Genomic DNA, 56,548 nt, shown 5'->3' on the forward strand with positions numbered 1-56,548 from the left:
ACACACCTGTTCCCATGCCGAACACAGTAGTTAAGCTCTCCAGCGCCGATGGTAGTTGGGGCTTTGCCCCTGCAAGAGTAGGACGCCGCCAGGCAACTAAAACTAAGATGCATAATTTGTATCTTAGTTTTTTTAATAGGGAAATTTATCTCATTCCGCCAAAACATTTTCGGATGGTTGGTATGGATTATACGGTCCCATTATAAAGCAAAATTTACATACATTTATGCGAACAAAATAAATCTCATTATTATTAGAAGCAAAGCGTGAAAAGAAGTCCTATCAGTGTATGATGGAATCATTTGAAGAAGACTCTCTTCAATGTCCTCTCTAAATGTTTAGATTGCCATAAAACCGATGGAGTACCAGAATATATCATCGGTGAATTTAGCGTGGATTTGAATGAAGGGGAAAAAGTAGAACTACATTGTCGCAACTGCAATGGCACCATGATAGGAGTGAGAAAAATCCCAAGTAATTAATCCTTACTTGGGACGTGATATTGTCCCACCAGTAGTATTTAGAGATTTACGGGATTTGACGCGTTATCGCCGCAATCTTCTAGGCAACACAACATCTGAAAAAATAGAATCCATAAGATATAACAAAATGCTAATCACAAACTTAGCACATACGCTTCCAATGTATTTGATGTTTCTGGAGGTGTATTGCTAGACTCCATACTTAATGGTAAGGGAAATAAAGGCTTTAAAGGCAGTAATGTGCCAGGTGAAAACAAAAGATAGTAGGTTAATCCCCTTTTATTATCGATTAGTAAACCGATGAGGACCAATAATGCAAATATGGCATTAGCACACTTCTTATTAGAAATCATTCCCCAGATATTGTAAACAAAAACCCCATAAAAAGAACTTGGAGGGGGCTATCTTCCAAGAAAAGAAAAAAAGAATATTTTATAAAAGACTACAGAACATGGGCTGCGAGGTAAATATTCAAGAAACAAAATCAGCCTAAATCAATTTATCACATCGTAACAAAAATTTTAAATGGTTAACTCCATTATAGGAAGGCGCAAAAATCAGCATTAAAATCCCATTTTGGTTAAAAAGAGCCATCTTTAAAAAATGAACATAATTTTTAAATTCTTAAATTGTAAACTTTACGTAATGGTAGGATTACCAGAACAGGTCAATCAAAGACAGCAGCTTTATCAGGATCTCTTAAAAAATCAAATAGCATATTAATTTGTGATTCTGTATTTCTGCTAGTAGATAGGATTGGCAAATCATTTGCTGGAAAAAAGTTAATGTCATTTGTTTCTACTCCGGTATTTGCATTTCCACCGATAATCTCACACCGAATAAATATTTTATAATAATGATGGGCCTGTGGTGGATGCGGGTGATCGTTCATATCTAAAACGGCAAGTAATTTTCTTGCTTTCACATCGTAGCCTGATTCCTCTTTTATTTCTTTTATAGCATTTTTGGAGGCAGACAAACCTATGTCGCAAAATCCCCCGGGCAATGACCATCTATCATCAATCTTTTCTTTAACCATTAAAATTTTGTTATCTTTAAATACGACACCACGAACATCTACTTTTGGTGTTTGATATCCTGTTTCACTGGCAAATAGATTCTTTACCTTTTCTATTTCCACATCGGTATATTCTGCTATAATTTCTATACTTATTTGGCGTAATGCTTCATATCGCTCTATATCGAATTTGTCCTTTGAAAAGGCTAATCCAGATTGGGATAAAGATTGGATCTGTTTTGCCCAATTTAGCCATTTATGACTCATATATAACTCCCTTTTCCTATTATTCAAATTCATACGCATTAACCTGAACCTCGTATCGAATTCCACTTTTTATCATACATACCTATTCTATAATTAAGCTCAAAAACCCTTTTCTAACAAAATATTTCCTTTAAAACAATCATATATATGGAATTAATGTTCATGAAAATTTGACTGTTTATTTTGATTACTTTACTGTAAAATGAAGCGATACATTTAATTGTGAAGGAGGCAGTGTGAATGGCAATAAATTTTGATCAACTATTTGGGGATCATTTTCTGCTTATTATGCTACGGGTATTTATTGCATTACTATTATCAGGGTTGATCGGCTTTGAGCGGGAAATGAAAAATCACTCTGCCGGTTTCCGTACGCATATACTAGTAGGGATTGGCTCTTGCTTAATGATGTTGCTATCACTATATGGCTTTGAGGCTTATATTGATAGCTATGAAAATGTGCGTTTTGACCCAACGCGTATTCCTTCATATGTTATTAGTGGTATTGGTTTTCTTGGTGCTGGAACGATTATTGTTTATGGTGGTACAATCCGTGGTTTAACTACTGCGGCCTCAATTTGGGCTGTGGCTGGGTTAGGATTGGTTGTTGGGATTGGAATGTACGCTACAGCTGTTTTTACAACACTTGTAATCCTGCTGAGTTTAATCTTTCTTAATAATTTTGAGAGGCTATTTACGAGAGGGCGCTCGTCGATGCTGATTGAAATTGTGGCATTGCCAGATTTGCAAATTAGTAACATTGTATCTGTCATGGAATCATATCATGTAACGATCAAAAAGGTGGAAATTGTCAAGGTTGAAAATGACTTGAGAAGTATTTTTATAAAGGTACATCAAGACTCTGATCTGGATAGGATGTCATTGTTTGAGGGGATTTCCAAATTAAAGTTTGTAAAAAATATTGCAGAGAGAAATTAAACAGAAATGATATGCTTCATTGATGAATCTTATTTTCTCTACATAATGGGTTTTGATTCCTCCAACATTGTCTAAAATAAAAAGGAACAATGTGTTTGCATCTCTTGTAATTTGTCGTATAATATAAACATAGTCAAAGATAGTCAAAGTCAAAACGATTACGATATTAACAACGAAGAGTTAGCTCATTGGAACAAGAGGAGGAGGGTCATGGGTAACATCTCAGACGTTATTGAGCAATATTTAAAACAAATACTTCAGCAGGCAGCTCAAGATGCTATTGAAATTAAACGTAGTGAAATAGCCGATCAATTTCAATGTGTTCCATCACAAATAAATTATGTGATTAATACAAGGTTCACGGTGGAAAAAGGGTATATAGTAGAAAGTAAACGTGGTGGTGGTGGATATATTCGAATCATTCGAGTGAAGCACCAAGAGAAATCGGAATTACTTGATGAAATTATTGAAATGATTAATCCCACCGTGACACAACAGGCGGCTCTTGACGTTTTAGAACGGCTATTAGAGGAAAAGTTAATTACAGAGCGAGAAGCTAAAATTATGGTTAGTGCAATTGGCCGAAATACATTAGCATTTCAATTGCCGCTTCGTGATGAAGTACGTGCACGTGTGTTAACAGCAATGTTGACAACGTTAAAATATCTGAATAAGTAATGATAGGCAAGATAAGGGAGGAGGAAATAAATAATGGAATGCCAAGAATGTCATAAACGCCCCGCCACGGTTCATTTTACCCAGTTAACTAATGGAAATAAAATAGAAGTCCACGTATGTGAAATCTGCGCAAAGGAAAAAGGGTATATGACTGACCCAGAAGAAGGTTATTCCCTTCATGATTTATTGACAGGTTTATTTAACTTTGAATCGTCGCCAATGGGGAATCATAATAATTCATCTGCATTTACACCATCAAAGGAATTGCAATGCCCACAGTGTGAAATGACGTTTTCCGAATTCAAACGCATTGGGAAATTTGGCTGTTCATCATGTTATCATACATTCGCTGATCGCTTGGACCCGATTTTGCGCCGGGTTCATAGTGGAAACACAAAACATTCAGGGAAAATCCCTAAACGTCAGGGCGGCGATTTGCATGCCAAAAAACAACTGGACGATTATAAAGTGGAACTTAAAAATTTGATCGACCGAGAAGCATTTGAAGAGGCGGCAACCGTTCGCGATAAAATTAAAGAATTAGAAAAGGAAATGCGGGGTGATAATTCATGACATTGCAGAACTTCATGGATGAGGCTATTAGTCCCTGGATGCGTGAAGAGGGGCCAGACAGTGATATTGTCTTAAGCAGTAGAATTCGATTGGCACGTAACTTTGATCAGGTTTCTTTTCCACTTATCGCTGAAAAGGAGGAGCTTGAAGAGGTTCGCCAATTTTTTGAAACAGAATATGCACATAGATCATTTCAAGACTATCAAGATTTTGAATTCATATCAATACCAGATTTAACGTCAACAGAAAAACGGGTTCTAGTAGAGAAACATCTAATTAGTCCACATCTAGCCAAAGATAAACAGGTTGCTGCTGCACTTATTTCGAAAAACGAACAAGTTTCTGTCATGATTAATGAAGAAGATCATATCCGGATGCAGCTTTATTTTCCAGGACTTCAACTAGACAAAGCATTGGAGAAGGCATTCGAATTTGATGATTGGTTGGAGGAGAAAATTAATTATGCATTTGATGAAACAAGGGGTTATTTAACAAGCTGTCCGACAAATGTAGGGACTGGAATGCGTGCCTCGGTTATGATGCACCTTCCTTCACTAGCATTGACACGACAAATTAATCGAATGATCCCAGCCATTAACCAATTAGGTCTTGTCGTCCGGGGAATTTATGGAGAGGGTAGTGAAGCACTAGGAAATATTTTTCAAATTTCCAATCAGATTACCCTTGGAAAGTCAGAAGAAGATATTGTTGAAGATTTACAAAGTGTTGTAAAGCAATTGATTGAACATGAACGACGAGCAAGGACAAGATTAATGGAACAGTCAAGTACCCGCTTGGAAGATCGTATTTATCGTTCGTACGGTGTTTTGAAATATAGCCGTATTATCGAATCAAAAGAAGCGGCAATATGTTTATCAAACGTTCGTCTTGGGATTGATTTAGGTTTAATTGAGAATGTCTCAAGAAATATACTTAATGAATTAATGATTCTTACACAGCCGGGATTCCTACAGCAATATGCAAAGAAAAATTTGACTGCCAATGAACGGGATGTACTACGGGCATCGCTAATTCGTGAACGGTTAAAATTAGAAAAATAGGAGGAGACAACTATATGATGTTTGGACGTTTTACCGAGAGAGCACAAAAGGTTTTAGCCTTATCACAAGAAGAAGCGGTTAGGCTCGGCCATAACAATATTGGAACGGAGCACATTTTATTAGGACTTGTCCGTGAAGGGGATGGGATTGCCGCTAAAGCGTTACAGTCGCTAGGATTAGAAGTGGAAAAAATTCAGCAAGAAGTGGAGCAGCTTATTGGTGTTGGTAAACAGACGATGCAAACGATTCATTACACACCAAGAGCCAAAAAGGTAGTCGAGTTATCACAGGATGAGGCAAGAAAGCTAGGGCATTCCTATGTAGGAACGGAACATATATTGTTAGGGCTAATCCGTGAAGGCGAGGGTGTTGCTGCTCGTGTTTTAAATAATCTTGGTGTAAGTTTAAATAAAGCACGACAACAAGTACTACAATTATTAGGTAGTAACGAATCACAAGCAGGTCGCCAAGGTAGGGGCCAATCAACCAATGCTAATACACCGACACTTGATTCGCTTGCAAGGGATTTAACTGCAACAGCGAAAGAAGGAAATGTTGACCCTGTCATTGGTCGAAGCAAAGAAATTGAGCGCGTTATTCAAGTGCTAAGCCGTCGTACCAAAAACAACCCCGTATTAATAGGTGAACCAGGGGTTGGTAAAACAGCTGTAGCAGAAGGCCTGGCACAGCAAATTATTAACAATGAGGTTCCAGAAATATTGCGTGATAAACGGGTTATGACGCTTGATATGGGTACAGTTGTTGCAGGAACGAAATATCGTGGTGAATTTGAAGACCGCCTAAAGAAAGTGATGGAAGAGATCCGTCAAGCAGGCAATATCATTTTGTTCATCGATGAATTGCATACATTAATAGGTGCTGGTGGTGCGGAAGGCGCGATTGATGCATCTAATATTTTAAAACCGTCTCTGTCACGTGGTGAGCTTCAATGTATTGGTGCAACAACATTAGATGAATACAGAAAATACATTGAAAAAGATGCAGCATTAGAACGTAGATTCCAGCCGATCCAAGTTGATGAACCAACTTTAGAGGAAACGATTCAAATTTTAAAAGGACTTCGTGATCGTTATGAAGCACACCATCGTGTAACAATTACAGATGAAGCGATTGAAGCTGCGGCCAATTTATCTGATCGTTATATAACAGATCGGTTTTTACCCGACAAAGCAATTGATTTAATTGATGAAGCAGGTTCCAAGGTCCGCTTGCGGTCGTATACGATTCCACCAAATTTGAAAGAATTGGAACAAAAGCTTGAAGAAGTACGTAAAGAAAAAGATGCGGCGGTACAAAGCCAAGAATTTGAGAAAGCAGCATCTTTACGTGATTCCGAACAACGCTTACGAGAAGATTTGGAAACAACTAAAAATCAATGGAAGGAAAAACAAGGTCAAGAAAGCTCTGAGGTGGTTGTTGAGGATATTGCCTCTGTTGTTTCTACATGGACGGGAGTTCCTGTCGCGAAATTAACAAAAGACGAAAGTGATCGATTGTTAAACATGGAAGATGTTTTACATGATCGTGTCATTGGTCAGGAGGAAGCAGTAAAAGCAGTCTCAAAGGCAATTCGCAGAGCACGGGCAGGGTTAAAAGACCCGAAACGTCCAATTGGTTCTTTCATTTTCCTTGGACCTACAGGAGTGGGAAAAACAGAATTGGCACGTGCTCTAGCAGAATCAATGTTCGCTGATGAAGATGCGATGATCCGAATTGATATGTCTGAGTATATGGAGAAACATGCCACATCTCGGCTTGTAGGTTCACCTCCAGGTTATGTTGGCTATGAAGAGGGCGGACAATTGACCGAAAAAGTACGGAGAAAACCTTATTCCGTTGTGTTGCTTGATGAGATTGAAAAGGCACATCCTGAAGTATTTAATATTTTATTACAAGTATTAGAAGATGGCCGATTAACAGATTCCAAAGGTAGAGTAGTTGATTTCCGCAATACCGTGTTAATTATGACTTCTAATGTTGGAGCAAGTGAGTTGAAGCGGAATAAATATGTTGGTTTCAACCTTGGTGAAGAGGGCCAAGAATATAGTGATATGAAATCAAAAGTAATGGAAGAGTTAAAAAAGGCATTTCGTCCAGAATTTCTTAACCGTATCGATGAAACAATTGTATTCCATTCATTAGAGAAAAAACATATGAAAAACATTGTTACGTTGATGGTACAACAATTACAACGACGATTAAAAGAGCAGGATATTAACTTCTCTGTGACAGATAAAGCCTTAGAGAAAATTGCCAGCGACGGTTTTGATCCGGAATATGGAGCGCGACCATTGCGTCGATCGATCCAGAAAAACGTTGAGGACCTACTTTCTGAAGAATTGCTGAAAGAAACAATCGCCAAAGGGCAAAAGGTAAAAATCGGGCTAAATAATAAAGGTGAATTTACCGTTTTAGCCTAGACAAAAACACCTGAGCTTGTGTGAATATATCAAAGCCAGTAGGATGTTCCTGCTGGCTTTTTCCAAAAAAGCTTATTCTTAATGACTCAACTTTTGCGGCGTGAAATAGACAAATATGCCTTGATAAAATGTGGAAGGATGAATATTCACTGCTTAAGTTGACTTTGGATTAATCGCATTTAAATAAGCTGTGACTGCAGGACTCTTTTCTATAAGTACGCGCATTTCCCACCGTCCGGGATCGTTCCGGGTGGATGCTTTCCGCGGGCACGGCCTCAGCCTCCTCGAGAAAACCACTCTGCGGGGTCTTCGGACACGTGCTATTCCCGCAGGACAAGGAAGGCTTCGTCAGCGATACATCGCACGAAGAAAAAGTGCTTTTCTTTTTCGAGGAGTCACCACCCTCCACTCACCCGGACTAGTGAAGCGATAGGATGCGACTTGACAGAACACATACTACTACAGTTAATGGTAGTAAATGCGAAACCAGTGGAGGAAATACGCGGAGACTCCTGGGGGAGGAAAGGCCTAGGTGAGACCCCGCAGTGCGACGAGCAAAACTCCCACCGAGTAAGCTTCGAGTTGCGAGGAGCGCTACTTCATCGAAATTACTTGCAACGCGACGAGCACCTAGCACGAGGAGGCTCAGCAGCCGCCCCCGGAAAGCGTAGTGTATTTCCGGAACGGCGAGGAAGCAATTTTTTAGTTATTACGCATTTTGTATATAAATCAACAAATGTTCTCAATAAAGCAAGTAATCGCAGTCTCAATCTTAACAGTCTTTAGGTTTACCAGAGTTGTCAAGGCAATTATTAGAAACGTTTGCCTTAGCTAACTGTATGATCTTATTTTATTGGTACGAAAGTTGTGTGTAAATGATTGTTTTTTTGTCTGCATTCGGCGTATAGGTATTAACAATTGCCGTTTGGGGTTTGTGGCATAGATATGGAATAGAATTTATAAAAATGATAGATTGTTGTAACTTTAATGTTATGTAATTCGTATACAATAGAGTTAGATTGAAAGGGATGGATGGAGTGGCAAAGCGGAAGACAAAATTTGTATGTCAGGATTGTGGTTATGAATCTGCAAAATGGATGGGAAAATGTCCTGGTTGCAATAATTGGAATACATTAGTAGAAGAAATGGAAGCATCTACTATTAAGAATCGGAGCGGGTTATCAGGAGAGAGAAAACATGCTAGTAAACCCGAAAAAATCACAACGATTGAATCTCAAAAAGAGCCGCGCATTACAACGACGATGAAGGAATTTAATCGGGTACTTGGCGGTGGAATTGTGCCAGGTTCACTTGTATTAATTGGTGGTGATCCAGGGATTGGGAAATCGACATTACTGTTACAAATATCATCTCAATTAGCAGACAAGCAATTACCTGTACTCTATATTTCGGGAGAGGAATCCGCCAGACAAACAAAGTTACGCGCGGATCGCCTTGGAGTAACCGCTGATTCATTATATGTTTTGCCCGAAACGAACTTATATGATATAGCAAATCACATTGAGCACGTAAAGCCATCTTTTGTCGTGATTGATTCTATTCAAACAATTTTTCGCGAAGAAGTCACGAGTGCTCCTGGTAGCGTGTCACAGGTTCGGGAATGCACAAGTGAATTAATGAGAATAGCTAAAACAAACGGAATCCCGATTTTTATTGTCGGGCATGTCACGAAAGAAGGGGCTATTGCCGGACCAAGAATGCTCGAACACATGGTTGATGCGGTCCTCTATTTTGAAGGGGAAAGACATCATACTTATCGTATTGTACGTAGTGTAAAAAATCGCTTTGGTAGCACAAATGAAATGGGAATTTTTGAAATGAAAGAAGCGGGTCTGCGTGAGGTATTAAATCCGTCTGAAATATTTCTTGAAGAACGGTCACATGGTGCTGCTGGATCAACTGTTGTCGCATCAATGGAAGGGACAAGACCGGTGTTAGTTGAAATTCAGGCATTAATTTCTCCTTCAAGCTTTGGCAATCCACGCCGAATGGCAACAGGTGTTGATGCAAATCGTGTTCCATTATTGATGGCTGTATTAGAAAAACGAGTTGGATTAATGTTACAGAACCAAGATGCATATATTAAAGTTGCGGGCGGTGTTAAGCTAGATGAACCTGCCATAGATTTAGCCATTGCAGTGTCGATTGCTTCAAGTTTTAGGGACCAACCAACAAAACCAGATGATATATTTGTCGGTGAGGTTGGTCTGACGGGTGAAGTGAGGCGTGTTTCTCGAATCGAGCAACGTGTTCAGGAGGCAGCTAAACTTGGATTCAGTCGTGTAATTTGTCCAGAAAACAATTTAGATGGATGGACAATACCTAAATCAATTCAAGTTATCGGTGTCAAAACAGTTCAGGAGGCGTTGGAAGTTGGCGTTGCTAGGTAAAATTTTTGGCAAAATACTGTCCATTAAGAGTTGATTTGAATTGACATTGATAAATTAGTATGATAGAATTTTATGTTTATCTATTTGACTGTTTTTAACAGCTATGCTATTGTTTATATTGTGTAGTAGCTATAATTCCATTTTTTAGACTAATTTTTGTAAAAACAGGTAATACTGAGGTTAGGAGGTGACGGTGGTGCTGAAAAAAATTGTGCATTTATTTTTTATTGTTACAGGTGGTACCATTGGGTATTTATATATACCAGATTTAGTTGAATTGTTGAATTTTACGGAAGCTGATTGGGTTGCATCCCCATATTTAGGTATGATAGTTGGTGCATTGATCTTATTTCTATTCTCTTATTTGGTCGCGGGTTATATTGTTGATTTCTTGCGTTGGGTGGAAGAAGCACTCATTAAGATTCCTGTAGGGGATTTATTATTTGGTAGTTTCGGTTTAATAGGTGGATTGGTAATAGCCTTTTTAATCAATATTCCGTTAACAGACATTAATATTGATTTAGTTTCACAAGTTTTGCCACTCTTTATCACGATTTTGTTGGGTTATTTTGGTTTTCAAATTGGTTTTAGACGTCGGGATGAGTTGATGAACTTATTTAATTTTAATCGGAAAGACCGAGATAAGAAGCGACAGCCTGGCAATGAAGGTGCTGAGCAAAATCACCAACCAAAACCAAAGATACTGGATACAAGTGTTATTATTGACGGTCGGATCGCTGATATCTGCCAAACAAGCTTTTTAGAAGGGACAATTGTTATACCGCAATTTGTACTTGGAGAATTACAGCATATTGCAGATTCATCTGATGCCTTGAAACGTAACAGAGGACGTCGTGGTTTAGATGTTTTAAATCGCATCCAAAAGGAATTACCGGTTAATGTAGAGATATACGAAGGTGATTTTGAAGAAATACAGGAAGTGGACAGTAAACTGATTAAATTGGCTAAGGTTATAAACGGGATTGTTGTTACCAATGATTTTAATTTAAATAAAGTTTGTGATCTTCAAAGTGTCCACGTGTTAAATATCAATGATTTGGCAAACGCAGTAAAACCTGTTGTATTGCCTGGTGAAGAATTAATGGTACAAGTGATTAAAGATGGTAAAGAACAAAATCAAGGTATCGCATATTTAGATGATGGGACAATGATCGTAGTAGAAGATGGTCGAGATTATATTGGCAAAACAATTGAGGTATTGATCACAAGTGTTTTACAAACTTCTGCAGGTCGTATGATTTTTGCAAAACCAAAATTACTTGAAAAAGCTTTGTAAAAGAGGTATAACTTATAAGGAATAGAAAAGTGATAACAGAGAATGTTATCGCTTTTTGTTGTAAAAGGTTGTTCAAAAAGTCCGGTAAAAATGACACATCGAATTTCTTCGTTGGCTTGCTTTTCCGTTCCTCACGTATTAATAGCATACGTTCCGGTACTCAAAGCTACGCCGCCTCGAACTTCTCGGTCCTTTTTATCCTCCTTTTTGAACACGTACTGTAAAAAGAAAGTGCGATAATTAATATAGAAGAATAGCATCTGAGGAAGGGGTAAAGCAAAATGACTAACCAAGTTCGTGTTCGTTATGCGCCAAGTCCAACTGGCCATTTACATATCGGAAACGCTAGAACTGCTTTGTTTAACTATTTATATGCAAAACATTTTGATGGGAAGTTCATTGTACGTACAGAAGATACAGATGAAAAACGAAATGTAGCCGGAGGAGAGGAAAGCCAATTTCACTATTTGAAATGGCTTGGAATCGAATGGGATGAAGGTGCGGATATTGGCGGAGACTATGGTCCTTATCGTCAAATGGAACGGCTTGATATTTATCAAAAGCATATTGATGACTTGCTAGAAAGAGGACTAGCCTACAAATGTTACATGACAGAAGAAGAACTTGATGCAGAACGGGAAGAGCAGAAAGCAAAGGGACAGGCTCCAAAGTATTCTGGTGCACATCGCAATCTTACGGCCGAACAAATTGCGGCGTTTGAACAAGAGGGACGAAAGCCAAGTATTCGTTTTCGCGTTCCCGAAAATAAAACCTATACATTCCCAGACATTGTGAGAGGGAATATTACCTTTGAATCAAGCGACTTTGGTGATTGGGTAATTGTGAAAAAGAACGGCATCCCGACGTATAACTTTGCTGTGGCGATTGATGATCATTTGATGGAAATCACCCATATTTTACGTGGTGAGGAACACATCTCTAATACGCCAAAACAAATGATGATTTACGATGCATTTGGTTGGGAACCACCTAAGTTCGGGCATATGACATTGATTTTAAACGAGGATCGGAAAAAGTTAAGTAAACGTGATGAGCATATCCTACAATTTATTGAACAATATCGTAATTTAGGTTATTTACCTGAAGCATTATTTAACTTTATTACATTGCTTGGCTGGTCTCCGGTTGGGGAGGAAGAAATCTTCACGCAAGATAAGCTGATTGAGATATTTGATCCAGAGCGACTATCAACATCTGCTGCAATTTTTGATCCGCAGAAATTAAAGTGGATGAATAACGAATATATTAAATCATTGGATCTGGAAACGGTTATTGGTTTAACATTGCCGCACTTAGTTGATGCAGGAAAGCTACCCGAGGATATGGATCAGGAAACACGTACTTGGGCGGAAAATGTAATTGCCCTTTATAAAGAACAACTCCGCTATGGTGCAGAGATTGTCGAGTTGACTGATTTATTTTTCAAGACACATATTGAATATGATGAAGCATCTATGGAGATTTTGCGTGAAGAACAAGTGCCAGAAGTGCTACAAGTATTTACGGATAAATTAATTCAGTTAGATGATTTCAATAAAGATACTATTAAAGCGGAGATTAAAGCAACACAGAAGGAAACAAAGCAACGAGGTAAAAAACTATTTATGCCAATTCGCGTTGCTACTACTGGCCAAATGCATGGTCCGGAACTACCGATGGCGATCGAACTATTGGGTAAAGATGTTATATTGGCGCGTTTGGATAAAATTCTTACGGAACTTGGAGCCTAATCGATTCACAGCCGATTGAAAATATAATATAGTAATAATACAATATTGAACGTTGATAAGGAGAAGTAAATAACGCGTTACTTACACAGAGAGAATCATCACCGGCTGCAAGTGATTTTAAGTACCGTTATTGAAATGCACCTTAGAGTCCGTTATGGAAGCGATGTATATAACGGCGGTATTCTTACCGTTATTAGGAACTAAGTTGGAAGAGACATATATCTTCAAACAGAGTGGGACCGCGCCTGAAGCGTCTCTGTGTATCATGCACAGAGGCGCTTTTTTTATGGTTTATGATAAGGGAGGTTAGTCAAATGGGGATTTTTAAGCGGATGAAAGAGGATATGGATGTTGTCTTTGAACAGGATCCAGCAGCACGGACTTATTTTGAAGTTTTCTTAACATACTCTGGTTTGCATGCGATATGGTCGCACCGTATCGCGCATGCGTTTTATAAACGAAACCTGTTTTTTATAGCACGGGTTATTTCGCAAGTAAGCCGATTCTTCACCGGGATTGAAATCCATCCTGGAGCTAAGATTGGACATCGTTTTTTTATAGATCATGGCATGGGTGTCGTGATTGGTGAAACGTGTGAAATCGGTGATAATGTGACCGTGTTCCAAGGGGTAACCTTAGGTGGAACAGGTAAAGAAAAAGGGAAACGGCACCCGACAATTAAAGATAATGCATTAATATCGACGGGGGCAAAAGTTTTAGGATCTATTACAATTGGTGAAAATTCAAAGGTCGGTGGTGGGTCCGTTGTGTTACACGATGTTCCGGATCACTCGACGGTTGTAGGAATTCCGGGGCGGGTCGTTGTTCAAAATGGTGAAAAGGTTCGCCGGGATTTAGACCATCATAAAATGCCTGATCCTGTAGCGAAACAATGTGAGCATTTGCAAGCGGAAATAGATGGATTAAGGAAAGAAATAGCTGAATTGAAGGAAGGGAAGCAAAATGTCGATAACTCTTTATAATACGTTGACACGAAAAAAGGAAACCTTTGTACCACTCCAAGAAGGTAAAGTGAGTATGTATGTTTGTGGGCCGACTGTTTACAACTACATTCATATTGGTAACGCCAGACCTGCGATTGTCTTTGATACAGTAAGAAGGTATTTGGAATATCGAGGGTATGAAGTTGATTATGTATTGAACTTTACCGATGTGGACGACAAAATTATTAAAGCTGCAAAAGAAGTTGGTGAGGACGTCCCTGAGCTAGCTGATCGTTTCATTGATGCTTATTTAGAGGATGTTGGAGCCTTAGGGGTCAAAAAGGCAACGCTCAACCCAAGAGTAACAGAGACGATGGATGATATCATTAACTTTATTGCAACATTGATTGATAAAGGGTATGCCTATGCAGTCGATGGGGATGTTTATTTTAAACCAAGAGCTTTTGATGGATATGGCAAACTTTCACACCAATCGATCGATGAACTGAGATCAGGCGCTCGGATACAAATAGGAGATAAAAAGACGGATCCACTCGATTTTGCTTTATGGAAAAAGGCAAAACCGGATGAAATTGCTTGGGAGGCACCGTGGGGTAAAGGTCGGCCAGGCTGGCATATTGAATGTTCGGCCATGGTAAAAAAATATCTCGGGGATACGATTGATATCCATGCGGGAGGGCAGGATCTTACTTTCCCACATCATGAAAATGAAATTGCTCAATCGGAAGCGATGACAGGTAAATCATTTGCGAAGTATTGGATGCATAATGGGTATATAAATATTGATAATGAAAAAATGTCTAAATCACTTGGGAATTTTGTCCTTACACGTGAATTAATTGAACAACACGATCCACAGGTGATCCGGTTCTTTATGTTGAGTGTCCATTACCGCAACCCGATTAATTTCAGCGAAGAACTATTAAAGGGCGCTGAAAATAGTTTGGATCGTATTAGAACGGCCTACCATAATCTCGAATACCGTAAGCAAGCGAGTTTGAACTTGGAAAAGGATAATGAACAGTGGTTAGAAAAAATAAATGAGTTAAAAGAGCGGTTTGAGGCGGAAATGGATGACGATTTTAATACAGCCAATGCGATTTCCGTGTTATTTGATTTAACGAAGGAAGCTAATATTTACGTAGAATTGAAGCAGACATCAACAACTGTTATCGATTCGTTTCAGACAACAATTGCAAAATTCCTTCGAGTCCTTGGTGTCGAAATAAATCAAACAGAGGAATTGTTGGATGATGAAATTGAGGCATTAATTCAAGAACGGGTGGAAGCAAGAAAAAATCGTGACTTTAAGCGTGCAGATGAGATACGGGATGATTTGAAAGAGAAACAAATTATTTTAGAGGATACGCCGCAAGGGACACGGTGGAAAAGAGGCTAAATATGGAACTTGATGTAAAGCAACTAAAAAGTTTAGCCCTTGCGTATATGGGTGACGCTGTTTATGAAGTACATGTTAGGAAACATCTGATTCATTCGGGCCAGGTAAAGCCGAACCAATTACACCACAAAGCGGTCACCTTCGTATCCGCAAAATCACAGGCAGCCGTCATTTTGCATTGGTTAAACAGCGAATTTTTAACGGAAAGCGAAGAGCGCGTTGTTGCAAGAGGGAGAAATGCGAAATCAGGGTCGATTCCCAAAAATACTAGTGTTCAAACGTATCGATATAGTACAGCGTTTGAAGCATTAGTTGGCTACCATTACTTACTTGAAAACAATGAACGTTTAACGGAATTATTAACTCAAGCTATTATGTTTGTGGAGGAAAGGAGTATGTGAGATGGATCAGGAAATGATTATCGGAAAAAACCCTGTTATAGAAGCATTAAAATCGGGTCGATCTGTTAATAAAGTTTTGCTTTCCGAACACTTAAATACCAATTCGATAGGCAAATTACAACATCTAGCTAAACAAGCCGATACAATTGTACAAAAGGTGCCCAAGAGTAAGTTGGATAAGCTAGCAGATGGTAACCATCAAGGTGTTGTGGCATATGTTGCCTCTTATCAATATGCCACAATCGATGATTTATTTACGAATGCTGATGCAAAAAAGGAAACCCCTTTTTTTATCATCTTGGACGAGCTTGAAGATCCGCATAACTTAGGTTCAATTTTACGAACGGCAGATGCAACTGGAGCACATGGAGTCATTATTCCAAAACGTCGTTCGGTTGGATTGACTGCAACGGTTGCTAAGACAGCTGCGGGTGCTTTGGAGCATATTCCTGTTGCGCGTGTAACGAATATTGCATCAACAATGGATGAATTAAAAGCGAAAAACATTTGGGTTGTTGGGACAGAAGCAGATGGAACGGAGGATTATCGCTTACTTGATGGAACGATGCCGATTGCACTTGTAATCGGTAACGAAGGGAAAGGGATGAGCCGGCTAGTAAAAGATAAATGTGACTGGACGGTTAATTTACCGATGAAAGGTCAGGTATCCTCTTTAAATGCTTCTGTTGCATGCGGCCTTCTTTTGTATGAAGTGTTTCGAAAAAGATACCCGCTTGGGGAGTAACCTATGAATGTTATCGTTGTTGACGGTTATAACATTATTGGAGCCTGGGATGAGTTACAAAGGTTAAAGGATATAGATATGGCACAGGCGAGGGATCGTTTAATTGAACAAATGGCCGAATACAAATCCCATACAGGTGATCGTGTAATCGTTGTGTTTGATGCTTATTTTGTTAAAGGTATTACGAATAAACTAAAAGAATATCAAGTCGAGATTATTTATACAAAAGAAAAAGAAACAGCTGATGAATGTATTGAGAAGTTGGTAAAAAAATTAAAGAATGTAGAAAACCAAGTATATGTTGCCACGTCCGATTATGCAGAGCAACGTACCATTTTCGGTCGTGGTGCATTACGTAAATCTGCCAGAGAATTATTTATTGAGTTAAAAAATAGTGAGACAGAAATAGAAAAGCGGATCGATCAGTATGCAAAAGTAAAACCGCAAATAAAAATCCCTTTGCAAAAAAGTGTTCTCGAGACATTTGAAAAATGGCGTCGTGGAGAAAAATAATTAGATCCTACCACTTCGCCTCTTTCTACTGTTGAAGTTTGCAAACGGTTACGATATACTAATGCTAAATGGACTGTTGATAGTCGGGGGGTCATACTTGGTGAGTGTCAAGCTAAAAGAGACAGATAATAGAAGCCTGCATATGCTTGATGATGATGAGGTCATCCAATTGATCCAGGACGGTAATAGCCATGCGCTTGATTTCTTGATCAACAAATATAGAAGTTTTGTGCGCGCTAAAGCACGTACCTATTTTCTAGTTGGTGCAGATAAAGAAGATATAGTGCAGGAAGGTATGATTGGACTTTATAAAGCAATTCGGGATTTTGATGAGGACAAGCTATCGTCATTCAAAGCATTTGCGGAGCTATGTATAACCCGGCAAATTATTACAGCAATTAAAACCGCAACAAGACAAAAGCATATACCTTTAAATTCATATGTTTCTCTGGACAAGCCGATTTTCGATGAAGAATCGGACCGAACTTTATTGGATGTGATTGCTGGTTCAAAGGCAATTGATCCTCAGGAATTATTAGTGAATAGAGAACGGTATGGGGATATGGAAGATAAATTATCTGAATTATTAAGCGAGTTGGAAAGGAAAGTATTGAATTTATATTTAGATGGTCAAACATACCAGGAAATTTCTGTCGAATTAAAACGGCATGTCAAATCGATAGATAATGCATTGCAGCGGGTGAAGCGTAAATTAGAGCAACTACTTGAATCAAACGAAATAACTTTATAGTGTCGGCTAACGTTGACATAGCCCTGCATGAGTGCTACATTATTAATCAGAATAAAAGCGGATCATAATTATATCTGCATCTTATTATAGATTTTGGATAGGTACAAAAGCGCAAGCGCCCGTATTGGCTGGACCGGGCCGTGGCTGATTCTACTATTACGCCACACGCCTAATTTAAATTATACTTTCTTTACTTTTAAAAGAGAACCCTCCATTGGGGTGAAATGATGAATAAAAAAATCACACTAGCGTGTGCAATATGTTTGAGTCGGAATTATACAACGAATAAAAATGTAACCACACAACCTGTACGTTTGGAAGTGCGTAAGTATTGCAAAACATGCGGAAAACATACATTGCATCGTGAAACAAAATAAGACACGTGGTTGGGATTAGTTTGGGGGGTACAAACATGAATATTTTTAAGTTCTTTAAAAATGTGTCTCGGGAAATGAAAAAGGTTAGTTGGCCTAAGGGAAAAGAGTTAACAAGTTATACGATAACGGTTATAGCAACTGTTGCGTTTGTCGCAGTCTTTTTTACATTAGTCGATCTTGGAATTACACAGATATTAGAATTGTTTTAAATGAATATTAATGATATATTTATGCTATAATGAAAAATAAATAATACTTTCTACAAAAACCCGCTTCAACGGGTTTTTTAATATTGTTTTTTTACACTTAAGAAAAGGCCCTTTTTGTAATGTTCTATCGCTTTTAAAATTTCGTAGTTGATAGAAACTGTGCACTAATTACCGCTACGGAAATACACTTCGCTTTCCAGGGGCGGCTGTTGAGCCTCCTCGAGCTGTCGCTCTGCGGGGTCTCACCGATGCCTTTCCTCCCCCAGGAGTCTACGTGTATTTCCTTCGCTGGTATTACATTTACTGCCATTAACCGTAGTAGTGAGTGTTATCCTACCACTTCACTAGTCCGGGTGAGTGGAGGGTGGTGACTCCTGCGGGAACAGCACGTGTCCGAAGACACCAAAGAGTGGTTTGAAAAGGAGGGTCGACTAAAACCGCCCTTTGCGGACAACGTCGACATACCCCTCGCCGGGGCAAGGAGGCTGAGGCCGTGCCCGCGGAAAGCATCCACCCGGAGCGATCCCGGACGGCGGGAAATGCACGTACTTATAGAAAAGATCCCAGCAGTTACGTCGCAGTTTATATCTATTGTGTAAAAAACAACAAATGTCTTCGATGGGGCGAGTAATCGCAGTCCCAATCTTTTAGAAAACAACCTTAGAAAAGTATATAATTTTCAGGGTTATCATTTGATATGTCCAGCTGTAACACTGGTTGATTATTGTAGGATGTAATGAAGTATTTAATCAAAAGGGAGGGAAGGACAAGCCAAATTGTCCTGTTTGAATGGAGAAAAATTGGTATGTTATTCATACGTATTCCGGGTATGAGAACAAAGTAAAAACAAATTTAGAAAAACGTGTAGAATCAATGGGCATGGAGGATAATATTTTTCGTGTGATCGTTCCAGAGGACGAAGAAACTGAAATTAAAAACGGCAAAAAGAAAGTACTCAAAAAGAAATTTTTCCCTGGCTATGTATTAGCGGAAATGATTATGACGGACGATTCGTGGTATGTTGTTAGAAATACACCAGGTGTAACCGGATTTGTTGGGTCAAGCGGTCATGGATCGAAGCCGACGCCGTTATTACCGGATGAAGTGGATGCCGTGTTAAAACGTATGGGTGTAGCGGAGCCGGTTGCTCAAGTTGATTTTGAAATCAAAGAAAATGTAACGGTCACAGATGGCCCTTTCGCAAACTTTACGGGAACGATAGAACAAATGGACCTCGATAAGCAAAAAGTGAAAGTGCATGTTAATATGTTTGGTAGGGAAACACCAGTTGAATTGGATTTTTCTCAAATTGAAAAACTGTAAAATCAACTAGACGAAAAGTATTGAAAAGGAAAATCAAGACAAAACCTTGCATTATTTGCTTATTCATGCTAAAATTCTTTTGTTAATTATGTCCTCAAGCTTTAGAGGAGAAGGGTTAATAATGAGTGGGAGGGGTAATCCCCTATTACCACATCACGGACTTTAAGGAGGTGTGTCTCGTGGCTAAAAAAGTAATCAAGTTAGTAAAATTGCAAATCCCGGCTGGTAAAGCAAATCCGGCGCCACCAGTAGGGCCAGCATTAGGTCAAGCAGGTGTGAACATCATGGGATTCTGTAAAGAATTTAATGCGCGCACGCAAGACCAAGCTGGTATGATTATTCCGGTTGAAATCACGGTTTTTGAAGACCGTTCATTTACATTTATTACTAAGACTCCACCTGCAGCTGTACTATTGAAAAAAGCGGCTGGCATTGAAACTGCATCAGGTGAGCCAAACCGTAATAAAGTCGCAACAGTAAAACGCGATAAAGTAAAAGAAATTGCGGAAACTAAAATGCCTGACCTTAACGCTGCTGATGTAGAAGCAGCGATGCGCATGGTTGAAGGAACTGCAAAAAGCATGGGTATTACGATCGAGGACTAATGCTCACCATTTTTAACGGTACAGGTTGCGATAATGGGCTTCCATCCTTCGCAACCTTTTTCGTGAATAATTGCAACGAAGGTCGGAGGGAAGTTAGATAATGAAACCGGCTATCCGCTGATTTCTTCCAATCCGACTTCTGACCTCTGGCTTCTGTAAGAAAGACGCAGATAGGCGTTTTTCTTAAAGTGGGAGGTATTACCGCTATAAACCACAACCTGAGGAGGAAGTAAAATGGCTAAAAAAGGTAAAAGGTATCAAGAGGCTGCGAAGCTTGTTGATCGTTCAAAAGCATATGAAGTAGAAGAAGCTATTGCGTTAGTAAAAGAAACCGCAAAAGCAAAATTTGACGAAACAGTTGAAGCTGCATTTCGTTTGGGTGTAGATCCGAAGAAAGCAGATCAACAAATCCGCGGTGCAATGGTATTACCACATGGTACTGGTAAAACTCAACGTGTTCTAGTATTTGCTAAAGGTGATAAAGCGAAAGAAGCTGAAGCAGCTGGTGCGGACTATGTTGGTGACCAAGAACTAATCAATAAAATCAATCAAGGTTGGTTTGAATTCGATGTAATCGTAGCGACTCCAGACATGATGGCTGAGGTTGGTAAACTTGGTCGTGTTTTAGGACCTAAAGGATTAATGCCTAACCCTAAAACTGGAACTGTTACATTTGAAGTAGAAAAGGCTGTGAAAGAAATTAAAGCAGGTAAGGTAGAATATCGTGTAGATAAGTCTTCAAATATCCATGTACCTGTTGGAAAAATCTCTTTCGATAATGAAAAATTAGTTGATAACTTTGTAGCTATTACGGAACAATTAGTAAAAGTAAAACCACAAGCAGCAAAAGGTGTTTACATGCGTAATGCATCCGTGACGTCAACAATGGGACCTGGAGTCAAAGTGGACGTATCTAATTACCGCTAATTTTTTGTTGACTTTTAAACCGCTATTAGGTATACTAAGTTTCGTTATGAAAATAAATACGTTGTACCGTAGACAGTAGGTGCGAATTGTTCGCTTAATTTCCTGCCGAGGTGTTTAGAAGACAAATAAGATCATCTTTGATTATCGTTTGTTATAAAAGCCTCCATGTCTACATGGAGGCTTTATCTATCTTGATGTCTAGCGGAACTGTTCTTTCCCTTTGAGTTTCGATTGGGTATGCAGTTTGCGTTTTCGAGTCCGGTATAATGAGAAAACTAATAGGAGGTGGAACAATGTCTGGAATTATTGAGAGTAAAAAACAACTAGTAAAAGAAATTGCTGATAAATTTCAAGCTAGCCAATCTACATTATTAGTCGACTATCGTGGCCTTGATGTCGCTGAAGTTACAGAACTACGTAAACAACTTCGCGAAGCTGGTGTTGATTTCAAAGTTTACAAAAACTCCATGACACGTCGTGCGGCAGATTCAGTAGAATTGGGCGAATTGTCGGATGTTTTGGTTGGGCCTACAGCAGTCGCATTCAGTAATGATGATGTGGTAGCGCCAGCGAAAATTTTGAACAACTTCGCTAAAGAACATGATGCATTAGAAATAAAAGGCGGCGTAATTGAGGGCAAGATTGCTACACTTGATCAAATCACAGAACTTGGTAATCTGCCAAATTACGATGGTATGGTATCTATGTTGCTTAGCGTGCTTCAAGCACCTGTACGCAACTTTGCTTACGCTGCAAAAGCTATTGCAGAACAAAAAGAAGAACAAGGTGCATAATTTGTGCCTGTCGTTATAAAAAATACACGAAATTAATCGAAATTAGGAGGAAATAAATCATGACTAAAGAGCAAATTATCGATGCTATTAAAGAAATGTCAGTTTTAGATTTAAACGATCTAGTTAAAGCGATCGAAGAAGAATTCGGAGTAACTGCTGCAGCACCAGTTGCAGTAGCAGGAGGAGCAGCAGGTGGAGATGCTGCTGAAGAGCAAACTGAATTTGATGTAGTACTTGAAAGTGCCGGCGCATCAAAAATTAAAGTTGTTAAAGCAGTACGCGAAATCACTGGTCTTGGCTTGAAAGATGCTAAAGACTTGGTAGATAACGCTCCTAAAGCAATTAAAGAAGGCGTTTCTAAAGAGGATGCTGAGGAAGTTAAAGGCAAACTTGAAGAAGCTGGAGCAACAGTCGAAGTTAAGTAATAATAGGAAAGCTCGTCGGATTAACGGCGAGCTTTCAATATATTAGTTTATCTTCTTTGGTTTTAAACACTATAACAAAGTGGGTGCCCAAATGTCTGAGCATTACTTTTCACAAAAACCCCAATCTAAAAGTTCACCCAAGACATGGAAATATCAATTAAAAGGAAAAAACTATACATTCACAAGTGACCATGGTGTGTTTTCGAAGGATGATGTTGATTTTGGTTCCGAGCTACTTATTGAACAATTTGTAGAACCTAATATAGCCGGTGATTTGCTTGATCTCGGTTGCGGGTATGGACCAATTGGAATTACCTTGGCAAATAATTTTCGAGATCGGAATGTTATGTTGGCGGATATCAATGAACGAGCGTTAAAGTTGGCGAAAGAAAATGCAGTGCATAACAATGTTCGCAATGTTGAGTTCGTGGAGAGTGATCGATTTTCACGTCTGACGGATCGGAAATTCGCTGCCATTATCACAAATCCCCCAATAAGGGCAGGCAAACGGATTGTTCATGCGATGTTTGAAGAAAGTAAGCTTGCATTAATGGATCACGGTGAATTATGGGTTGTTATTCAAAAGAAACAAGGTGCACCATCAGCCAAGGATAAACTACAAGCACTTTTTGGTAATGTAGAGGTTGTTGCACGTTCAAAAGGGTATTTCATTTTACACGCTAAGAAAATATAACATCATATCAGCTTTTTGGTTTGACCTTGCGATACTCTTATGATATTATAATAAAATGCTAACATGGGACTTCCTTTGTCAAGGGGAATTTTCGTGAAAAATGAAACGTATATTTCATCGGTAAACGGAGACAATGATAAAATCGTATAAATTCTTGACGACCAAAATGAGAAATGATGTATAAGGTTTTTTAACTGAAAAGCCTTTTTTCTATTTTTCATCTTTAAATGGTTGATTCCCTACTGATGAAAAAGATACAATATCATTCTAATTTTATGTGAAAGAGGAATGGATGGTAATGGTACTTGTAATTACCTTGATTACAAGTTTGTTCAGCATGTTTAGCAATTAGAATTTCTAGGAACATTTAACTACAATTTTAGGATCCGAAAAACATGACTGAAATGATTCATAGCATTTCAGCTTACGTTTTTCTAATATAATAGTCATTTTTCAAGAAATGTCTATGAAAAATGCTTGATTTGAGAGGTGAAGCAGTTGACAGGTCAACTAGTTCAATATGGACGGCACCGCCAACGCAGGAGCTATGCGCGCATCAGTGAGGTATTAGAATTACCGAATCTAATCGAAATTCAAACCGCTTCTTATCAATGGTTTTTAGAAGAGGGTTTACGGGAAATGTTTCAGGATATTTCGCCGATTGAGGATTTCACGGGTAACCTATCATTGGAGTTTGTTGATTATAGTTTAGGTGAACCTAAATATCCTGTGGATGAATCCAAGGAAAGGGATGTAACGTATAATGCTCCGCTTCGTGTGAAGGTTCGTTTAATTAACAATGAAACCGGTGAAGTGAAAGAGCAAGAAGTGTTTATGGGAGACTTTCCACTAATGACAGATACAGGTACATTTGTTATTAATGGGGCAGAACGTGTTATTGTATCACAACTTGTTCGTTCTCCTAGTGTCTATTATAACGAAAAAATTGATAAAAACGGTAAAAGAGGCATTACCGCAACTGTGATTCCAAACCGTGGTGCATGGCTGGAATTTGAAACAGATGCGAAAGATGTTGCTTATGTCCGAATCGACCGAACACGTAAATTACCAATTACCGTGTTATTACGTGCGCTTGGATTTGGTACAGACCAGGAAATCATGGATATAATCGGCGAAAATGAATATCTGAAGAACACATTAGACAAAGATAATACAGAAACAACGGAAAAAGCATTGTTGGAAATCTATGAGCGGTTACGCCCTGGAGAACCACCTACCGTTGATAATGCGAAAAGTCTATTGATTTCCCGCTTTTTTGATCCTAAACGTTATGACCTAGCACATGTTGGTCGTTATAAAATGAACAAAAAGCTGCACATCAAAAATCGCTTGTTTAACCAAGTGTTAGCTGAAACAGTTGTTGATCAGGAAACTGGTGAGGTACTAGCACAAAAAGGTGATAGATTAGAACGAAAACTACTAAACAAACTACTTCCTTATCTTGAAAAGGAAGAGGATATGCTTGGTGAAAAAATACTTGAACCACATGACGGGGTGCTGGAAGACCCAATCCGCGTACAGTCGGTAAAAATTGTTGATCCAACAGACCCAAGCGGGGAAAGAGAATTAAATATTATTGGAAATGCTGGGATTGATAAAGGCGTAAAAAATATTATGCCTGCTGATATTTTGTCTGCAATCAGCTATTTCTTTAACTTATTACATCGAGTTGGCGATACAGATGACATTGATCATTTGGGTAACAGAAGATTGCGTTCTGTTGGTGAATTGCTACAGAACCAATTTCGCATTGGTTTGTCACGTATGGAACGTGTTGTACGTGAGCGAATGTCAATTCAGGATACGTCAAGCATTACTCCGCAACAGTTGATCAATATTCGACCGGTTATTGCATCTATTAAAGAGTTCTTTGGTAGTTCGCAGTTATCACAGTTTATGGATCAAACCAATCCATTAGCTGAATTAACCCACAAGCGTCGTTTGTCAGCGCTTGGGCCTGGAGGATTGACACGTGAACGTGCGGGCTTTGAGGTGCGTGACGTACACTATTCCCACTATGGCCGTATGTGTCCAATTGAGACACCTGAAGGACCGAATATCGGATTGATTAACTCTTTATCAAGTTACGCTAAAGTAAATACGTTTGGCTTTATTGAAACACCATATCGCAGGGTAGATCCTGATACAGGTAAGGTTACTGCCAAAATTGATTATTTAACGGCGGATGAAGAAGATAATTATGTTGTAGCACAAGCAAATGCTCATCTGAATGAAGATGGAAGCTTTGAAGATGAGGAAGTAATTGCACGCTTCCGCGGGGAAAACACCGCTGTACCAAGGGACCGTATTGATTATATGGACGTATCCCCTAAACAAGTTGTTTCGGCAGCGACTGCGTGTATTCCGTTCTTGGAAAACGATGACTCGAACCGTGCATTAATGGGTGCAAACATGCAACGACAAGCAGTACCGTTGATGAATCCGGAGGCACCGCTTGTTGGAACCGGTATGGAGTACGTTTCAGGAAAAGATTCGGGTGCTGCAATCATTTGCCGGCATGGCGGAATTGTTGAACATGTAGAGGCGAAAGAAGTTCTTGTCCGCCGTGTATCTGAAGTAGACGGAAAAGAAGTTAAAGGTGATTTAGATCGTTACAAAATGCAAAAATACATTCGTTCCAACCAAGGAACATGCTATAATCAACGTCCGATTGTTAGTGCGGGTGATCGTGTAACAAAAGGTGAAATCCTAGCAGACGGTCCATCAATGGAAAATGGAGAATTAGCGCTTGGACGTAACCCGTTAGTTGCCTTTATGACTTGGGAGGGCTATAACTATGAGGATGCGATTATTATGAGTGAACGTCTTGTGAAAGATGACGTTTATACATCCATCCACATTGAAGAATACGAGTCAGAATCTCGTGACACAAAGCTTGGACCTGAGGAAATCACTAGAGATATTCCGAACGTTGGGGAAGATGCATTAAAAAATATTAACGAACAAGGAATCATCCGTATTGGTGCGGAGGTTTCAGACGGGGATATCTTAGTAGGTAAAGTGACACCAAAAGGCGTTACTGAATTATCTGCAGAAGAGCGATTGCTGCATGCAATTTTCGGTGAAAAAGCTCGGGAAGTTAGGGACACATCTTTACGTGTACCACATGGTGCAGGTGGAATTGTCCTAGATGTTAAGATTTTCAATCGAGAAGATGGTGACGAACTACCACCAGGTGTGAACCAACTTGTTCGTGTCTATATCGTTCAGAAACGTAAAATACATGAAGGCGATAAAATGGCTGGGCGTCATGGTAATAAAGGTGTTATTTCAAAAATATTACCTGAAGAAGATATGCCATTTTTACCAGATGGGACTCCGGTAGACATTATGCTTAACCCACTAGGTGTTCCGTCAAGAATGAATATCGGACAGGTATTTGAGCTACACTTAGGAATCGCGGCAAGGCAATTAGGCATTCATGTAGCAACACCAGTATTTGATGGTGCAAGAGAAGAAGATGTTTGGGAAACATTAGAAGAAGCCGGCATGCCAAAAGACGCAAAAACCATATTGTATGACGGAAGAACAGGGGAGCCTTTTGATAACCGAGTATCTGTCGGTGTTATGTACATGATTAAACTGGCTCACATGGTTGACGATAAATTACACGCAAGATCAACTGGACCATATTCACTTGTTACCCAACAGCCACTTGGTGGTAAAGCACAGTTTGGTGGACAACGATTTGGTGAAATGGAAGTTTGGGCACTTGAAGCTTATGGTGCCGCATATACACTTCAGGAAATCCTAACGGTTAAATCCGATGATGTCGTAGGCCGTGTCAAAACGTACGAATCAATCGTTAAAGGCGATAACGTCCCAGAGCCAGGAGTTCCTGAGTCATTCAAAGTATTGATTAAAGAGCTTCAGAGTCTTGGGTTAGACGTTAAAATCCTCTCAAGTGATGAAGAAGAAATTGAAATGCGTGATATTGAGGAAGAGGAAACACAAGCAGCGAGCAAACTTAACTTAGAAGTTGAACAAAACTAAAAGCAAATACAGAGTGTTGGCTCAAAGCAGGGCCAACTTCTCTGTCTTATCATAAATAGTAAAATCGGACACTAAAAGGGAGGTAGGCCCCTTGCTAGATGTAAATAACTTTGAGTATATGAAAATTGGTTTGGCTTCATCTGAGAAAATTCGCTCTTGGTCATATGGCGAGGTCAAAAAGCCAGAAACAATCAACTACCGTACGTTAAAACCTGAAAAGGATGGTCTTTTTTGTGAACGGATTTTTGGGCCGCAAAAAGACTGGGAATGTCATTGTGGAAAGTATAAGCGTGTACGCTATAAAGGTGTCGTATGTGATCGGTGTGGTGTGGAAGTAACAAAAGCAAAAGTACGTCGTGAACGTATGGGACACTTGGAACTTGCTGCACCAGTCTCACATATTTGGTACTTCAAGGGTATTCCGAGCAGAATGGGACTTGTGCTAGATATGTCGCCACGCGCGCTAGAGGAAGTTATCTATTTTGCTGCGTACATTGTGACAGATCCAGGGAATACGCCATTGGAAAAGAAACAGTTGCTATCTGAGAAGGAATACCGTGCTTACTATGATAAATACGGTAAAACGTTTAAAGCACAAATGGGCGCTGAAGCAATCCGTAAACTTCTTGAAGATATCGATCTTGAAAAAGAGGTCGATATGTTAAAAGAAGAGCTTAAAACTGCACACGGACAACGCAGGACGCGCGCAATTAAACGTTTGGAAGTTTTGGAAGCATTCCGTAATTCAGGGAATGATCCATCGTGGATGGTTATGGACGTATTACCTGTAATACCACCAGAAATTAGACCAATGGTTCAACTTGATGGCGGACGTTTTGCTACTTCGGATTTAAATGATTTGTATCGACGTGTTATTAACCGAAATAATCGGTTAAAACGTTTGTTAGATCTTGGTGCACCAAGTATTATCGTGCAAAACGAAAAAAGAATGCTTCAAGAAGCGGTTGATGCTTTAATTGACAACGGTCGCCGTGGTCGTCCGGTTACAGGACCTGGTAATCGACCATTAAAATCCTTGTCACATATGTTGAAAGGGAAACAAGGTCGCTTTCGTCAAAACTTACTAGGAAAACGTGTCGATTATTCCGGTCGTTCCGTTATCGTTGTTGGACCGCACCTAAAAATGTACCAATGTGGTCTCCCGAAAGAAATGGCATTAGAATTATTTAAGCCATTTATTATGAAGGAACTTGTGGAAAAAGGTTTGGCACACAATATTAAATCGGCAAAGCGCAAAATCGAGCGTGTTCATCCAGAAGTTTGGGATGTATTGGAAGAAGTAATTAAAGAACATCCAGTCTTACTTAACCGTGCACCAACATTGCACCGTTTAGGTATTCAAGCGTTTGAACCAACACTTGTGGAAGGCCGTGCGATCCGTTTGCATCCATTAGTATGTACCGCATACAATGCTGACTTCGACGGTGACCAAATGGCAGTACACGTACCATTATCTGCTGAAGCACAAGCAGAGGCACGTATTTTAATGCTTGCTGCGCAAAACATCCTAAACCCTAAAGATGGGAAACCAGTCGTAACACCATCACAGGATATGGTATTGGGTAACTATTATTTAACGCTCGAGCGTGAAAATGCAATTGGTGAGGGTACTGTATTTAAAGACATTAACGAGGCTATGATCTCTTACCAAAATGGTTACGTTCATTTGCATACAAGAATTGCTGTGCATGCATCAAGCGTAAATAACAAAACGTTCACTGAAAAACAACAAAATCAATTATTGCTGACAACAGTAGGAAAATTGATTTTCAATGAAATATTATCCGATTCGTTCCCGTATATTAATGAGCCAACAAAAAGCAACTTGGAGGTTCGTACTCCCGAAAAATACTTTGTGGAAAGCGGGACGGACATTAAAGAGGAAATTAAAAAGCGCGAGATTATCAAACCATTCAAAAAAGGCTTCTTAGGCGATATCATTGCGGAGGTATTTAAGCAATTTAAAATTAGCGAAACGTCTAAAATGCTTGACCGTATGAAGGACCTTGGTTTCAGCTATTCAACAAAAGCTGGTATGACTGTTGGTGTATCAGATATCGTTGTACTAAAAGAAAAAGAGGAAATTCTTGAAGAAGCTCAAAATAAAGTGGATAAAGTATTAAAGCAATTCCGTAGAGGTTTAATTACGGAAGAGGAAAGATATGATCGTGTAATCGCAGTTTGGTCACAAGCAAAAGATACGATACAAGATAAATTGATGCAGTCATTGGATGAAAGAAACCCGATCTTCATGATGAGTGATTCTGGAGCACGTGGTAACGCATCAAACTTTACGCAACTTGCGGGTATGCGTGGCTTGATGGCTAACCCTGCCGGACGTATTATTGAATTGCCGATCAAGTCAAGTTTCCGTGAAGGACTTACAGTGTTAGAGTACTTTATTTCTACTCACGGTGCACGTAAAGGACTGGCGGATACCGCATTGAAAACAGCGGACTCTGGTTACTTAACAAGACGTCTTGTAGATGTCGCTCAAGATGTTATCGTTCGGGAAACAGATTGTGGAACCGATCGCGGTTTGACTGTATCTTCATTAGTGGATGGTACAGAAATGATCGAGCCATTAATTGACCGTTTAATAGGTCGTACTGCATTTGAAACGGTCCGTCATCCAGAAACAAACGAAGTGATCGTTGAAAATGACACTGTTATGTCTGAGGATCAAGCTAAACAAATTGTTGAGGCTGGAATCGAGCAAGTGACGATAAGATCAGCCTTCACATGTAATACAAAACATGGCGTATGTAAAAAATGCTATGGTCGGAACTTAGCAACAGGTGCAGAGGTAGAGGTTGGAGAAGCAGTAGGAATAATCGCTGCACAGTCTATCGGCGAACCTGGTACACAGTTGACGATGCGTACATTCCATACAGGTGGGGTTGCTGGAGACGACATTACACAAGGTCTACCACGTATCCAGGAGCTATTTGAAGCACGTAATCCGAAAGGGCAAGCGGTTATCACAGAAATCTTTGGAACAGTTAAAGAAATTAAGGAAGTCAAAGATAAACAAGAAATTGTTATTCAAGGTGATGTAGAAGAGAAATCCTACGCTGTTCCATACAATGCCCGATTAAAAGTTACACTTGACGATCAAGTTATTGCTGGCCAGGAACTTACGGAAGGTTCTGTTGATCCTAAAGAACTTTTACGCGTTCAAGGTGTAGACGGTGTGCAAGATTACTTATTACGTGAGGTTCAACGCGTATACCGCATGCAAGGGGTAGAAATCGGTGACAAACACGTAGAGGTAATGGTGCGTCAGATGCTTCGTAAGATACGTATTATGGATAATGGCGATACAGATGTTTTACCAGGCTCATTGCTTGAAATTCATCAGTTTAAAGACGCTAACTATAATGTTTTAAACGAAGGTAAACAGCCAGCTGTAGGGAAACCAGTGTTACTAGGAATTACTAAAGCATCACTAGAAACAGATTCGTTCCTATCTGCTGCATCCTTCCAAGAAACAACCCGTGTCTTAACAGATGCAGCAATAAAAGGAAAACGTGATGAACTCTTAGGCCTGAAAGAGAATGTTATTATTGGTAAACTTGTTCCAGCTGGTACTGGTATAGATCGATACCGTAAGATTGAACCAGCTGTAGATGAACCACAAGAAGAGGAACAAGAAGAAACGGAAATAGTACAATAACAGTCGCTTACGCTTAACAATACAATAATCAAGTCAAAACAAGTGATGGAAAAATCGGAAGCACAAAAAATAGTAAACTTTAAGTTGACATTAAAAAAAGAGAATGGTACTATATTCAAGGTGCTTCCGATTTATACTTGTTTGCTTTGGAGGATGTATGAATGTCTTATGAAAAAGTAACTCAGGTTCGATCACGCTTAATAATCGGAGTAAAGCAGACTCTTAAAGCTATGAAAAATGGCTCCATAAGCGAAGTGTTTATCGCTGAGGATGCAGATCAGCATATGACCCAAAAGGTTGTACGTTTAGCTGAGGAAATGGACATTCCAGTAAAACGAGTAGAATCCATGGAAAAGTTGGGTGCTGCTTGTGGGATAGATGTCGGTGCATCATCAGTAGCAGTTAAACAACAATAGTTTTGGCGGGTTTTCCGCGAAAGCTTTGTTTTTTGCTGAAATATGAACCACCTGGATATGTGGTATTACAAATATACGGATATTGGTGGTCGCTGGATTTATTTTAAGAACGTAGAAGGGAGGACAAAATCATGCCAACAATTAATCAGCTTGTACGTAAAGGTCGCGTGAGCAAGACAAAACAATCTGACTCACCAGCACTTAATAAAGGGTACAATAGCTTCAAAAAATCATTAACAGATTTATCATCTCCACAAAAACGTGGTGTATGTACGCGTGTTGGAACATTAACACCAAAAAAACCAAACTCAGCGCTTCGTAAATATGCACGTGTGCGTTTGTCGAACAACATTGAGGTAACTGCATACATCCCTGGTATTGGTCACAACCTACAAGAACACAGTGTTGTACTTATCCGTGGTGGTCGTGTGAAAGACTTACCAGGTGTGCGTTATCATATTGTTCGTGGAGCACTTGATACTGCAGGTGTTGAAGGACGTGCACAAGGACGTTCTAAATATGGCACGAAAAGAGCAAAGAAAAAATAAACAGCATGATGTAATGAGAAAGATTTAGGAAAGGAGGGGGACATATGCCACGTAAAGGACCAGTACCTAAACGCGATGTCTTGCCAGATCCACTTTATAATTCAAAATTAGTAACCCGTTTGATTAACCAGATCATGATTAACGGAAAACGAGGCAAAGCTCAAAAAATTCTATATAATGCGTTTGAACTTGTTGCAGAAAGAAGCGGACAAAACGCAATGGAAGTATTTGAACAGGCTATGAAAAACGTTATGCCAGTACTTGAAGTTCGTGCGCGTCGTGTTGGTGGTTCAAACTACCAAGTACCGATGGAAGTACGCCCTGAACGTCGCCAAGCATTAGGGCTTCGTTATATCGTTAACTATTCACGCTTGCGCGGGGAGAAAACGATGGAAGAACGTCTTGCGAATGAAATTCTAGATGCTTCAAACAATACTGGTGCATCCGTTAAAAAACGCGAAGAAATGCACAAAATGGCTGAAGCTAACAAAGCATTTGCTCACTATCGCTGGTAAAACTCTACTAAAAGCTTTTAACAGGAAGGAGAAGAATACATGGCAAGAGAGTTCTCCTTGGAAAAGACGCGTAATATTGGTATTATGGCACACATTGATGCCGGTAAAACCACAACAACAGAGCGTATTCTTTTCTACACAGGACGCATTCATAAAATCGGTGAAACACATGAAGGTGCTTCACAAATGGACTGGATGGAGCAAGAGCAAGAACGTGGTATCACAATCACTTCTGCTGCAACAACTGCTCAATGGAAAAACCACCGTATCAACATTATTGATACACCAGGACACGTAGACTTCACTGTTGAAGTTGAACGTTCTTTACGTGTACTTGATGGTGCGGTAACAGTTCTTGATGCACAATCAGGTGTTGAACCACAAACAGAAACAGTGTGGCGCCAAGCAACAACTTATGGCGTACCACGTATTGTGTTTATAAACAAAATGGATAAAATCGGCGCTGACTTCCTATATTCAACAGGAACACTAAAAGAACGCTTGGGTGCAAATGCACATCCAGTTCAATTGCCGATAGGAGCTGAGGATAGTTTTGAAGGTATTATTGACCTTATAACTATGCAAGCATACTATTACGAGGATGATTTGGGAACACGCGCTGAAGCACGTGAAATCCCTGAAGAATATAAGGAAAAAGCTGATGAATTACGTGCTTCATTAGTCGAATCTGTATCAGAATTAGATGAAGATTTGATGATGAAGTATTTAGAAGGCGAAGAGATTTCTAATGAAGAATTAAAGAAAGTGATTCGCCAAGCAACATTGGACGTTGAATTTTACCCTGTATTTGCTGGGTCAGCGTTTAAAAACAAAGGTGTTCAATTGATGCTTGATGGTGTGATTGATTACTTACCAGCACCAACAGACGTAGCAGCAATTGAAGGTATCCTTCCTGACTCGGAAGAAAAGGTTACACGTCCGTCAGATGATAACGCACCTTTCTCAGCACTAGCATTTAAAGTAATGACAGATCCATACGTAGGTAAACTAACATTCTTCCGCGTATACTCTGGAACTTTAGATTCTGGTTCATATGTAAAAAACTCAGTTAAAGATAAACGTGAACGTGTAGGTCGTATATTGCAAATGCACGCAAACTCCCGCCAAGAAATTTCTACTGTTTACTCAGGTGAAATTGCTGCAGCGGTAGGTTTAAAAGATACTTCTACAGGGGACACACTTTGTGATGAAAAAGACTTAGTAATCCTGGAATCTATGGAATTCCCAGATCCAGTTATCTCGGTTGCTATTGAACCAAAAACAAAAGCAGACCAAGACAAAATGGGTATTGCGTTAGGAAAGCTAGCTGAAGAAGACCCTACGTTCCGAACTGAAACAAACGTTGAAACTGGTCAAACAATTATTTCTGGTATGGGTGAACTACACCTTGATGTTATTGTTGACCGTTTGAAACGGGAATTTAGAGTTGAAGCAAATGTTGGTGCACCACAAGTTGCGTACCGAGAAACATTCCGCGGATCAGCTGAAGTCGAAGGTAAATTTGTACGTCAGTCCGGTGGTCGTGGACAATACGGTCATGTTTGGGTCAAATTTGAACCAAACGAAGAGGGAGCTGGCTTCGAATTTGAAAACAAGATCGTTGGTGGTGTTGTACCACGTGAATACATCCCATCTGTTGAAGCCGGTATTAAGGAATCAATGGAAAATGGTGTGTTAGCTGGTTACCCATTGATTGATGTTAAGGCTACACTGTATGATGGAAGCTACCATGATGTTGACTCTAATGAAATGGCATTTAAAATCGCTGCTTCCATGGCATTGAAAGCAGCTAAAAACAAATGTCAACCAGTTCTTCTTGAACCAATTGAAAAAGTTGAGATTGTAATTCCTGAAGAATACATGGGTGACATTATGGGTGATGTAACTTCTCGTCGTGGTCGCGTAGAAGGTATGGAAGCTCGTGGTCCTGCACAAATGATTAAAGCATTTGTACCACTTTCCGAAATGTTTGGTTATGCAACTGCATTACGTTCAAACACACAAGGTCGTGGGCAATATACAATGCATTTTGATCATTACGAAGAAGTGCCAAAAAGCATTTCAGAAGAAATTATCAAAAAAAATGCTGGTGAATAATTGATTTTTTGATAAATCTAAAGTATAACTTTATTGAAGGCTAGGAAATAACATAATAATGTTATTTCTTGGCTATATGAATACTTAAAAACTTTCACTTATTTAAAGGAGGAACTATAAATGGCTAAAGAAAAATTCGATCGTTCAAAAAGTCACGTAAACATTGGAACAATTGGACACGTTGACCATGGTAAAACTACTTTAACTGCTGCAATCACAACTACATTGCACAAAAAATCTGGTAAAGGTACTGCAATGGCATATGACCAAATCGACGGTGCACCAGAAGAAAAAGAACGCGGAATTACAATTGCAACATCTCACGTAGAGTACGAAACAGATACTCGTCACTATGCACACGTTGACTGCCCAGGTCACGCTGACTATGTTAAAAACATGATCACTGGTGCTGCACAAATGGACGGAGCTATCTTAGTAGTATCTGCTGCAGATGGTCCAATGCCACAAACTCGTGAGCACATCCTATTATCACGTAACGTTGGGGTACCTGCAATTGTAGTATTCCTTAACAAATGTGACATGGTAGACGACGAAGAACTACTAGAACTAGTTGAAATGGAAGTTCGTGACTTGTTAACTGAATATGACTTCCCTGGTGATGATGTACCAGTAATCAAAGGTTCTGCACTTAAAGCTCTTGAAGGTGACGCAGATTACGAAGCAAAAATTTACGAATTGATGGATGCAGTAGATGAATACATTCCATCTCCAGAACGTGACACTGATAAACCATTCATGATGCCTGTTGAGGACGTATTCTCAATCACTGGCCGTGGTACTGTTGCAACTGGTCGTGTTGAGCGTGGACAAGTTAAAGTCGGTGATGAAGTAGAAATCATCGGTCTTAACGAAGGACCAGGAAAAACAACTGTAACTGGTGTTGAAATGTTCCGTAAGCTTCTTGACTATGCAGAAGCTGGAGATAACATCGGTGCACTTCTTCGTGGGGTTGCTCGTGAAGATATCAACCGTGGTCAAGTACTAGCTAAACCAGGTTCAATTACACCACATACTAACTTCAAAGCAGAAGTTTATGTGTTGTCAAAAGAAGAAGGTGGACGTCATACTCCATTCTTCGCTAACTATCGTCCACAATTCTACTTCCGTACAACTGACGTTACTGGAGTTATCCAACTTCCAGAAGGAGTAGAAATGGTAATGCCTGGCGATAACATTGAAATGACTGTTGAGCTTATCGCACCAATCGCTATCGAGGACGGTACTCGTTTCTCTATTCGTGAAGGCGGACGTACTGTTGGATCAGGCGTAGTAACTACAATCGAAAAGTAATTCTAATGAAAAGCAGGTAGCGTGACGACGCTACCTGCTTTTGTTTGGTGTGCCCGGAATGGGTGCAGACTATAGGGTGAAAGTCCCGAACAGCGAAGGCAGTAGTAGCCGTAGCTTAAGACAAGGGCATGACGGGTGACCGTCATGTCTGAAGGAAGTCAGCGGCAAACTTCCATCCTGAAGAACAGATGGAACAATGTATTGTTAAACTTAATAGTTATCTTAATGGTGCTAGACTATTATCGTATTCCCCCCAAGCCGATAATTAACACTCACCTTGTAAAGGACGCGAAAAAGTCACTTAAAAGGTTATGTCGCATTTTATATCAACTGCGAAATTTAAAGGCAACAAATATTACGAAAAGAGCTTTCCTCAAAATTTCACCTACATTGGAAATATCGGAATAAACCTCTTGAATGGCTTTTTTTAACTACTGCAGGGCAACATTTAAAGATTACAAATTTGCTTATTTAAATGACTTTTTGCAGTAATATGTACAAATTCAAAGAATAAGCCTGCTAAATACTGATATAATAAATTTACATCTATATTCACACAAATACAGAACAATACGCAATTTGCCTTTACCATACTCCTATTCTATAATAAATTCTATTGACTTAAAAAAGGAGTGGATGATTCATATATGTGGAAAACATACCGTATTTTAGCCACCGTTGTTATTTTTCTGATGTGCATGGTGTTAGTAGCATGCGGTGACGAAAATGATGAAAGTAACAATGCTGCTGATAATGATAACAACGATGGAATTGGAGAAAAAAACATTACATTAGGAACCGATGATTATGTCTCCAACACATCAAATACATATGTAGCAAAACTATTGCTGGAAGAGATCGGTTATAACGTTGAAATAACGCAAACAGACGTCGGTGTTGAATATACTGGCCTGGCCGATGGATCAACAGATGCGCTAGTTGGTGCCTGGCTCCCAACAACTCATAAAAGTTACTGGGATAAATATAAAGATAACCTTGAGAAAATCAACAAAGTTACCGAAGAAGTAAAACTCGGTTTAACCGTTCCGGCATATATGGAAGATATTAATTCGATTGAAGATTTGGCAGATAACAAGAATGATATTGGAGAGAAGCTAGAATGGAAAATCACTGGTATCAGTCCCGGAGCAGGCGAAATGAAAATAACAAAAAATGAAGTCATGCCCGGATACGGTTTGGATAAATGGGAACTGGTTGAAAGCTCAGGCCCCGCCATGGCTTCAGTTTTATCAGGCGCAATCGATAAGGAAGAGCCAATTGTTGTCACGCTATGGACACCACACTGGACATTCAATAAATTTGACTTAAAGATCTTAGATGACCCGAAAGGAACATTTGGCGAACCAGATGACGTATTCTCCGTTGCTAGAGATGATTTTAAAGAAAAATCACCAGCAGCGCATAAGTTCCTTAAACAATTTTCAATTGAGCAAGAAGATACACAAGAGATCATGCTTGATATTTCGGATGGTATGGATGAAGAAGCTGCTGCACAGAAATTTATTGATGACCATCCCGATTTAAAAGATGAATGGCTAGAGGGTTTTGAATAAGGAAATAAAGGGATTTATAAAGCGCGTAATAACTTAAATGAAAAGTTATTACGCGCTTTATAATGGTTGCATTATCATTTAAAACTGATGGCAGAAGGGATTTTTTCTATTGAATTCACGGTTTGAGCACTTTAACACAACTCGTAAAAAACATGCTATCTTTTTATGCATGAGGCACCGCAAATGACTAGGTACTTGACTTTCCTACAAAAAAACTTGTAGCCCTTGCATTCCAAGTAAAAAGTTTGTATAATACATAACTGTGCAATCTAATAGTTTCTTTATAAAAAAGGGTTGCATTGATCGCATTCTTTCTATATAATAAGAATGTTGGTCGTAAAGGCGATGAAGTGAAAGGTTGTTGACACACCCGGCCCCTTTGCCATGGCTGAGTGGTTAAGAAATTTTCACGGAGAATGTCTATTATAAAATGGGCGAAAAGGAGGGAAAATAATGGCAAAAGAAAAGATTAGAATTCGTTTAAAGGCATATGATCATCGTATTTTAGATCAGTCTGCTGAAAAAATTGTAGAAACTGCGAAACGTTCTGGAGCAGCTGTTTCCGGACCGATCCCGCTACCTACAGAAAAATCCGTTTATACAGTATTACGTGCGGTGCACAAATACAAAGATTCACGTGAGCAATTTGAAATGCGCACACATAAACGGTTAATCGATATTGTTAATCCAACACCACAAACGGTTGATTCGTTAATGCGTCTTGACTTACCATCCGGTGTGGATATTGAAATTAAACTATAATAAATTATGTATGATCATAGGAGGTGTAACGGATGACGAAAGGAATCTTAGGTCGTAAAATCGGCATGACTCAGCTTTTTTCTGAAGACGGAGAGTTGATCCCTGTAACAGTAGTTCAGGCTGAGCCAAACGTAGTCTTGCAAAAGAGAACATTAGAAAATGATGGTTATGAAGCACTACAAATCGGTTTTGCTGATGAAAAGGAATCACGTACAAACAAAGCGGAAAAAGGTCATGCTGAAAAAGCAAACACAACCCCTAAGCGCTACGTTCGTGAAATCCGTAACGCAAATCTTGATGAATATGAAGTAGGTCAAGAAATTAGCGTAGAAGTTTTTCAAGCTGGCGATAAAATTGATGTAACTGGAACATCTAAAGGTAAAGGTTTCCAAGGTGCTATCAAACGCCACAACCAACAGCGCGGACCAATGTCTCATGGCTCTCATTATCATAGAGCACCAGGTTCAATGGGTGTTATCGATCCAATGCGAGTTTTCAAAGGCAAAAAGCTTCCAGGACAAATGGGTGGCGAACAAGTAACGATTCAAAACCTTGAGGTAGTTAATGTAGATGCAGAACGCAATCTATTATTAATTAGAGGAAATGTCCCTGGTGCGAAAAAATCATTCGTAAAAATCACGAGTGCAATAAAGGCTAACTAATCATATAGACGAAGGGAGGATATGTCATGCCTAAAGTAGCACTATTTAAACAAGATGGAACACAAAACGGAGACGTTGAACTAAATGATTCCGTTTTTGGGATTGAACCGAATACACACGTATTACATGAGGCTGTAGTCATGCAACGCGCATCATTACGCCAAGGCACTCATGATGTGAAAAACCGCTCAGAAGTACGTGGCGGTGGTCGCAAACCATGGCGCCAAAAAGGTACAGGTCGTGCACGTCAAGGTTCTACTCGTTCGCCGCAATGGGTAGGTGGCGGAACCGTATTTGGCCCAACACCACGCAGTTACAGCTATAAACTACCGAAAAAAGTACGTCGTTTAGCGCTTAAATCTGCATTATCTTCTAAAGTTAAAGAGGAAAGTCTAGTGATCTTAGACAGTATTGCTATTGACACTCCTAAAACAAAAGAAGTTGTTAAAATGTTAGACGCGTTAAATGTTGATACTAAAGCGTTAATCGTCACTGCTGATAAAGACGAAACAGTAATTCGTTCAGCAAACAATCTTCAATCAGTTAAAGTACTTACTGTTGAGGAAGTTAATGTACTAGACTTGCTTATGCATGACAAGCTGATCTTTACAAAAGACGCAGCTGAAAAAGCAGGGGAGGTGCTTGCATAATGAAAGAACCAAGAGATATTATTAAGCGCCCTGTCATTACAGAGAACTCAGCTGATTTAATGGCGGAGAAAAAATATACGTTTGAAGTAAGCCCAAAAGCGAATAAAACAGAGATTAAAGATGCTGTTGAATTGGTTTTCGGTGTGAAAGTTATAAAAGTAAACACAATGAACTTAAAAGGTAAATTTAAGAGAATGGGTCGGTACGGTGGATACCGTTCAGATCGTAAAAAAGCTATCGTTCAGCTTTCAGAGGATAGTGAAGAACTGGACTTCTTTGAAGGCTAAGAAAGTTAAGTGAAGGAGGGAAAACAAGATGGCGATTAAAAAATTCAGACCAACTTCAAATGGTCGTCGTAATATGTCAGTATCTGACTTTGCAGAGATCACCACTGACAAACCAGAGAAATCCCTACTAAGCCCAATTTACAAACGTGGCGGACGTAACAATCAAGGGAAATTAACTGTTCGTCATCAAGGTGGCGGTCATAAACGTCAATATCGTATAATTGATTTCAAACGCGACAAAGATGGTATACCTGGACGCGTTGCTACGATCGAATATGATCCAAACCGCACTGCAAACATCGCGTTAATTCATTATGTTGATGGCGAAAAGCGTTACATTTTGGCTCCAAAAGGCCTTAAAGTAGGGCAAAAAATAGAATCAGGTGAAAATGCAGACATCAAACTTGGGAATGCACTTGCACTAAAAGATATGCCTGTAGGTACTGTGATTCATAACATCGAATTAAAACCAGGAAATGGTGGACAATTAGCAAGATCAGCTGGTGCTGAGGCACAAATACTTGGTCGCGAAGGCAAATATAGCTTAGTTCGTTTAGCATCAGGTGAGGTTCGATTAGTACTTTCAACTTGCCGTGCTACAGTAGGTCAAGTTGGTAACTTGGAACATGAACTTATCCGTGTTGGTAAAGCAGGTCGTTCTCGCTGGTTAGGCAAGCGCCCAACTGTTCGCGGATCTGTTATGAACCCTAACGATCACCCGCATGGTGGTGGTGAAGGTCGTGCTCCAATCGGACGTAAATCACCAATGTCACCTTGGGGTAAACCTACGCTTGGTTATAAAACACGTCAACGCAATAAGCCGACAGATAAATTTATCGTTCGTAAGCGTAAAAAATAACGGAATAATGGGCGGGAAATTCAGACCCGTCTCTCAATTGCGAAAGGAGGTTTATCCATGGGTCGTAGCTTAAAAAAAGGACCTTTTGCAGATGACCATCTAATGAATAAGATCGAGAAATTAAACGAAGGCGAAAAAAAACAAGTTGTAAAAACTTGGTCTCGTCGTTCAACTATATTCCCTAACTTTGTTGGTCATACAATTGCTGTTTATGACGGACGCAAACATGTACCCGTTTATATTACAGAAGACATGGTCGGACATAAATTAGGTGAATTCGCGCCAAGCCGTACGTTTAAAGGACACGCTGGCGATGACAAGAAAACAAAACGCTAATGAGAGGAGGCACTCTACATGCAAGCTAAAGCCGTTGCGAAATCAGTTCGTATTGCTCCTCGTAAAGTACGTTTAGTTGTAGATTTAATTCGAGGAAAAAATGTTGGCGAAGCAATTGCAATCTTGCGCCTTACACAACGTGGTGCTTCTCCAGTCGTAGAGAAAGTTCTTAAGTCTGCAGTTGCAAACGCAGAACACAACTACGAAATGGACACAGATAACCTAGTAATTTCTGAAGCATTTGTAAATGAAGGTGCAACATTGAAACGTTTCCGTCCACGTGCTCAAGGACGCGCAAGTAAAATTAATAAACGCACAAGCCATATTACATTGGTTGTAACAGAAAAGAAGGAGGGATAGTCAGTGGGTCAAAAAGTAAATCCAACCGGTCTTCGTGTCGGTATCATTCGTGACTGGGAGTCAAAATGGTATGCTGGCAAAGACTATGCAGACTTACTACACGAAGATATCAAAATTAGAGAATATCTTGAAAATCGCTTGCATACAGCTGCTGTTTCTTCTATTGAAATTGAGCGTGCAGCAAATCGTGTGAATATCACTATTCATACTGGCAAACCTGGTATGGTAATTGGTAAAGGCGGATCTGAAGTTGAAGCCCTACGTAAATCATTAAACAGTTTGACTGGCAAGCGGGTTCATATAAATATCGTGGAAATTAAGAAAGTTGATCTTAATGCAACATTGGTTGCTGAAAATATTGCTCGTCAATTAGAAAACCGTATTTCTTTCCGTCGTGCACAAAAGCAAGCAATTCAACGTGCAATGCGCGGTGGAGCAAAAGGTGTTAAAACACAAGTTTCTGGACGTCTTGGCGGTGCAGATATCGCTCGTGCGGAACACTACAGCGAAGGAACAGTACCACTACACACATTGCGTGCTGATATCGATTATGGTACAGCAGAGGCAGACACCACTTATGGTAAATTAGGTGTTAAAGTGTGGATTTACCGTGGAGAAGTCCTTCCAACAAAAACTGATAAATAAGGAAGGGGGCAATGCATTATGTTAATGCCTAAGCGTGTAAAATATCGTAGACAACACCGTGGCCGCATGAAAGGTCAAGCAAAAGGTGGAACAACAGTAGCATTTGGTGAATATGGCTTACAAGCAATTGATGCATCTTGGATTACAAGCCGTCAAATTGAAGCTGCTCGTATTGCAATGACCCGTTACATGAAACGTGGCGGAAAAGTTTGGATTAAAATCTTTCCTGACAAACCATACACTGCAAAACCCCTAGAAGTTCGGATGGGTTCTGGTAAAGGGGCCCCTGAAGGCTGGGTAGCAGTAGTAAAGCCAGGAAAAATCATGTTTGAAATCGCTGGTGTACCAGAAGAAGTGGCACGTGAAGCTTTACGTCTTGCTTCTCATAAACTACCGATTAGAACAAAATTCGTAAAACGTGAAGAAATTGGTGGTGAAATCAATGAAGGCTAAAGAAATCAGAGAACTAACCACTGCCGAAATTGAACAAAAAGTTAAAGTCTTAAAAGAAGAATTATTTAATTTGCGCTTTCAACTTGCAACTGGACAACTGGAAAACACTGCGCGAATTCGTGAAGTTAAGAAGTCTATTGCACGCATGAAAACTGTTGTACGTCAACGTGAACTAAGCGTAAATAACTAACTGAAACAAGAGAGGAGGTTAGCCTCAAAATGACTGAGCGTAATAATCGTAAAGTATACACAGGCCGTGTCGTATCTGACAAAATGGATAAAACAATTACTGTTTTAGTTGAAACATACAAATTCCATAAGTTATATGGCAAACGTGTTAAGTACTCTAAAAAATTCAAAACACATGATGAAAATAACCAAGCAAAAACTGGTGATATCGTTCGCATCATGGAAACTCGTCCGCTATCAGCTACGAAACGTTTTCGTTTAGTTGAAGTCGTTGAAGAAGCGGTAATTATATAATTAAAGTTCGCTCGGAAGGTATCCGAAGGGAGGTCATAGCGATATGATTCAACAAGAAACTCGTTTAAAAGTTGCAGATAACTCTGGTGCCCGTGAAGTTTTAGCGGTTAAAGTACTAGGTGGATCCGGACGTAAGACAGCTAATATTGGTGATGTAATTGTTTGTTCTGTAAAACAAGCAACACCAGGTGGCGTTGTCAAAAAAGGCGAAGTTGTTAAAGCCGTTATCGTTCGTAGTAAATCTGGTATGCGTCGTAAAGATGGATCATACATTCGTTTTGATGAAAATGCTGCCGTAATCATCCGTGATGACAAAAGTCCAAGAGGTACACGTATCTTCGGACCAGTCGCACGTGAATTACGCGATGCAAAATTCATGAAAATCGTATCTCTAGCTCCAGAAGTTTTATAAAGCGAAAATGTTAAGCCTTGTTAGGGAGGTGCGTCAAGCATGCATGTAAAAAAAGGTGATAAAGTAAAAGTGATTTCCGGTAAAGATAGTGGAAAACAAGGCACTATTTTAGAAGCATATCCGAAAAAGGAACGTGTTCTTGTAGAAGGAATTAACATGATTAAAAAACACGCAAAACCTTCTCAAGATAATCCACAAGGTGGAATTCTTAATCAAGAAGCGCCAATTCATGTTTCTAATGTAATGCCAATCGATCCTAAGTCCGGTGAACCAACTCGTGTTGGGTATGAAGAACGTGACGGAAAGAAAGTCCGCATCGCTAAAAAATCCGGTGAAGCATTAGATAAATAGTCTACAGCGAAAGGAGGGCCTTCGTGATGAATCAACTTAAAGAAAAATATCAAGGTGAAATTTTGCCATCTTTGATGAATAAATTCAATTATGAATCAGTAATGCAAGTACCAACTATTGAAAAAATTGTTATTAACATGGGTGTTGGTGATGCAGTTTCAAATTCAAAAGCATTGGATAGTGCAGTAGAAGAACTAGCTTTAATTTCTGGACAAAAACCAATGATAACTCGCGCCAAAAAGTCAATCGCTGGCTTCCGTTTACGTGAAGGGATGCCAATTGGAACGAAAGTAACACTTCGTGGTGAACGCATGTATGAATTCTTGCAAAAGCTTATTGCGGTATCACTACCACGTGTGCGTGACTTCCGTGGTATTTCCAAGAAAGCATTTGATGGCCGTGGTAACTACACATTAGGTGTAAAAGAACAACTGATTTTCCCAGAAATTAATTATGATAAAGTAAACAAAGTGCGCGGTATGGATATTGTTATTGTTACAACATCAAATACCGACGAAGAAGCGCGTGAACTTTTAGCTCAGCTAGGCATGCCTTTCCAAAAATAAGCTAAAGAGCTAATACAAGGAGGGAAAATTGTGGCTAAAAAATCAATGATTGCGAAACAAAAACGTCCACAAAAATATCAAGTACGTGAATATACACGCTGTGAACGTTGTGGTCGTCCACATTCTGTAATTCGTAAATTTAAATTATGCCGTATTTGTTTCCGCGAACTTGCCTATAAAGGTCAAATTCCTGGTGTCAAAAAAGCAAGCTGGTAAACCCCGATTCGGGAAGGAGGTAATGAGTAATGGTTATGACAGATCCAATCGCAGATATGCTGACTCGTATTCGTAATGCTAACATGGTAAAACATGAAAAGTTGGAGCTTCCAGCATCTAAAATGAAAAAAGAAATCGCTGATATCTTAAAACGTGAAGGATTCGTACGTGATTATGAATTCATTGAAGATAGCAAACAAGGTGTTCTGCGTATTTTCCTTAAGTACGGTGCAAATGACGAACGAGTAATTACAGGTATCAAACGCATTAGTAAGCCAGGACTACGTGTTTATGCCAAGGCTGACGAAGTACCACGTGTATTAAACGGCTTAGGTATTGCTATCGTATCAACATCTAAAGGTGTGTTATCTGATAAAGAAGCACGCACACAAGCTGTTGGTGGCGAAGTTCTTGCATATGTTTGGTAATTAACATTTTTTAAATGAGGAGGTGCATGGAATGTCTCGTATAGGACTAAAGCCAATACAAATTCCAGATGGTGTGGAAGTTAAACTTAACGGAAATACCGTTACAGTAAAAGGCCCTAAAGGCGAATTAACTAGAGATTTTCATGATGATATAAAAATTGTCATCGAAGACAATGTTATTACGATTGAACGTCCGAGCGACCATAAAGATCACCGCGCATTACACGGTACAACACGCAGCTTGATCAACAACATGGTTGAAGGAGTTCATAAAGGATTTGAAAAAAGCCTTGAAATTATTGGTGTCGGATATCGTGCACAAAAACAAGGTGATAAAGTTGTGGTTAACGCAGGTTATTCACATCCAGTAGAAATCGAACCTCGTGATGGTATTGAAATTGATGTTCCTAAAAACACACAAGTTGTTGTTAAAGGTATTGATAAAGAATTAGTTGGAGCAGTTGCTGCAAACATTAGAGCAATCAGACCACCAGAGCCTTATAAAGGTAAAGGTATTCGCTATGAAGGTGAATATGTACGTCGTAAAGAAGGTAAAACTGCTAAGTAAGGTTAGTTAGGGAGCAGAAAGGAGTGACCTAGATGATCACAAAGCCTGACAAAAACGTAGTACGCAAAAAAAGACACATGCGTGTTCGCAAAAACCTATTTGGAACTGAACAACGCCCACGTCTAAACGTGTACCGTTCAAATAAACACATTTATGCACAATTAATTGATGATATAAACGGTCTTACATTAACTAGTGCTTCAACCAAGGATAACGAATTGAAAGTAGAAGCATCTGGTAATGTAGAAGCAGCTAAACAAGTCGGAGAATTGATCGCAAAACGTGCCCAAGATAAAGGTTACAAATCGATTGTGTTCGATCGCGGAGGCTACCTTTATCATGGACGTGTGAAAGCTTTAGCAGATGCTGCTCGCGAAGCAGGTCTTGAATTTTAACCGATAAAGGAGGGACATACATGCATAACAGCATTGATCCGAACAAATTAGATCTTGAAGAACGCGTTGTTACGATCAACCGTGTGGCAAAAGTAGTTAAAGGTGGACGTCGTTTCCGTTTTGCTGCATTGGTAGTAGTCGGTGACAAGAATGGTCATGTAGGTTTTGGTACAGGTAAAGCACAAGAGGTACCAGAAGCAATTAAAAAAGCAGTTGACGATGCAAAGAAAAACTTAATTGAAGTACCTATCGTTGGTACAACAATCCCACACGAAATCAACGGACGTTTTGGCTCTGGTAACGTATTAATGAAGCCAGCAGCAGAAGGTACTGGAGTTATCTCTGGTGGACCAGTTCGTGCGGTCCTTGAACTTGCAGGTGTTGGTGATATTTTAACAAAATCACTTGGAGCAAATACACCGATTAATATGATTCGTGCTACTTTAAACGGACTTACAAACTTAAAACGCGCTGAAGAAGTAGCTAAACTACGCGGAAAGTCTGTAGAAGAACTGTTAGGATAAGGAGGGAAATACTATGTCTAAAAAATTAGAAATCACCCTCAAGCGCAGTGTTATTGGTCGAACAGAAAGTCAAAAACAAACTGTTCAAGCGTTAGGACTTAAAAAAATTCAGGCTACCGTAGTTCGGGAAGATACACCTTCTGTACGTGGAATGGTTAACAAAGTATCCCATCTCGTAGCGGTTAAAGAAATTTAATAAAACATTAGCGTAAAGGGAGGTGCTCGCATGAAACTTCATGAATTGAAGGCATCAGAAGGAACTCGCAAAGAACGTAATCGTGTAGGTCGTGGAACGTCTTCAGGTAACGGAAAGACTTCCGGAAGAGGGCATAAAGGACAAAAAGCACGTTCAGGTGGCGGTACTCGTCCGGGCTTTGAAGGTGGTCAAATGCCATTGTTCCAAAGCTTACCAAAGCGTGGATTCACGAATGTTCATCGTAAAGAATTTGCTATTGTGAACCTTGATGCATTAAATCGTTTTGAAGACGGCACAGAAATTACACCTGAGCTATTACTTGAAGAAGGTGTCGTAAGCAAACTTAAAGCTGGCATTAAAGTGCTAGGTAAGGGTGCTATCGAAAAGAAACTTACAGTAAAAGCTCACAAGTTCTCTGCTTCAGCTAAAGAAGCTATTGAAGCAGCGGGCGGTAAAACCGAGGTGATTTAATGTTTCGTACAATCTCCAATTTTATGCGCGTGGCTGATATCAGACGGAAAATCATCTTTACATTATTAATGTTAGTTGTCTTCCGTCTTGGTACATTTATTCCCGTGCCATATACAAATAAAGAAGCAATTGATTTTATGAACCAACAAAATGTTTTTGGGTTTTTAAATACATTCGGCGGTGGGGCATTACAAAACTTCTCTATCTTTGCGATGGGAATTATGCCTTACATTACCGCTTCGATTATAATGCAATTACTTCAAATGGATGTTGTACCGAAATTTGCTGAATGGAAAAAGCAAGGCGAGATGGGACGTAAGAAATTGGCCCAGATCACACGTTATGGAACAGTGGTTCTTGCATTTATCCAGGCGATAGCAATGTCAGTCGGATTTAATGCAATGGCAGGTGGACAATTAATTTCCAACCCAGGAATTTTGACGTTTCTTGTTATTGCAGTTGTGTTAACTAGTGGAACTACATTTTTAATGTGGCTAGGTGAGCAAATCACGGCAAATGGTGTCGGAAATGGTATCTCTATATTGATTTTTGCAGGTATCGTAGCTGCAGTACCGAATGGCGTGAAACAATTATATATTCAGTATTTCGATAATCCTGGCGATGAATTGTTTATTAATATCGTCATTGTTGCATTAATTGCTTTGGTGGTTGTTGCAGTAACTGTTGGCGTTATTTTTATCCAACAGGCATTGCGTAAGATTCCAATTCAATATGCAAAAAAACTTGTAAACCGTTCCCCAGTCGGTGGGCACTCTACACATTTACCACTTAAAGTAAATGCTGCAGGGGTTATCCCAGTAATCTTTGCCATTGCATTCATTATGGCCCCAAGAACGGTGGCAGGACTTTTTGAAGGTAATGATTTCGCTGCAACTATCGAAATGATTTTTGATTATACCCAACCTATTGGGATGGTCATCTATGTAGCGTTGATTATTGCATTCACGTACTTTTATTCATTTGTTCAGGTTAATCCAGAACAAATGGCTGAGAATTTGCAAAAACAGGGTGGATATATTCCAGGAATTAGACCTGGTAAGAAAACAGAAACATATTTAACCCGTGTCATGTATCGTCTTACATTTGTTGGATCGATCTTCTTGGCGGCCGTTTCTGTTTTACCTATTATTTTAGGTGGAATTGCAAATCTTCCTACAGCAGTACGAATCGGCGGTACGAGTTTACTAATCGTTGTTGGTGTCGCACTTCAGACGATGAAGCAACTGGAAAGTCAGTTAGTTAAACGACACTACAAAGGATTTATTAAGTAAAACAAGTAACCAACCCGAGAGCGAGGGGAAAATTGTTGAATTTAATTTTAATGGGTCTACCTGGTGCCGGTAAAGGTACACAGGCAGAAAAAATTGTTGAAAAATATCACGTCCCTCATATCTCAACAGGAGATATGTTCCGTTTAGCTATTAAAGAAGGAACAGAATTAGGTAAAAAGGCAAAAGAATATATGGATCAAGGCGCTCTTGTTCCAGACGAAGTAACAATCGGCATTGTAGAGGAACGATTGCAGAAGGACGATTGTCAGGATGGATTTCTATTAGATGGTTTTCCTAGAACAATCGCGCAGGCAGACGCATTGCAATCACTGTTAACCAAAATGGATGAAGACATTGATTACGTACTGCATGTAAACGTACCTGAGGAAAACTTATTAGAACGTTTAACGGGTCGTAGAATTTGTCCGACATGTGGTACTACTTATCATGTTCTTTTCAACCCTCCAAAAGAAGAGGGAGTATGTGATAAAGATGGTTCTGCTTTAATCCAACGTGATGATGATAAGGCTGAAACGGTGAAAAATCGTTTAGATGTTAGCATTGAACAAACAATGCCGCTTTTAGATTATTATCAGGATAAAGGATATCTTGTAACAGTAAACGGTGATCAAGAAATTGATAAAGTTTTTCAGGATATCCAAGCAAAAATAGAAAAATAAGCATTCAACCAGATGATGGGTGCAATTTTATCTATAAAAAGGTATAATAAGGCAGTGTGTACTTTTTAGTATGACATTGATTACTTGATATAAAAGTGACACAGTAAGTTAAATCATGATAATTTGTAAACCTTTATTAAAAAGGTGTTCATTATATTATAGCCTAAGTGAAGGTGATCGTTGTGGAGGAAGCTGATTCGGTTCCGCAGATGGGTCAAGTTGTTCGTATTATGCAAGGACGTGAAGCTGGCCAGTATGCGGTTGTCATTAAAATAGTTGACGAACGGTATGTCTTACTAGCAGATGGGGAAAAACGTAAATATGATCGACCAAAGAAAAAGAATCTACATCATATTGAAGTTATGGATTATATATCTCCAGAGGTCCAAAACAGCCTTCTAGAAACTGGTCGTGTCACAAATGGGAAATTACGGTTTGCCATAGCTAAATTTGTCAAAGAGGTTGTGACTGATTTGAAGAAGGGAGATCAACACGATGGCGAAAGACGATGTAATTGAAGTGGAAGGTACCGTAACGGAAACATTGCCAAACGCGATGTTTAATGTAGAGCTTGAAAATGGCCATACGGTCTTGGCACATGTATCTGGCAAAATTCGTATGCATTTCATTCGTATCTTACCAGGTGACAAAGTAACGGTAGAACTTTCACCGTATGATTTAACAAGAGGAAGAATTACGTACCGTTATAAATAAAAGCAGGCTCCGATATAAAAGGAGGTAAAGATGATGAAAGTAAGAGCATCTGTAAAGCCAATTTGCGAAAAATGTAAAGTTATTAAACGCAAAGGTAAAGTAATGGTGATTTGTGAAAATCCAAAGCATAAGCAAAAACAAGGTTAATATACAAGGAGGTGCAAGGCATTTATGGCACGTATTGCAGGTATAGATATTCCGCGTGATAAACGTGTAGTAATCTCATTGACATATATTTATGGTATTGGGAAAACAACTGCACAAAGTATCCTTAAAGAAGCAGGCGTTTCAGAAGACACTCGTGTACGCGATCTAACAGAAGATGAATTAGGTAAAATTCGTAAAGCAATTGACGCACATACAGTTGAAGGTGACCTTCGTCGTGAAGTATCCCTAAACATTAAGCGTCTAATTGAAATTGGTTCCTACAGAGGAATGCGTCACCGTCGCGGCTTGCCGTTACGCGGACAAAAAACGAAAAATAATTCACGTACACGTAAAGGTCCACGTCGTACAATTGCTAACAAGAAGAAATAACTTAGAAGGAGGTAAGCTAATCAATGGTTCGTAAAACTAATACACGTAAGCGTCGTGTGAAAAAGAATATTGATACAGGTGTAGCACATATTCGTTCTACGTTTAACAATACAATTGTAACAATTACGGATGTTAAAGGTAACGCTGTTGGCTGGAGCTCAGCAGGTGCATTGGGTTTTAAAGGTTCTCGTAAGTCAACCCCTTTTGCTGCACAAATGGCAGCTGAAACTGCAGCAAAATCAGCTGTAGAAAATGGCATGAAAACATTAGAAGTAACTGTAAAAGGCCCTGGTGCCGGCCGTGAAGCAGCAATTCGTTCACTTCAGGCAGCAGGCTTAGAAGTTACAGCCATTCGTGACGTAACACCAGTTCCTCACAATGGTTGCCGCCCACCAAAACGTCGTCGTGTATAATTTGACCGTATATTATTTGTCACCCTGTCTATAATGGGTTATGATGGCTAAAAGTGTAAGGCGAAAAGGATTATCACCTTTTAGAACACCTTAACGAACAGCATCTAGACAGACACGAAAGTACGAATGTATTCAATAGTGCAGAAACGCCAACTGCCTATTTGAGGAATTTCGGTTAGACAGGGGAGTCTAACCGGGGTTTCGACGTTTTGAAGGAGGGTTTTATAGAATGATCGAAATTGAAAAACCAAAAATAGAAACGGTAGAGATCAGCGATGATGCCAAGTTTGGGAAATTCGTCGTCGAACCGCTTGAACGTGGATATGGTACTACTCTAGGAAACTCCTTGCGTCGTATCCTACTATCCTCACTTCCAGGCGCTGCTGCAACGTCAGTTCAAATTGATGGTGCGTTACATGAATTTTCAACAATTGATGGGGTCGTTGAAGATGTAACTACAATTATTTTGAATCTGAAGAAGCTCGCTCTAAAAATTTACTCTGACGAAGAGAAAACATTAGAGATTGATGTGCAGGGAGAAGGAAAAGTTACGGCTGCAGATCTAACATATGATAGTGATGTAGAAGTATTAAATCCGGACCTACCTATTGCTACAGTTAGTAGTAAAGGAAACTTGCATATGAAAATTACCGCAGAACGCGGTCGTGGCTATCGTCCAGCAGAAGCAAACAAACATGATGATCAAGCAATTGGTGTTATTCCGATTGATTCGATTTTTACACCAGTATCACGTATCACATATCAAGTTGAAAATACCCGTGTAGGTCAAGTTGCCAACTATGATAAATTAACCCTTGATGTATCAACAGATGGAAGTATTCGCCCTGAAGAAGCAGTTTCCTTAGGTGCAAAAATCTTCTCTGAGCATCTTAACATTTTCGTAGGTTTAACAGATGAAGCACAAAACGCGGAAATTATGGTTGAAAAAGAAGAAGATCAAAAAGAAAAAGTTATGGAAATGACAATAGAAGAACTTGATCTATCTGTTAGATCCTATAATTGTTTGAAACGTGCTGGCATCAATACAGTTCAGGAGCTTGCAAACAAATCTGAAGAAGATATGATGAAAGTGCGTAATCTAGGCCGTAAATCACTAGAAGAAGTAAAAGTAAAACTAAACGATCTTGGCTTAGGCTTACGTAATGATGACTGATCAATATAGACACCTTTAGAGTTGTAACAAAAGCGGAAGTGCCTTGTTCAACGGCGTATGGACTGGACTGATCCGTATGAGATAAAGGAAACACGAAGAGCGTAAGCGATTCGATGTTGACTTATCGTAAGGAGGAGAAGGAAGTCCACTAGACGTTAGGCGCTGGAGCTGGACGTGGCCCCACGCAGATGTTCAATTATCTATAGTTACTAGAAATTATTTACTAGCAGCAGGAAAGGGAGGGATAGTCCATGGCTAGAAAATTAGGTCGTACAACAGATCAACGTATGGCACTACTTCGCAACCTTGCATCTGACTTGATTATTCATGAGCGGATTGAAACAACAGAAGCAAAAGCGAAAGAATTGAAATCTGTAGTTGATAAAATGATTACGCTAGGAAAACGCGGTGATCTTCACGCTCGCCGTCAAGCCGCAGCATTTTTATACAACCAGGAAGCAAACGAAAACGAAAGTGTAGTTCAAAAACTTTTCGGTGACGTCGCTGCACGCTACGAAGATCGACAAGGTGGATACACACGAGTTCTTAAGCTAGGTGAACGTCAAGGTGACGGAGCAAAAATGGCAATTATTGAACTAGTTTAATGAAACATGTGCGCGATAAGGGCAGGACTGAATCTCTTCCAGAGGTGAATCCAAGCCCTTTTTTTGTGTATAATGGAGATAGAAAGGCTGAGGCGACTGTTCAGAAGCGGACGCATAAGCAAGGGGAAGTGGGTGCCTGGTTTTTGGCGATCGGAGTGCCATTGCTTATGACAGTAGTCGCTAACCAACAAGCAACTGGATCGGGAAAGGCTGAGATTGGATGTTCATCAGCGGACGATTAAGTCCGCTGATGAACATCGGCCCGAGAGCAAAAACATCGGCCCGAGAGCAAAAACATCGGCCCGAGAGCAAAAACATCGGCCCGAGAACAAAAACATCGGCCCGAGAGCAAAAACATCGGCCCGAGAACAAAAACATCGGCCCGAGAGCAAAAACATCGGCCCGAGAACAAAAACATCGGCCCGAGACCAAAAACATCGGCCCGAGAGCAAAAACATCGGCCCGAGAACAAAAACATCGGCCCGAGATAAAATCATAAAGACACATCAACAAATATACAAACAAAAATACACCCAGGCCATGGAGCTGAGTAGAGGAGGTCATTACACAATGAGAGAAAAGTTTATAGAGTTTAGAAATGTATCGTTTCGATATGGAGATGAGGAGCCATGGGTGTTAAAGAATTGTTCGTTTGAGATCTATAGAAATGAATGGGTTGCTATTATTGGCCATAATGGGTCAGGAAAATCTACTATAGCAAAGCTGATGAATGGACTGCTTTTTCCTGTCGAGGGTGAGATCATTATTAATGGTCAACAAGTGAATCAGGAGACCATTTGGGAGATTCGGAAAGAAGTTGGGATGGTTTTTCAAAATCCGGACAATCAATTTGTGGGGACAACCGTACAGGATGATGTTGCGTTCGGAATGGAAAATCGTGGGCTTCCACGTGATGAAATGATTAGCCGGATCGATCGGAATTTAACGGCTGTTGGTATGCAGGAGTACAAGCTAACGGAGCCACACAGGCTTTCTGGTGGGCAAAAACAGCGTGTTGCGATTGCCAGTGTTTTAGCGATTTCACCAAATGTATTAATATTAGATGAGGCCACTGCGATGCTTGATCCAAAGGGACGCCAGGAAATTATGCGTACAGTTTCTGATGTGAGGCAAGAGCATGAGCTTTCATTAATAACGATTACCCACGATTTGCAAGAGGTTGTTCAAGCTGAACGTGTTATTGTAATGAACAACGGAGAAAAATGGGATGAAGCAACGCCAAGAGAGATTTTTTCAAAAAAAGATGCATTACGAGAAATTGGACTAGACGTACCATTTGTAGCTATTTTAACTGATGAGCTTGAACAGGCGGGAATTTCCGTTACAACTGAACCATTAAACCAAGAAGAATTGCTGGAGGACTTATGGACATTACATTCGAGAACGTAAGCTATATATATCAACAGGGCACACCATTTGCCCATAAAGCAATAGAGGACTTATCATTTCATATACCATCAGGTTCATTTGTAGCAATTATTGGTCATACAGGTTCAGGCAAATCGACGCTTATTCAGCATTTAAATGGATTGGTTTCACCGAGTGAAGGCAGTGTCACAATTGGGGATTATCGTCTAACTAATGATGAGAAGCCAAAAAATATGAAAGAATTACGCAGCAAAGTCGGGGTTGTATTTCAATATCCGGAACATCAATTATTTGAAGAGAATGTGGAAAAGGACATTGCATTTGGTCCGGAAAACTTTGGTGTTGCTAAGGATGAAATAAAACAACGGATACAAGAAATCGTTCCTGCAGTTGGATTGCCTGAAGAATTGCTGCAACGATCACCATTTGAGTTAAGTGGTGGACAAATGCGTCGGGTAGCAATTGCAGGGGTATTGGCGACAAAACCAGATGTGCTTGTATTGGATGAGCCCACTGCTGGATTAGACCCACGCGGGCAAAAAGAAATAATGGATATGTTCTATGAATTGCATCAAAGAGAAGGGCTGACAACGGTGCTTGTAACGCATAGCATGGAGGATGCAGTGCAATATGCCGACCACGTCATTATTTTAAACAAAGGCACCAAATATATGGAAGGCAAGCCAGAGGAAGTGTTGACACAGCAAGAGGCATTAAATAAAGTCCAACTTGATGTTCCTGAAGCTGTTCAATTCCTTAAGTCATTTGAAAAGAAATTTAATGTGTCAATTCCATTTCATCGCCAATCAACAGAAGAAATTGCTCAGATTATTCAGCGTCATTTAAAGGAGGCTGAAACACATGAGTAACTCCTTAATTATTGGCCAGTATGTTCCAGGTAATTCGATCATCCATCGTTTAGATCCGCGAACAAAAATTACGATCATTTTTTTCTTTGTGTTTATTGTATTTTTTGCTAACTCTGTACTTAGCTATGCTATATTAACTGTTTTTGCTTTGGTAAGTGTCATGACTACAAGGATACCAATTAAGTTTATCTTGAAAGGGTTAATGCCTGTTTGGTTCTTAATTGTATTTACGTTTATTTTACATTTAATTGTAACAAAAGAGGGAACAGTTTTAGTCGAAATATTTTCGTTTAAAATTTATTCGGGTGCCCTTATCCAAGGCTTTGCAATTTCAATGCGGTTTTTCTTGCTAATTTTAATCACGTCTTTATTAACCTTAACGACAACACCAATTGAAATTACGGATGCAATTGAGGACATGCTACATCCCCTGAAAAAAATTAAATTTCCAGTGCATGAGCTAGCATTGATGATGTCGATTTCATTGCGGTTTATTCCAACACTCATGCAGGAAACAGAAAAAATTTCACGGGCACAAGCATCGCGTGGGGTTGATTTTAAAACAGGCCCAATTAAAGAACGTGCTAAAGCTGTTGTCCCTTTATTAGTGCCACTGTTCGTAAGTGCATTTAAACGTGCTGAGGAGCTGGCAATGGCGATGGAGGCGCGCGGCTATCAAGGTGGAGAAGGCCGGACTAAACTTCGCGAATTAAAAATAGAAAAACGAGATATAGCAATTTATGTATTATTTTTATTTGTTATTGCCGGATTGTTTTTGACAAGGACTTACTAGCTAAGGGGGCTGGATTAATGGAGAAGATTAAATGTGTGATCAGCTATGACGGTTCTAATTTTTCCGGTTTTCAAATCCAGCCTAAGAAACGTACTGTTCATGGAGAGTTAGAGAAAGCGTTACAGAAAATGCACAAAGGTGAACATATCCGAATCCAGGCTTCAGGACGAACGGATACAGGTGTACACGCAAAAGGGCAGACGATCCATTTTGAAACGCCTTTTATTATACCTGAGGTGAATTGGAAGCGGGCGCTTAACACGCTTTTGCCTGGTGATCTTTATGTGAACGATGTGGAAAAAGTCTCGGCAGTGTTTCACGCTCGGTATGATGTGATTGAAAAGGAATATCGTTATTATGTTTGGAATGAAAAAGAGACAGATGTGTTTAAACGGAACTATGCATATCAGTTTCCTTATACACTGGATATAAAGGCAATACAAGAGGCCTGCAGCTATTTAGAAGGAGAGCATGACTTCACTACTTTTTCCTCAGCAAAAGCAACCACAAAGGGAAGCAAAGTCCGTACACTTTATCAAATATCATGTGAGAAACGCGGCAGTGAAATTGAATTTATTTTCCGTGGAAGTGGATTTTTATATAACATGGTTCGGATAACCGTTGGTGTCTTGCTTGATATTGGTCAAGGTAGACGTAGTCCAAGCGACATCCCCTATCTTATCGAGCAAAGAGATCGCCGACTTGTTGGGGAAACGATACCGGCTCAGGGGTTGTATTTGTGGAGGGTTAGGTATTGAATTTTATACGCATAATTTGGCTAGCAACTGTATTGAAAAGAAGAGATCGATTATCACACATAAAATTTCTATATATCAAAAAATTGATTCGTTAAAAAATCGATTCGTTTTTTTATGAATCAATTTTTTTAGCAATAATTATGTTACAATTGCAAATAATTGGTTTTCGAAAGTGAGTGAGCAATAAATGGGTGAAGAGATGCGGTCACAACCTAGGGATCTAGAATTTGTACTGGGATTAATTGGCGGTATTACAGGTCTTCTTGGATCCCTTTTGTACATATATTTTACGTTTTCACTGAAAGATAGCTACTTTGCTCATCACTTTCTGCCGGGTTCTACTAGGGGAATTGCTTCTATAATTGCTATTTGGATGGCATATAAAGTCCAATATGAAGCGAAAAAGGCAGGGGCGATTTTTATTATTTCTGGTGTATGGC

At 39.6% G+C, this 56,548-nt stretch carries 68 protein-coding genes, 1 rRNA gene and 2 other annotated features (1 of these 71 cut by a window edge); of the genes, 68 read left to right on the forward strand and 1 reads right to left on the reverse strand.

The features are described 5' to 3' along the window. Window positions 1–94, forward strand: a 5S ribosomal RNA gene (rrf, locus tag ACW2QC_RS14580); the annotation flags it as partial. 1,055 nt (window positions 95–1,149) lie between these two features. Here the strand turns inward: rrf and ACW2QC_RS14585 are convergent. Further along, a complete protein-coding gene (locus ACW2QC_RS14585; RefSeq protein ID WP_457544689.1) occupies window positions 1,150–1,767 on the reverse strand; it encodes an NUDIX hydrolase in 618 nt (205 codons plus the stop codon). A 240-nt stretch (window positions 1,768–2,007) separates the two neighbouring features. Here ACW2QC_RS14585 and ACW2QC_RS14590 point away from each other — a divergent pair, with 240 nt between their 5' ends. The 67 genes from ACW2QC_RS14590 to ACW2QC_RS14920 all read left to right on the forward strand — a co-directional run. Next, complete coding sequence (locus tag ACW2QC_RS14590) at window positions 2,008–2,706, forward strand: MgtC/SapB family protein (RefSeq protein ID WP_457544690.1); 699 nt, start codon at window positions 2,008–2,010, stop codon at window positions 2,704–2,706. A 210-nt stretch (window positions 2,707–2,916) separates the two neighbouring features. Next, a complete protein-coding gene (locus ACW2QC_RS14595) occupies window positions 2,917–3,384 on the forward strand; it encodes a CtsR family transcriptional regulator (protein ID WP_457544691.1) in 468 nt (155 codons plus the stop codon). Window positions 3,385–3,417: 33 nt separating this feature from the next. Further along, a complete protein-coding gene (locus ACW2QC_RS14600) occupies window positions 3,418–3,957 on the forward strand; it encodes a hypothetical protein (protein WP_457544692.1) in 540 nt (179 codons plus the stop codon). Next, a complete protein-coding gene (locus ACW2QC_RS14605; protein WP_457544693.1) occupies window positions 3,954–5,018 on the forward strand; it encodes a protein arginine kinase in 1,065 nt (354 codons plus the stop codon). Before ACW2QC_RS14600 ends, ACW2QC_RS14605 begins: the two co-directional genes overlap by 4 nt. Before the next feature lie 14 nt (window positions 5,019–5,032). Next, window positions 5,033–7,459, forward strand: a complete 2,427-nt coding sequence (gene clpC / locus ACW2QC_RS14610; protein WP_457544694.1) for an ATP-dependent protease ATP-binding subunit ClpC — start codon at window positions 5,033–5,035, stop codon at window positions 7,457–7,459. Between the two features lie 1,037 nt (window positions 7,460–8,496). Then, window positions 8,497–9,870, forward strand: a complete 1,374-nt coding sequence (radA, locus tag ACW2QC_RS14615; protein ID WP_457544695.1) for a DNA repair protein RadA — start codon at window positions 8,497–8,499, stop codon at window positions 9,868–9,870. 196 nt (window positions 9,871–10,066) lie between these two features. Next, complete coding sequence (locus ACW2QC_RS14620; RefSeq protein WP_457544696.1) at window positions 10,067–11,167, forward strand: PIN domain-containing protein; 1,101 nt, start codon at window positions 10,067–10,069, stop codon at window positions 11,165–11,167. A 281-nt stretch (window positions 11,168–11,448) separates the two neighbouring features. After that, window positions 11,449–12,918, forward strand: coding sequence for a glutamate--tRNA ligase (gene gltX / locus ACW2QC_RS14625; protein ID WP_457544697.1), 1,470 nt, complete (start codon window positions 11,449–11,451; stop codon window positions 12,916–12,918). A 43-nt stretch (window positions 12,919–12,961) separates the two neighbouring features. Then, window positions 12,962–13,179, forward strand: a binding site (T-box leader). Window positions 13,180–13,232: 53 nt separating this feature from the next. Beyond that, window positions 13,233–13,901: a serine O-acetyltransferase gene (gene cysE / locus ACW2QC_RS14630; RefSeq protein WP_457544698.1), complete on the forward strand. Its 669-nt coding sequence runs from the start codon at window positions 13,233–13,235 to the stop codon at window positions 13,899–13,901. Then, window positions 13,882–15,282, forward strand: a complete 1,401-nt coding sequence (cysS, locus tag ACW2QC_RS14635) for a cysteine--tRNA ligase (RefSeq protein WP_457544699.1) — start codon at window positions 13,882–13,884, stop codon at window positions 15,280–15,282. The genes cysE and cysS overlap by 20 nt, the downstream gene beginning before the upstream one ends. A 2-nt stretch (window positions 15,283–15,284) precedes the next feature. Further along, on the forward strand, window positions 15,285–15,683 hold the full coding sequence (locus ACW2QC_RS14640) for a Mini-ribonuclease 3 (RefSeq protein WP_457544700.1): 399 nt from the start codon (window positions 15,285–15,287) through the stop codon (window positions 15,681–15,683). A 1-nt stretch (window position 15,684) separates the two neighbouring features. Next, the gene (gene rlmB / locus ACW2QC_RS14645; RefSeq protein WP_457544701.1) at window positions 15,685–16,428 is read left to right on the forward strand and encodes a 23S rRNA (guanosine(2251)-2'-O)-methyltransferase RlmB; all 744 of its coding nucleotides are present in this window, start codon (window positions 15,685–15,687) and stop codon (window positions 16,426–16,428) included. A 3-nt stretch (window positions 16,429–16,431) separates the two neighbouring features. Next, the gene (locus ACW2QC_RS14650) at window positions 16,432–16,941 is read left to right on the forward strand and encodes an NYN domain-containing protein (protein ID WP_457544702.1); all 510 of its coding nucleotides are present in this window, start codon (window positions 16,432–16,434) and stop codon (window positions 16,939–16,941) included. 100 nt (window positions 16,942–17,041) lie between these two features. Further along, on the forward strand, window positions 17,042–17,692 hold the full coding sequence (gene sigH, locus ACW2QC_RS14655; protein ID WP_457544703.1) for an RNA polymerase sporulation sigma factor SigH: 651 nt from the start codon (window positions 17,042–17,044) through the stop codon (window positions 17,690–17,692). A gap of 227 nt (window positions 17,693–17,919) precedes the next feature. Further along, on the forward strand, window positions 17,920–18,069 hold the full coding sequence (gene rpmG, locus ACW2QC_RS14660; protein ID WP_457544704.1) for a 50S ribosomal protein L33: 150 nt from the start codon (window positions 17,920–17,922) through the stop codon (window positions 18,067–18,069). Window positions 18,070–18,104: 35 nt separating this feature from the next. Further along, window positions 18,105–18,278, forward strand: coding sequence for a preprotein translocase subunit SecE (secE, locus tag ACW2QC_RS14665; protein ID WP_457544705.1), 174 nt, complete (start codon window positions 18,105–18,107; stop codon window positions 18,276–18,278). Window positions 18,279–19,067: 789 nt separating this feature from the next. After that, complete coding sequence (nusG, locus tag ACW2QC_RS14670) at window positions 19,068–19,601, forward strand: transcription termination/antitermination protein NusG (RefSeq protein WP_457544706.1); 534 nt, start codon at window positions 19,068–19,070, stop codon at window positions 19,599–19,601. Window positions 19,602–19,780: 179 nt separating this feature from the next. After that, window positions 19,781–20,206 carry a 50S ribosomal protein L11 gene (gene rplK, locus ACW2QC_RS14675; RefSeq protein WP_457544707.1) on the forward strand — a complete coding sequence of 142 codons (426 nt, stop codon included), beginning with the start codon at window positions 19,781–19,783 and terminating at the stop codon, window positions 20,204–20,206. Window positions 20,207–20,440: 234 nt separating this feature from the next. Then, window positions 20,441–21,133, forward strand: a complete 693-nt coding sequence (rplA, locus tag ACW2QC_RS14680) for a 50S ribosomal protein L1 (RefSeq protein WP_457544708.1) — start codon at window positions 20,441–20,443, stop codon at window positions 21,131–21,133. A 48-nt stretch (window positions 21,134–21,181) separates the two neighbouring features. Continuing rightward, window positions 21,182–21,329, forward strand: a sequence feature (ribosomal protein L10 leader region). Window positions 21,330–21,426: 97 nt separating this feature from the next. After that, complete coding sequence (rplJ, locus tag ACW2QC_RS14685) at window positions 21,427–21,927, forward strand: 50S ribosomal protein L10 (RefSeq protein ID WP_457544759.1); 501 nt, start codon at window positions 21,427–21,429, stop codon at window positions 21,925–21,927. 59 nt (window positions 21,928–21,986) lie between these two features. Continuing rightward, the gene (gene rplL / locus ACW2QC_RS14690; RefSeq protein ID WP_457544709.1) at window positions 21,987–22,352 is read left to right on the forward strand and encodes a 50S ribosomal protein L7/L12; all 366 of its coding nucleotides are present in this window, start codon (window positions 21,987–21,989) and stop codon (window positions 22,350–22,352) included. A 91-nt stretch (window positions 22,353–22,443) separates the two neighbouring features. Further along, on the forward strand, window positions 22,444–23,046 hold the full coding sequence (locus ACW2QC_RS14695; RefSeq protein WP_457544710.1) for a class I SAM-dependent methyltransferase: 603 nt from the start codon (window positions 22,444–22,446) through the stop codon (window positions 23,044–23,046). 498 nt (window positions 23,047–23,544) lie between these two features. Then, window positions 23,545–27,081 carry a DNA-directed RNA polymerase subunit beta gene (gene rpoB / locus ACW2QC_RS14700; protein WP_457544711.1) on the forward strand — a complete coding sequence of 1,179 codons (3,537 nt, stop codon included), beginning with the start codon at window positions 23,545–23,547 and terminating at the stop codon, window positions 27,079–27,081. Window positions 27,082–27,172: 91 nt separating this feature from the next. Then, complete coding sequence (gene rpoC / locus ACW2QC_RS14705) at window positions 27,173–30,778, forward strand: DNA-directed RNA polymerase subunit beta' (RefSeq protein WP_457544712.1); 3,606 nt, start codon at window positions 27,173–27,175, stop codon at window positions 30,776–30,778. A gap of 161 nt (window positions 30,779–30,939) precedes the next feature. Beyond that, a complete protein-coding gene (locus ACW2QC_RS14710; protein ID WP_457544713.1) occupies window positions 30,940–31,194 on the forward strand; it encodes a 50S ribosomal protein L7ae-like protein in 255 nt (84 codons plus the stop codon). 131 nt (window positions 31,195–31,325) lie between these two features. Then, window positions 31,326–31,742: a 30S ribosomal protein S12 gene (gene rpsL / locus ACW2QC_RS14715; protein WP_457544714.1), complete on the forward strand. Its 417-nt coding sequence runs from the start codon at window positions 31,326–31,328 to the stop codon at window positions 31,740–31,742. 44 nt (window positions 31,743–31,786) lie between these two features. Then, window positions 31,787–32,257 (forward strand): 30S ribosomal protein S7, encoded by a 471-nt coding sequence (gene rpsG, locus ACW2QC_RS14720; RefSeq protein WP_457544715.1) that lies wholly within the window; start codon window positions 31,787–31,789, stop codon window positions 32,255–32,257. 39 nt (window positions 32,258–32,296) lie between these two features. Then, on the forward strand, window positions 32,297–34,375 hold the full coding sequence (fusA, locus tag ACW2QC_RS14725; RefSeq protein WP_457544716.1) for an elongation factor G: 2,079 nt from the start codon (window positions 32,297–32,299) through the stop codon (window positions 34,373–34,375). Between the two features lie 120 nt (window positions 34,376–34,495). Then, a complete protein-coding gene (gene tuf, locus ACW2QC_RS14730; protein ID WP_106495535.1) occupies window positions 34,496–35,686 on the forward strand; it encodes an elongation factor Tu in 1,191 nt (396 codons plus the stop codon). 647 nt (window positions 35,687–36,333) lie between these two features. Then, on the forward strand, window positions 36,334–37,260 hold the full coding sequence (locus ACW2QC_RS14735) for a glycine betaine ABC transporter substrate-binding protein (protein WP_457544717.1): 927 nt from the start codon (window positions 36,334–36,336) through the stop codon (window positions 37,258–37,260). Window positions 37,261–37,713: 453 nt separating this feature from the next. Further along, window positions 37,714–38,022, forward strand: a complete 309-nt coding sequence (gene rpsJ / locus ACW2QC_RS14740) for a 30S ribosomal protein S10 (RefSeq protein WP_106495531.1) — start codon at window positions 37,714–37,716, stop codon at window positions 38,020–38,022. 32 nt (window positions 38,023–38,054) lie between these two features. Further along, complete coding sequence (rplC, locus tag ACW2QC_RS14745) at window positions 38,055–38,684, forward strand: 50S ribosomal protein L3 (RefSeq protein ID WP_457544718.1); 630 nt, start codon at window positions 38,055–38,057, stop codon at window positions 38,682–38,684. A 26-nt stretch (window positions 38,685–38,710) separates the two neighbouring features. Continuing rightward, a complete protein-coding gene (gene rplD / locus ACW2QC_RS14750; protein ID WP_457544719.1) occupies window positions 38,711–39,334 on the forward strand; it encodes a 50S ribosomal protein L4 in 624 nt (207 codons plus the stop codon). Then, a complete protein-coding gene (gene rplW, locus ACW2QC_RS14755) occupies window positions 39,334–39,621 on the forward strand; it encodes a 50S ribosomal protein L23 (RefSeq protein WP_457544720.1) in 288 nt (95 codons plus the stop codon). The genes rplD and rplW overlap by 1 nt, the downstream gene beginning before the upstream one ends. A 28-nt stretch (window positions 39,622–39,649) precedes the next feature. Continuing rightward, entirely contained in the window at window positions 39,650–40,480 is an 831-nt protein-coding gene (gene rplB, locus ACW2QC_RS14760; protein WP_457544721.1) for a 50S ribosomal protein L2, read from the forward strand. Between the two features lie 57 nt (window positions 40,481–40,537). Next, a complete protein-coding gene (gene rpsS / locus ACW2QC_RS14765) occupies window positions 40,538–40,816 on the forward strand; it encodes a 30S ribosomal protein S19 (RefSeq protein ID WP_457544722.1) in 279 nt (92 codons plus the stop codon). A gap of 18 nt (window positions 40,817–40,834) precedes the next feature. Continuing rightward, window positions 40,835–41,176 (forward strand): 50S ribosomal protein L22, encoded by a 342-nt coding sequence (rplV, locus tag ACW2QC_RS14770; protein ID WP_457544723.1) that lies wholly within the window; start codon window positions 40,835–40,837, stop codon window positions 41,174–41,176. Window positions 41,177–41,179: 3 nt separating this feature from the next. Then, a complete protein-coding gene (gene rpsC, locus ACW2QC_RS14775; RefSeq protein ID WP_457544724.1) occupies window positions 41,180–41,821 on the forward strand; it encodes a 30S ribosomal protein S3 in 642 nt (213 codons plus the stop codon). 18 nt (window positions 41,822–41,839) lie between these two features. Next, window positions 41,840–42,274: a 50S ribosomal protein L16 gene (gene rplP / locus ACW2QC_RS14780; protein ID WP_106495517.1), complete on the forward strand. Its 435-nt coding sequence runs from the start codon at window positions 41,840–41,842 to the stop codon at window positions 42,272–42,274. Next, window positions 42,264–42,464, forward strand: a complete 201-nt coding sequence (gene rpmC / locus ACW2QC_RS14785) for a 50S ribosomal protein L29 (RefSeq protein ID WP_106495515.1) — start codon at window positions 42,264–42,266, stop codon at window positions 42,462–42,464. The genes rplP and rpmC overlap by 11 nt, the downstream gene beginning before the upstream one ends. Before the next feature lie 29 nt (window positions 42,465–42,493). After that, window positions 42,494–42,757 carry a 30S ribosomal protein S17 gene (gene rpsQ / locus ACW2QC_RS14790; RefSeq protein ID WP_088051834.1) on the forward strand — a complete coding sequence of 88 codons (264 nt, stop codon included), beginning with the start codon at window positions 42,494–42,496 and terminating at the stop codon, window positions 42,755–42,757. 43 nt (window positions 42,758–42,800) lie between these two features. Further along, window positions 42,801–43,169 carry a 50S ribosomal protein L14 gene (rplN, locus tag ACW2QC_RS14795; protein WP_106495514.1) on the forward strand — a complete coding sequence of 123 codons (369 nt, stop codon included), beginning with the start codon at window positions 42,801–42,803 and terminating at the stop codon, window positions 43,167–43,169. Window positions 43,170–43,208: 39 nt separating this feature from the next. Then, window positions 43,209–43,520 (forward strand): 50S ribosomal protein L24, encoded by a 312-nt coding sequence (rplX, locus tag ACW2QC_RS14800; RefSeq protein WP_457544725.1) that lies wholly within the window; start codon window positions 43,209–43,211, stop codon window positions 43,518–43,520. Window positions 43,521–43,546: 26 nt separating this feature from the next. After that, window positions 43,547–44,086, forward strand: a complete 540-nt coding sequence (rplE, locus tag ACW2QC_RS14805) for a 50S ribosomal protein L5 (RefSeq protein WP_457544726.1) — start codon at window positions 43,547–43,549, stop codon at window positions 44,084–44,086. Between the two features lie 30 nt (window positions 44,087–44,116). Further along, window positions 44,117–44,302, forward strand: a complete 186-nt coding sequence (locus ACW2QC_RS14810; RefSeq protein ID WP_019375521.1) for a type Z 30S ribosomal protein S14 — start codon at window positions 44,117–44,119, stop codon at window positions 44,300–44,302. 29 nt (window positions 44,303–44,331) lie between these two features. Further along, complete coding sequence (rpsH, locus tag ACW2QC_RS14815; RefSeq protein WP_457544727.1) at window positions 44,332–44,730, forward strand: 30S ribosomal protein S8; 399 nt, start codon at window positions 44,332–44,334, stop codon at window positions 44,728–44,730. A 31-nt stretch (window positions 44,731–44,761) separates the two neighbouring features. Then, window positions 44,762–45,298, forward strand: coding sequence for a 50S ribosomal protein L6 (gene rplF / locus ACW2QC_RS14820; protein ID WP_457544728.1), 537 nt, complete (start codon window positions 44,762–44,764; stop codon window positions 45,296–45,298). 32 nt (window positions 45,299–45,330) lie between these two features. Continuing rightward, window positions 45,331–45,693 (forward strand): 50S ribosomal protein L18, encoded by a 363-nt coding sequence (gene rplR / locus ACW2QC_RS14825; protein WP_457544729.1) that lies wholly within the window; start codon window positions 45,331–45,333, stop codon window positions 45,691–45,693. Between the two features lie 20 nt (window positions 45,694–45,713). Continuing rightward, window positions 45,714–46,217 (forward strand): 30S ribosomal protein S5, encoded by a 504-nt coding sequence (gene rpsE, locus ACW2QC_RS14830; protein WP_106495503.1) that lies wholly within the window; start codon window positions 45,714–45,716, stop codon window positions 46,215–46,217. Between the two features lie 13 nt (window positions 46,218–46,230). Continuing rightward, the gene (gene rpmD, locus ACW2QC_RS14835; RefSeq protein ID WP_457544730.1) at window positions 46,231–46,413 is read left to right on the forward strand and encodes a 50S ribosomal protein L30; all 183 of its coding nucleotides are present in this window, start codon (window positions 46,231–46,233) and stop codon (window positions 46,411–46,413) included. Between the two features lie 30 nt (window positions 46,414–46,443). After that, window positions 46,444–46,884: a 50S ribosomal protein L15 gene (rplO, locus tag ACW2QC_RS14840; protein ID WP_457544731.1), complete on the forward strand. Its 441-nt coding sequence runs from the start codon at window positions 46,444–46,446 to the stop codon at window positions 46,882–46,884. Next, on the forward strand, window positions 46,884–48,176 hold the full coding sequence (gene secY, locus ACW2QC_RS14845) for a preprotein translocase subunit SecY (RefSeq protein ID WP_457544732.1): 1,293 nt from the start codon (window positions 46,884–46,886) through the stop codon (window positions 48,174–48,176). The genes rplO and secY overlap by 1 nt, the downstream gene beginning before the upstream one ends. A 35-nt stretch (window positions 48,177–48,211) precedes the next feature. Further along, window positions 48,212–48,856, forward strand: a complete 645-nt coding sequence (locus ACW2QC_RS14850) for an adenylate kinase (protein WP_457544733.1) — start codon at window positions 48,212–48,214, stop codon at window positions 48,854–48,856. Between the two features lie 182 nt (window positions 48,857–49,038). Next, window positions 49,039–49,374 (forward strand): KOW domain-containing RNA-binding protein, encoded by a 336-nt coding sequence (locus ACW2QC_RS14855; protein ID WP_106495491.1) that lies wholly within the window; start codon window positions 49,039–49,041, stop codon window positions 49,372–49,374. Then, a complete protein-coding gene (gene infA, locus ACW2QC_RS14860) occupies window positions 49,352–49,570 on the forward strand; it encodes a translation initiation factor IF-1 (RefSeq protein ID WP_010095735.1) in 219 nt (72 codons plus the stop codon). Before ACW2QC_RS14855 ends, infA begins: the two co-directional genes overlap by 23 nt. A gap of 33 nt (window positions 49,571–49,603) precedes the next feature. Further along, window positions 49,604–49,717, forward strand: a complete 114-nt coding sequence (gene rpmJ, locus ACW2QC_RS14865) for a 50S ribosomal protein L36 (RefSeq protein WP_010095733.1) — start codon at window positions 49,604–49,606, stop codon at window positions 49,715–49,717. Window positions 49,718–49,741: 24 nt separating this feature from the next. Next, a complete protein-coding gene (gene rpsM / locus ACW2QC_RS14870) occupies window positions 49,742–50,107 on the forward strand; it encodes a 30S ribosomal protein S13 (protein WP_457544734.1) in 366 nt (121 codons plus the stop codon). 23 nt (window positions 50,108–50,130) lie between these two features. Then, window positions 50,131–50,520, forward strand: coding sequence for a 30S ribosomal protein S11 (gene rpsK / locus ACW2QC_RS14875; RefSeq protein ID WP_106495486.1), 390 nt, complete (start codon window positions 50,131–50,133; stop codon window positions 50,518–50,520). Window positions 50,521–50,749: 229 nt separating this feature from the next. Beyond that, entirely contained in the window at window positions 50,750–51,694 is a 945-nt protein-coding gene (locus tag ACW2QC_RS14880; protein ID WP_457544735.1) for a DNA-directed RNA polymerase subunit alpha, read from the forward strand. A 251-nt stretch (window positions 51,695–51,945) separates the two neighbouring features. Continuing rightward, entirely contained in the window at window positions 51,946–52,299 is a 354-nt protein-coding gene (rplQ, locus tag ACW2QC_RS14885) for a 50S ribosomal protein L17 (RefSeq protein WP_106495481.1), read from the forward strand. Then, a complete protein-coding gene (locus ACW2QC_RS14890) occupies window positions 52,299–52,541 on the forward strand; it encodes a hypothetical protein (protein WP_457544736.1) in 243 nt (80 codons plus the stop codon). The genes rplQ and ACW2QC_RS14890 overlap by 1 nt, the downstream gene beginning before the upstream one ends. After that, the gene (locus tag ACW2QC_RS14895) at window positions 52,520–52,798 is read left to right on the forward strand and encodes a hypothetical protein (RefSeq protein ID WP_457544737.1); all 279 of its coding nucleotides are present in this window, start codon (window positions 52,520–52,522) and stop codon (window positions 52,796–52,798) included. The genes ACW2QC_RS14890 and ACW2QC_RS14895 overlap by 22 nt, the downstream gene beginning before the upstream one ends. A 71-nt stretch (window positions 52,799–52,869) precedes the next feature. Next, window positions 52,870–53,709, forward strand: a complete 840-nt coding sequence (locus ACW2QC_RS14900) for an energy-coupling factor ABC transporter ATP-binding protein (RefSeq protein ID WP_457544738.1) — start codon at window positions 52,870–52,872, stop codon at window positions 53,707–53,709. Next, a complete protein-coding gene (locus ACW2QC_RS14905; RefSeq protein ID WP_457544739.1) occupies window positions 53,685–54,557 on the forward strand; it encodes an energy-coupling factor ABC transporter ATP-binding protein in 873 nt (290 codons plus the stop codon). The genes ACW2QC_RS14900 and ACW2QC_RS14905 overlap by 25 nt, the downstream gene beginning before the upstream one ends. Beyond that, a complete protein-coding gene (locus ACW2QC_RS14910; protein ID WP_457544740.1) occupies window positions 54,550–55,350 on the forward strand; it encodes an energy-coupling factor transporter transmembrane component T family protein in 801 nt (266 codons plus the stop codon). The genes ACW2QC_RS14905 and ACW2QC_RS14910 overlap by 8 nt, the downstream gene beginning before the upstream one ends. 17 nt (window positions 55,351–55,367) lie before the next feature. Beyond that, window positions 55,368–56,108: a tRNA pseudouridine(38-40) synthase TruA gene (truA, locus tag ACW2QC_RS14915; protein ID WP_457544741.1), complete on the forward strand. Its 741-nt coding sequence runs from the start codon at window positions 55,368–55,370 to the stop codon at window positions 56,106–56,108. Window positions 56,109–56,295: 187 nt separating this feature from the next. Then, window positions 56,296–56,548: the 5' portion of a DUF4064 domain-containing protein gene (locus ACW2QC_RS14920; RefSeq protein ID WP_457544742.1), read on the forward strand. It continues 80 nt past the right edge of the window; 253 of the gene's 333 nt are visible here — the first part of the coding sequence; its start codon is at window positions 56,296–56,298; its stop codon lies off the right edge, out of view.

The organism is Virgibacillus sp. FSP13 (genome assembly GCF_054048505.1).

Excerpts from the sequence above, each read along its gene's own strand:
- ACW2QC_RS14585 (WP_457544689.1), bottom strand. The coding sequence starts at position 1,767 with ATGAGTCATAAATGGCTAAATTGGGCAAAACAGATCCAATCTTTATCC.
- ACW2QC_RS14590 (WP_457544690.1), top strand. The coding sequence starts at position 2,008 with ATGGCAATAAATTTTGATCAACTATTTGGGGATCATTTTCTGCTTATT.
- ACW2QC_RS14595 (WP_457544691.1), top strand. The coding sequence starts at position 2,917 with ATGGGTAACATCTCAGACGTTATTGAGCAATATTTAAAACAAATACTT.
- ACW2QC_RS14600 (WP_457544692.1), top strand. The coding sequence starts at position 3,418 with ATGGAATGCCAAGAATGTCATAAACGCCCCGCCACGGTTCATTTTACC.
- ACW2QC_RS14605 (WP_457544693.1), top strand. The coding sequence starts at position 3,954 with ATGACATTGCAGAACTTCATGGATGAGGCTATTAGTCCCTGGATGCGT.
- clpC (WP_457544694.1), top strand. The coding sequence starts at position 5,033 with ATGATGTTTGGACGTTTTACCGAGAGAGCACAAAAGGTTTTAGCCTTA.
- gltX (WP_457544697.1), top strand. The coding sequence starts at position 11,449 with ATGACTAACCAAGTTCGTGTTCGTTATGCGCCAAGTCCAACTGGCCAT.
- cysE (WP_457544698.1), top strand. The coding sequence starts at position 13,233 with ATGGGGATTTTTAAGCGGATGAAAGAGGATATGGATGTTGTCTTTGAA.
- cysS (WP_457544699.1), top strand. The coding sequence starts at position 13,882 with ATGTCGATAACTCTTTATAATACGTTGACACGAAAAAAGGAAACCTTT.
- ACW2QC_RS14640 (WP_457544700.1), top strand. The coding sequence starts at position 15,285 with ATGGAACTTGATGTAAAGCAACTAAAAAGTTTAGCCCTTGCGTATATG.
- rlmB (WP_457544701.1), top strand. The coding sequence starts at position 15,685 with ATGGATCAGGAAATGATTATCGGAAAAAACCCTGTTATAGAAGCATTA.
- ACW2QC_RS14650 (WP_457544702.1), top strand. The coding sequence starts at position 16,432 with ATGAATGTTATCGTTGTTGACGGTTATAACATTATTGGAGCCTGGGAT.
- rpmG (WP_457544704.1), top strand. The coding sequence starts at position 17,920 with ATGAATAAAAAAATCACACTAGCGTGTGCAATATGTTTGAGTCGGAAT.
- secE (WP_457544705.1), top strand. The coding sequence starts at position 18,105 with ATGAATATTTTTAAGTTCTTTAAAAATGTGTCTCGGGAAATGAAAAAG.
- nusG (WP_457544706.1), top strand. The coding sequence starts at position 19,068 with ATGGAGAAAAATTGGTATGTTATTCATACGTATTCCGGGTATGAGAAC.
- rplA (WP_457544708.1), top strand. The coding sequence starts at position 20,441 with ATGGCTAAAAAAGGTAAAAGGTATCAAGAGGCTGCGAAGCTTGTTGAT.
- rplJ (WP_457544759.1), top strand. The coding sequence starts at position 21,427 with ATGTCTGGAATTATTGAGAGTAAAAAACAACTAGTAAAAGAAATTGCT.
- rplL (WP_457544709.1), top strand. The coding sequence starts at position 21,987 with ATGACTAAAGAGCAAATTATCGATGCTATTAAAGAAATGTCAGTTTTA.
- ACW2QC_RS14695 (WP_457544710.1), top strand. The coding sequence starts at position 22,444 with ATGTCTGAGCATTACTTTTCACAAAAACCCCAATCTAAAAGTTCACCC.
- ACW2QC_RS14710 (WP_457544713.1), top strand. The coding sequence starts at position 30,940 with ATGTCTTATGAAAAAGTAACTCAGGTTCGATCACGCTTAATAATCGGA.
- rpsL (WP_457544714.1), top strand. The coding sequence starts at position 31,326 with ATGCCAACAATTAATCAGCTTGTACGTAAAGGTCGCGTGAGCAAGACA.
- rpsG (WP_457544715.1), top strand. The coding sequence starts at position 31,787 with ATGCCACGTAAAGGACCAGTACCTAAACGCGATGTCTTGCCAGATCCA.
- fusA (WP_457544716.1), top strand. The coding sequence starts at position 32,297 with ATGGCAAGAGAGTTCTCCTTGGAAAAGACGCGTAATATTGGTATTATG.
- tuf (WP_106495535.1), top strand. The coding sequence starts at position 34,496 with ATGGCTAAAGAAAAATTCGATCGTTCAAAAAGTCACGTAAACATTGGA.
- ACW2QC_RS14735 (WP_457544717.1), top strand. The coding sequence starts at position 36,334 with ATGTGGAAAACATACCGTATTTTAGCCACCGTTGTTATTTTTCTGATG.
- rpsJ (WP_106495531.1), top strand. The coding sequence starts at position 37,714 with ATGGCAAAAGAAAAGATTAGAATTCGTTTAAAGGCATATGATCATCGT.
- rplC (WP_457544718.1), top strand. The coding sequence starts at position 38,055 with ATGACGAAAGGAATCTTAGGTCGTAAAATCGGCATGACTCAGCTTTTT.
- rplD (WP_457544719.1), top strand. The coding sequence starts at position 38,711 with ATGCCTAAAGTAGCACTATTTAAACAAGATGGAACACAAAACGGAGAC.
- rplW (WP_457544720.1), top strand. The coding sequence starts at position 39,334 with ATGAAAGAACCAAGAGATATTATTAAGCGCCCTGTCATTACAGAGAAC.
- rplB (WP_457544721.1), top strand. The coding sequence starts at position 39,650 with ATGGCGATTAAAAAATTCAGACCAACTTCAAATGGTCGTCGTAATATG.
- rpsS (WP_457544722.1), top strand. The coding sequence starts at position 40,538 with ATGGGTCGTAGCTTAAAAAAAGGACCTTTTGCAGATGACCATCTAATG.
- rplV (WP_457544723.1), top strand. The coding sequence starts at position 40,835 with ATGCAAGCTAAAGCCGTTGCGAAATCAGTTCGTATTGCTCCTCGTAAA.
- rplP (WP_106495517.1), top strand. The coding sequence starts at position 41,840 with ATGTTAATGCCTAAGCGTGTAAAATATCGTAGACAACACCGTGGCCGC.
- rpmC (WP_106495515.1), top strand. The coding sequence starts at position 42,264 with ATGAAGGCTAAAGAAATCAGAGAACTAACCACTGCCGAAATTGAACAA.
- rpsQ (WP_088051834.1), top strand. The coding sequence starts at position 42,494 with ATGACTGAGCGTAATAATCGTAAAGTATACACAGGCCGTGTCGTATCT.
- rplN (WP_106495514.1), top strand. The coding sequence starts at position 42,801 with ATGATTCAACAAGAAACTCGTTTAAAAGTTGCAGATAACTCTGGTGCC.
- rplX (WP_457544725.1), top strand. The coding sequence starts at position 43,209 with ATGCATGTAAAAAAAGGTGATAAAGTAAAAGTGATTTCCGGTAAAGAT.
- rplE (WP_457544726.1), top strand. The coding sequence starts at position 43,547 with ATGAATCAACTTAAAGAAAAATATCAAGGTGAAATTTTGCCATCTTTG.
- rpsH (WP_457544727.1), top strand. The coding sequence starts at position 44,332 with ATGGTTATGACAGATCCAATCGCAGATATGCTGACTCGTATTCGTAAT.
- rplF (WP_457544728.1), top strand. The coding sequence starts at position 44,762 with ATGTCTCGTATAGGACTAAAGCCAATACAAATTCCAGATGGTGTGGAA.
- rplR (WP_457544729.1), top strand. The coding sequence starts at position 45,331 with ATGATCACAAAGCCTGACAAAAACGTAGTACGCAAAAAAAGACACATG.
- rpsE (WP_106495503.1), top strand. The coding sequence starts at position 45,714 with ATGCATAACAGCATTGATCCGAACAAATTAGATCTTGAAGAACGCGTT.
- rpmD (WP_457544730.1), top strand. The coding sequence starts at position 46,231 with ATGTCTAAAAAATTAGAAATCACCCTCAAGCGCAGTGTTATTGGTCGA.
- rplO (WP_457544731.1), top strand. The coding sequence starts at position 46,444 with ATGAAACTTCATGAATTGAAGGCATCAGAAGGAACTCGCAAAGAACGT.
- secY (WP_457544732.1), top strand. The coding sequence starts at position 46,884 with ATGTTTCGTACAATCTCCAATTTTATGCGCGTGGCTGATATCAGACGG.
- infA (WP_010095735.1), top strand. The coding sequence starts at position 49,352 with ATGGCGAAAGACGATGTAATTGAAGTGGAAGGTACCGTAACGGAAACA.
- rpmJ (WP_010095733.1), top strand. The coding sequence starts at position 49,604 with ATGAAAGTAAGAGCATCTGTAAAGCCAATTTGCGAAAAATGTAAAGTT.
- rpsM (WP_457544734.1), top strand. The coding sequence starts at position 49,742 with ATGGCACGTATTGCAGGTATAGATATTCCGCGTGATAAACGTGTAGTA.
- rpsK (WP_106495486.1), top strand. The coding sequence starts at position 50,131 with ATGGTTCGTAAAACTAATACACGTAAGCGTCGTGTGAAAAAGAATATT.
- ACW2QC_RS14880 (WP_457544735.1), top strand. The coding sequence starts at position 50,750 with ATGATCGAAATTGAAAAACCAAAAATAGAAACGGTAGAGATCAGCGAT.
- rplQ (WP_106495481.1), top strand. The coding sequence starts at position 51,946 with ATGGCTAGAAAATTAGGTCGTACAACAGATCAACGTATGGCACTACTT.
- ACW2QC_RS14890 (WP_457544736.1), top strand. The coding sequence starts at position 52,299 with ATGAAACATGTGCGCGATAAGGGCAGGACTGAATCTCTTCCAGAGGTG.
- ACW2QC_RS14895 (WP_457544737.1), top strand. The coding sequence starts at position 52,520 with ATGTTCATCAGCGGACGATTAAGTCCGCTGATGAACATCGGCCCGAGA.
- ACW2QC_RS14900 (WP_457544738.1), top strand. The coding sequence starts at position 52,870 with ATGAGAGAAAAGTTTATAGAGTTTAGAAATGTATCGTTTCGATATGGA.
- ACW2QC_RS14905 (WP_457544739.1), top strand. The coding sequence starts at position 53,685 with ATGGACATTACATTCGAGAACGTAAGCTATATATATCAACAGGGCACA.
- ACW2QC_RS14910 (WP_457544740.1), top strand. The coding sequence starts at position 54,550 with ATGAGTAACTCCTTAATTATTGGCCAGTATGTTCCAGGTAATTCGATC.
- truA (WP_457544741.1), top strand. The coding sequence starts at position 55,368 with ATGGAGAAGATTAAATGTGTGATCAGCTATGACGGTTCTAATTTTTCC.